The organism is Paraburkholderia sp. EG287B, assembly GCF_040965595.1.
GTDB lineage: Bacteria > Pseudomonadota > Gammaproteobacteria > Burkholderiales > Burkholderiaceae > Paraburkholderia.
In genome coordinates, this window is the sequence record NZ_JBFRCG010000039.1 from 1 (window position 1) to 46391 (window position 46391).

The following is a 46391-nucleotide window of genomic DNA, read 5'->3' on the forward strand; positions in this document are numbered from 1 at the left end:
GGATCTCGACAAAAAGCTCATGCGGTACATACGTCAATACAATAAGCAGGCACTCCCATTGAAATGGAAGTACTCCGATCCATCGCGGAGAATCCGGTGCAATTCATCTGGTTCAACGGACTAGGAGACGCGAGAAATGACAGCTAGCATTCAACGATTTGATTTTCCCGCCCCACATCATAATTGAGCGGATGGCCAAGTGCGGAATAACCGACGGTCGCTTGTTGAAGGCGTCCTGTATGGTCCAGCAAAGTGGTGTACTCGGGGCGGTAATGGCCGAAGTCCCGGTGCTGCACCGATAACGCCGACGATCAGCGGCTGATAGCAAATTCGCTGGCACGCGCGACGGTCTTCGCAACGTTGTCCCCGACAGGCGATCGGGTGAAACAGGGGCATACGCAAATTACCGATATGATGCACGAACTTGAACATGGCAACGTACGTGGAACGTCGCGAGGGCAGTAAGGCGCAGGCGCGAAACTTGACGTGGGCACCTGAGTTTCTGAGACCTTCTTCCAAATTCTGCGGCCGCAGTCTAGTTCTCTGCACGGGTAAACGATCACGTATCGCTGATTGCGCATCGACAGAGCCTCGATTTTGCTGAAACCTTCAGAAGGCTGAGGGCTTTTGATGGTGCAAAACGGTCCTCTTCGAGGCGCCATTGCGCGCGGTCGTACGCTAAAATCTTCCGTGAGGAAGAGACTGCGTCACGTCGGGAACAGATATCTGACAACCTGTTGTCTAGTTTCTTCAATCTCTATTACGTCTGTAATCAGGCCATTAGCCTTCAACAGATTGGGATTCTGGATCTCGTCCGATAGCTTCCGCATCGTGTCTCTAGTAGCGCCGTCAGCGCCAGATATCACTTTGCTCATTGTCTCTGGACTAAAAACGCCGATGTGTGCCTGCGGATACGCCAGCACGGCTATTGGATCGAATCCGGGACCGCTCATCGCATACACACCGCCGGTGTAGGCTTTTCGGACGACGAGCAGTAGCTTAGGCACGTGGCATCTGACATGTGCTCTGAACAACTCCGCCGCTGCCAAAAATATGCCGCTATTTTCAGCTTCCCTGCCTATCATGAACCCGGGAATGTCGGCAAGGAAGATGATTGGCATGCTGGTTTTTGCAGCAATGTTTATCATTTTTGCCATCTTGGCCGCGGATTTTCGGTGGATGGCGCCGCTACTGAATCGCGGGTTGTTTGCCACGATCGCCGCGAAATGTCCCTTGACGCGCGCATAGCCTGTCAATGCTTCTTGTGCGTATTCGGCGTTTGTCTCAGTGAAGCTGCCTTTGTCGACAAAAGAGAGCAGCAAATGATGCATGTCGTAGGGTGTGCGGTGATCGGGTGGAATCAGATTTTCAAAATCGACTGCATCGGGTTCCTGATATTCGAGCATGGCCGGCGCCTTGTCTTTGACGAGGCAGCGCAGAAAATCTCTTACGCATTCGAATAGACGGCGTTCATCTTCGAACGCGAGATGAACTGACCCTGAGCCCCTGCAGTGAACGTCTGTTCCGCCAAGCGAATACAGATCCGACTGCTCAGCCAGCATCGCCTTCACCATATCCGGACGGCCCATACATAGGGCCCCTTTGCTAGTCATCAACACCAGATCGGCGAGCATGATCGGAAGAGCCAATGGGCCTGACGTCGGTCCAAGTATTGCTGAGATCAGCAGATTGGTCTCTGCTAACTCTGCGAGCGACGCGCTGACCCTGCCCATACCTATTGGAGACAAAAGCAATCTCGACATATCCGATGAAATTACCTTCGTTGTATCGAAACTGCCCACCTCTCCCGGATGATCCTGTATGTAGATCAACGGAGCCCGCTGGTCCCGGGCCTGAGTCACTGTGCTTATGATTTGCTCGGCGGTGCGCCATTGTCCGGTTGCCTTGAACATACAGTCTTGACCACGATTCATGACCAGAAACGACTTGACCGAATTGATCAGTCCCTCGCCGCAGAGGAAGTGGGATTCCGCTTTTGGATCATGGTCCACAAAGCTACCCGCGTCAAAAAGCATGCTTATTCTTTGCAACGAAATCTGCATGAAGTGTTTACCTCGGAGCGGTGTGTGATCGTTTGGAAGTCCAGCGCCAGCGCGGCGGAAAGTCGCGTACGCTACGAAGCAAGAATCTCTTCCGCAGCGGCTGCCATCAGGAGGAGCCGGCGGTCTTGGCCGCGTGCGGCATCAAGGCTCAATCCCACGGGTAATGCATCGTTCGGCGCTACAGGCAAGGTAATGGAGGGCATTGCGACATTGCTGGCGAGGTCGGTGTTCCGAATCACGTCGGCGAACAGTCCTGGACGCTCCGCATCGCTAACGTGAGGAATGGTGAGCGGGACAGTGGGATAAGCGAGAAAATCGATCCCTCGAGCGTTGAGCAGCGCATTCATTTGCAGCCGCAAGGCGCTAACGTTCTGCACTGCGGCGGAATAGTCTTTTGCGGAGATCAGATTTCCGTCAAGTTGTTGATGAATGATGCTCCTTACGCGCTTGTCATGGATGTTCTCGAACACAGCATTAACCCTGCTTCCCCATCCAAGCGAGAGCAGTGCGCGTGGAAAGTCCGTAAAAAATTCGTAAACCGGAATGGTAAAAGTGCCGAACTTACTTAATTCGGAAACAACTGCGTCATCGAGGTCGACGCACTGAAATCCTGCGCGAGTGAGACGCCTGATCGCCCGCCAGCAGTGATCCAGAACGTCATCATCCACGTCGTTCCACATGGAGTTTGGAAGACCGATTCGGCAGCGAGTATCTGTTTGTTTTGACGGGATTTGTCTATCGGAACTCAGCAAGTCATACAGAAACAAAGCGTCTTTCGCTGTCCGCGTCAGGAGGCCCGGTGAGTCCTTCGTGCGTGAAACCGGAATGATTCCGGTTGAAGACCACCGGCCACTTGTTGGTCTGAAACCCGCTATGCCGCAAAAGGCCGCGGGTATCCTCACCGAGCCACCAGTGTCGGTTCCGATCGCCATCGGGACAATACCGGCTGCCACAGCTGCGGCGCAGCCACCGCTGCTTCCGCCGGACAAATGGCCCGGAGCCACCGGATTACCCACGGTTCCCCAATGAGGATTGACGGACGTGATTCCAAAGCTCAGTTCATGCATGTTGTTCTTGCCGGCGACGACGGCGCCGAGAGATTTGAGTTTTCTGACCAAAAGTGCGTCGCGAGTGGCTATACAATCTTCCATGCCCGGTGTCCCGGCGGTTACAGGGAGTCCCTTGACGCAGATATTGTCTTTTGTAGAAAAAGGAATGCCGTAGAGTGGCGCACCTCTCAGAGTGTCATTCGCTCTCGCAAAGTGCGCCTCCGGGCTGCGAGCACGTATGAAACAGTTTAGATGCGTCTGGCGAGCGTCAGCGTTCAGTGCGTGGTCCCGGATTTCTTCCGCTATAACTGCTCCCGACCTTACGAGGTCGCAAAGCGATTCAAGAGTGTTTTGAAAATACATAAATTTTTGCAGGTGGGAGGTCTGAGCGCGCGATTTTAGTAGCAGTAGGCACTGCGTATTTCGTCAAGAGGGTTGCCAGGTAAAAGATCTCCGCCGACGCTACGTATAACGGCGCATGCGCTGTTGATCGCTGTCTGCACGGCTCCCTCAATCCACCCACCGGTGAAAGAACAGCCGCATCCTGCCAGGTAGAGCCCTGTATCGCTTGCTGGATCGTTTGCCGTCTGGAATTGAAAAAACAGACGCTGCGAATAGACATCCTCACCTGGGTAGTTGAGCTTGAAGGCGCCGCACGAATGAGGATCGGTTAGCCAGTCATGGTGGAGGACGCAGTGTTCATAGTCCTCATCTGCAGGGATTAGGTGACGCGCAAGTTCTGGATGGAAGGTAGACAGGTCGTCGACTAAGCACTCGCACCGCTCTCTTTTGTCTGAAACACTCAACAACTTATGAGCGTCGTCCTCCCAAGTATAGCTGAGCAAAACCACACCCCGGCCATCTGGGTTGTGAGGTTCGTAGTCAAGGCAGTATACGCCTCGTGCGAAGCTGTCAGACTGGATGGTGACGGGAAGTTTCTTGTTTATCCAGAACTTGTCTCGGGTGAGCATGAAGAGCTTTGACGATCCGGTCAGATGGGTTTCTCTGACCGCTCTTGATACGTCGCGGCTGAGAAAGGTTTCGTCATCTGTCAAGCCATGAACCATCTGCATCGCCCTGTTGTTGCTGGTGACGATCAACCGGTCAAACGTCGCAATTTCTTCTTCGTCGGTCATGAGCTTGATCTCTGCACCTTCCTTGTAGATGCGACCGACGCCGCTAAAGCGAACCCGTTCGGCGACCGTGCTTCCACAAATATTCTCGCCTGCAATGCGTTCAGACAACGTTGAAATTCCACACGAGACGAGGCGTTGATCGTCCATGTAACCGTTAATGACGAGACGCAGAATCTCGGTGAATCCGGCCTGAAAGACAGGAAGAAAACCACCCGAGCCAATCCCAAGAGATCCAAACAATTCGAAGTCGTATGGTCTTTCCCACGCAGTACCTCCAGGTGGGCAAGGACCCGTGAAAATGGTGATCATGGCGGCATAGAACGAACTGTCGCGAAATAAATCCAGCCATCTTTGCCACGCGGCGCGTGCCTCTCTAAAACGCTGTGCTTTCAACATCGCCGTAATTTCGGCCGGCGCGACGAGAGATATGCCGTTGATCACGCATCCATCCCGCAGAAGGGCTCTCCAGCCTTCGTGTACACGCCTGAATAGAGGCGGCGGCGGATCTCCGGCCGGCCAAATATGGCGAACGCCCCGATAATGCAGCTCCGTATTAACGACTCCAGGGTCGGGGAACGATGCTGTGGTGGGAATATCGTACCGGTCAAGGTAATGAAAAAGACCGGTCGAACTTGGAGGAAACCGCATTGCGCCCATTTCGGCGATGAGATGTGGGTGCTCCGAGTCAAACGCCTGTGACCACAACCTGCCGCCAATCCGATCGCGAGCTTCAAACACAGTGACGTCGCCTATACCTGCTCGCATTAGTTCGCTAGCAGCAAGAAGGCCGCTGATGCCTGCCCCCACGATAGCAACGCGTGGACTTTCGATATTCGAGGAAAGCGTCCCGATTGCCCCTGCAGATGCGCCCCGCTCCAAAAACGGAGCATAGTCATACAGCAAATCGACGGTCGGCGATAGGCCTTTAGAAGGCAAAACGCAGTTTTTCATGGATTCTCTCCTGTAATGGCAATGCATCGAGGCGAAAGTCGATGATGGCGGGGAAGTGACGCACGAATCTCGATAGAACAGGTCGAGATCCATATATCGATGCTGATAACGTTTTGCTACATCAGTAGAAAAATGACGCACTGGGATATCTATGCAATCGACGATAGCAATCCGCCGTGGCGAAATCAAACAAGTAAAATTGATGTCTATAGCAATCTGACGCGTGCTATGGATCGTTGTGTCGATAGTGTGAAAATGGAGATGCTATACCTGAGATCCGACAATGTGCTCTGGGTCAACCTTAGGCGCGCTGACAACGATGGACTTTGCATCGGGTCAGAAACCTCGTCGCGCTCGTGCGTTTGCGTCGGGTCACGACCCCAGCACCTTGATCCATGTGCCATTGCAAGCGTGTGACGCTTCATTGTTCTCTTGTCCATCTCATTGCCTGTGAGCTCAATAGCGCTCGACGAGCACGACCGGTGGGCCTTCCAGCGTTGGCTTCCGTAACCGCAGAAGGGTGGGTTAGGCGTGCTCGACGAAATCCAAAGCCAAGCAGCGCATCGCTTGTCCTCACGCGGCAATCATGCTGACGCACGGGTGCCGGGGAGTGCGTATTTTGAATAGACGAAGACATCGCTACTGCACAGATGGACAACCAGGTCATGACTGGTCTTTTGGCGTCCCTTGATGATTTGCACCCAGCAACATATACATTGCCGGTACGACGAACAGTGTGAACGCAGTGCCGATCGATAGTCCGGTGAAGATCACTAGGCCCATTGCGTTGCGGCCTGCTGCGCCCGCGCCCGAGGCGACGACTAAGGGCAGTACGCCGAGCACCATGGCGACCGTCGTCATGAGGATCGGGCGTAAGCGTGCACCTGCCGCTTCCTCCAAGGCTTCTCGCTTGCCGCGGCCCACGCGCTGAAGCTGGTTTGCGAACTGCACGACAAGAATCGCATGTTTGCTGACGAGCCCCATGAGCGTGACAAGTCCAACCTGCGTATAGATGTTGAGCGTCGAAAAGCCGGCATTGATGAAGACGAGAGCACCGAAGAGCGCCATCGGGACGGACACCAAAATGACCAGGGCATCGCGGAAGCTTTCGAATTGCGCTGAAAGCGCAAGGAACACGATAATCGTCGCGAACATGAGCGTGACCAGGAAGTTACCGGACTCTTGCATGAACTGGCGCGATAGCCCTGCGTAGTCGGTGTTGTAACCTGCCGGAGCTGCGTCGGTCGTGGACTTACGAAGGAAGTCGAGAACTTCGCCCTGGGAGACGCTAGGTGAGATCACAGCGGAGATCGTTGCCGCATTGAGTTGCTGGAACCGATTGATCGATTCGGGGACGACCGCTTGCTTCAGGTGCGCAACCGTCGACGCCGGAATCATGCTGCCGTCCGGCGTCCGCAAGTAATAGTCGAGTACCTGTGACGGATTCAGTCGATCTATTTGCTGGACTTGCGGAATCACCTTGTATGAGCGGCCAGCGATCGAGAAGTAGTTTGCGTAGTTACCGCCGAGTGCAGCGCCTAGCGCCTGTCCTACATCGCTTTGCGTGAGGCCGAGTGACGCGATCTTGTCGCGGTCAACTATGACGACCGTTTCTGGCTTGTCGATCCTTAGATCGCTATCGACAAAGAGAAACATGCCACTTGCACGCGCTTTCTGGAGTACGTCTTTCGCCACCTCGTCGAGATTCTCGAAGGGCTCTGTCGTGCTGATCACGAATTGCACGGGGAAACCCTGTGCGCCCGGCAAAGGCGGGAACTGGAACGCGGCGACACGAGCACCAGCAATGCCATTCCACCTCTGCTGGAGCTCCTGTTGTAGATCGGTTGCGCCTCTTTTCCGCTTGTCCCAAGTCTTGAAGAGCACGCCGCCGAAGCCCTGATTCAACGTTGGCAGGCCAGTTAGCTGAAACATCTGGGCATACTCGGGCAAGCGCTTCGACATTTCTAATATCTGATCGGCGTATGTCTGCATTTGCTGGACTGTGGCATTCGGCGGGCCCTGGATCAGCGATAGGACGATGCCTTGGTCCTCCTGCGGCGCAAGCTCTGCCTGAGATGTTGAAAAGAGATACACGGTTCCGCAAAGCAGCATAACTCCCATGACGACGAACACGGAAGATGTGTCGAGGGCCGCGTGCAAGAGCCGCGCATAGCCGGTATGCACACGATCCAGCTGTCGATTGACGAAAACGGCGAAACGCCCGGACTCGTGCACGTTCTGGAAAATGCGCGAGCACATCATCGGCGACAGGGTTAGCGCAATCACGCCTGACACCGCGACGGCGCTCGCAAGGGTGAACGCAAATTCAGTGAAAAGGGTGCCTGTCAGGCCGCCCTGAAAGCCGATAGGCAGATATGCGGCGATCAGCACGGCGGTCATGGCCAGAATCGGGCCGCCAAGCTCGCGCGCGGCGGTTAGCGCGGCTTCCATGGGAGACTTGCCTTCATTCATGTGGCGGTCGACGTTCTCGACGACGATGATCGCATCGTCGACCACCAGCCCAATCGCGAGCACCATCGCGAGTAACGTCAACAGATTGATCGAGTAACCGAGCAACTGCATCATGAAGAACGTACCAATCAGCGAAAGCGGCATCGCGATCACGGGTACGATGACGGCGCGCAAGCGACCGAAGAAGAGGAAGATAACGGCCGTGACAATCAGCAACGCCTCGACGAGCGTCTTCACTACTTCATCAATCGCGCTGTTGATGAAGTCTGTCGCGTCGTAGACGATGTCACCAGCCATCCCCGTCGGGAACTGCTTCTGCAGATCGGGAAACACGGCTTTAACGCGTCTGGCCACATCGAGCACGTTTGCGTCAGGCGCTACCTTAATTCCGATAAACACAGAACGCTTGCCGCCAAATGCCACGCTGGAATCGTAATTGTCCGCGCCTAGCACGACATTGGCAACGTCCTCGAGACGCACTATCACTCCGTTCTTTTGTTTGACAGCCAGTTTCTGAAAGTCCTCCACCGAATGGACGTCGGTACGCGCGTTTAGACTGACGCTGGTCATCTGACCTTTTGTTGTGCCGAGTGTCGCGAGGTAGTTATTGTTGCCGAGTGCTGTGTAGACATCGGAAGCAGTGACATTATGTGCTGCGAGCTTGGTTGAATCGAGCCATGCGCGCAATGCGAACTGGCGACCGCCCAGTACTTCCGCGGTCTGCACGCCCTGAATGGAGTCGAGCTTCGGCTTCACGACGCGCAGCAGATAGTCGGTGACACTGTTGGGCGGCAGCACGTCGCTGTAGAAGCCCATATACATCGCGTCAGTGGTCTGACCCACCTGCATCGTCAGCACCGGCTGCTGGGCCTCGCGCGGCAACTGGTTACGCACTGACGCTATCTGTGTATTGATCTCGGTGAGTGCGCGGTTCGGATCATAATTCATGCGTAGTGTCGCGTTGATCGTCGACACGCCCGTGCTGCTTTTCGACGACATGTAGTCAATGCCCTGCACCTGGGCGATGGCGGCTTCCAGCGGCTGCGTGATAAACCCAGCCATTGTGTCGGCGCTCGCACCGTAATAGGAAGTGGTAAGCGTGACTACGCCCGTCTGGGTCTGAGGATATTCACTGACCTTCAGCGTGGAGAGCGAACGCAAGCCCAGTACGAGGATCAGCACGCTCAGTACTGACGCGAGGACCGGTCGGTTGAGAAAAATGTCGGTGAATTTCATCGGGAGGCCTTTCACTGCTCCTGAGGCGTCGGAGCAGGATTGTCCGCAGGCAGCACACGATTATTGATGATGAGCGGTGTGCCGTTCTGTAGCTTGAGCTGACCGCTCGTGACGACCTGCGCGCCTTCGTCGAGACCCCTCAGGATCGCCACCTGATCGCCGCGCGTGGGTCCCGGCGTCACGAATACCTGTTGCGCCACCGGCATCGTTTTACCGTGCGCGTTTTTGTGCTCGCTCGGTCTAATGACGAATACCGTTGCACCGTACGCATTGTGCGCGATCGCGGTTTGAGGCAAGGTCAGATAGCGCTGCTCGCTACTCACATCGATCTTCACGTTCGCGTACATGCCGGGCAACAGCTTGCGCTCGTGGTTGTCCAGCACCGCTTCGATCTGAACGTTGCGGGTCGCGTTGTCCACGCGCGGATTTATCGCGCGGACTTGGCCACTGAAGCTAAGGTTCGCAAATGTGCTTGTATTTACGGCGACGTGCTGTCCGGCCTCGAGTTGTCCCAGTTGCTCCTGGGGTAGGTGAAAGTCGACGTAAATGGGATCGACGACTTGCAGGGTAACAATTGCGTCCCCCGGGTTGATGTACTGGCCGGGATTAACGGTGGTGATCCCCACGCGTCCTGCGAAAGGTGCGCGAATGGTTTTCTTGGCGACGAGGGCAGCTTGCTGTTCGACTTGCGCCCGTTTGCTCTTCAGTTCGGCTGTGTCGGCATCCAACTGGGCTTTTGAGATGGCCTGAATGTCATACTGTGCCTTGTCGCGCGTGTAAACCGTTTGCGAAAGGTCCGCGGCAGCTTGTAGCGATGCGAGCTGTGCGCGATCAGAGTCGTCGTTGAGGCGCAGGAGAACCTGTCCGGCTTTCACCTCCTCACCGGAACTGAATTTGAGCTCGCGCACGAGGCCTGAGACTTCTGTCGTCACGTCGACGCCGTGCACCGCGCGCAGGCTGCCCGTGGCGGAAAGCTGTGGCTGCCAAGTCTGATAGCTGACCACAGCTGACGTGACCGTGGCGGCGGCCATGCCATCGCGCATCATGAACTTTTTAATCATATGCGCTTTGTAAAGATTGAAGCCGATGAGCGTGCCGAGCAGACTGCCCACGCAGATCAGCATGATGGTCATCCGTTTTCCTGTTGGTCTTTTCATCGTCATCGTAGTGTCCTTGCACGGCAAACTCACGACGCACAAGCGTCTTTGGCGCGTTACCCGTGAAACGTATGCGGCGCGTAGCAATCGTCATGAGCAATCACTGGGAGCGGGGGCCGGCGTTGGCATGCCCCTTCTCGTCATACGCCGTGTCATTCCACCAACCGCCACCCAGTGCCTGGAATAAAGCAGCTGTATCTGCATAGCGAGCTGCTTGCGCCTGCGCGAGATTCACGACGGCCTGCTGATATTGGCGCTGTGCGTCGAGCAGCGACAGATAGCTGACTCCGCCGACTCGAAACTGTCCGCGCGCCACATCCAGTGAACTGCTAGCCGAGCGCCAGGCGTCGGTTTGGGCGGCAAGAGCAGCCGCGTCGTGATCGAGTGCGCGCAACGTGTCCGCCACATCTTCGAACGCGAGCAGCACGACTTCCCGATATCGCGCGTTGGCCTCGTCAAAGGCGGCTTGCGCCGCCCTTTTTTTTGCGGTCAACTGCCCACCATGGAATATTGGTTGGGTGAGTCCCGCGCCGATGTTCCAGATCATGTCGGCATACTTCAGCATGCCAGCGGGCGTTAAAGACTGCGGGCCGTAATTCGCGGAGAGCATAAGTTGTGGATAGAGGTTTGCCGTGGCGACACCGACCTCGGCGCTCGCCTGGTGCAGCACGGCATCAGCGGCCAAAATATCCGGCCGCTGCCTGACCAGCGAGGAAGGCAGACTGACCGGCAAGGTTTGCGGTAGCGTGAACATCGACATCGTGAATTCGGACACACCTGTCTCGCTCGGTAATCTGCCCGAAAGCACGGCAAGCTGGTGCCGAGTCCGATCGAGCGACTGCCGCAGCAGCGGTAGCGTCGCCCGTGTTTGCGCGACTAACGTCTCTTCCGAGAGCACGGCAATCCGGTCCACGCCGCCGAACTCGAATTGCTTGCGCAAAACGCCAAGCTGCGTCTCCTCGTCGGCTACGATGTTCTCGGTCGCGCTGATCTGCTCACGCAGCGACGCTTCCTTGACGGCAGTCGTGACGATGTTTGCCGACAGTGCTAGGTAGGCGCCTTGCAGCTGAAAGCGCTCAAAATCGACCTGCGCGCCCAGCGATTCGAGCTCGCGCCGAACTCCACCAAACAGATCCAGATCATATGAAACACTTACTGATGTGTTGTATAGAGTCAGTATTTTGTTGACGTTGGGCTGCCCCAACGTCGCGCCGTTCAGCTTCTCACGTATCGCGTTGAGCTTGATATCGACAGAGGGGTAGAGTGCGCTGCCTGCTTGTGCGCTCAGATTCTCGGCGGCCTGGCGTAGCGCGGCACTGGCTGCTGCGATCGTTGGGCTATTTTTAAGTGCTTCGCTTATCAGCGTGTTGAGCGGCTCGCAGCGATAAAGCGTCCACCACTGAGCGGGCAGGTCGCCGCCGGCCGCAAACCGCTGCTCGAGACCCGCTTCGCCCTGCGACGAAGCCGTGCGATCAGGTAGAGGCGTTGCTGTGTAATGCTGAATCGCGGGTGGCGCTGGCGTGTGGTATTCTGGGCCGACCGTGCAGTCGGCCAGCGAGCCGAGCAGTGGAAACACTGCAGCGACTACTGCGGCACGCGTGACAACCCGGCCTGTTGTGCAGTGAAAAGCCACCGCGCACGATTGCGGATGCAAACGTGCACGACCGGAGCTGCAATGGACCTCGTCATTCATCTATCTATCTATCTACCTGGCTTGCGAGCGATGAGTGTTCTCAATTGTCGGATGCAGAACTCCCCCAGTTTCAACGGTGTTGCCGCGAAGCGTGTATGCAATCACGAATGATGGCAACGGTCAGAACTGTGGAGCCAATTCAGGACCATATCGGCACCTTCGTCGATGGACTTGCAACATGTGTCAATGAAGACGTCCGGATCCGTCGGCTCCTCATACGGGGAGTCGATGCCGGTGAAGCGCTGGATTGCGCCGCGCCTTGCCAGCCGATACAACCCTTTAGGGTCACGGGCCTCCGCCGCGGCTAAACTCGCGTGGACATGGATTTCGGCGAAATTACGGCGGCCCGCCGTAGAGCGGGCGAGTTCCCTATCGCGGCGGAACGGCGAGATGAGGCACACCAAAACAACGATGCCGGCGTCGGCCATTAATTTTGCGACCTCCGCGACGCGCCGTACGTTCTCGTGACGGTCTGCATCGGTAAAGCCAAGGTCTTTGCATAGACCGAGCCTGACGGAGTCGCCGTCAAGAATGTAGGTGAGTCGGCCAGCTGTATGGAGACGCGCCTCCACGGTGTCAGCGATAGCCGACTTTCCCGCAGCTGATAGGCCGGTAAACCAGAGAATGGCCGGCGTTTGCCGAAGCAAGCGTGCTCTTGCTTCCGGGGGAACCCGGAAGCCGTGCGCATACAACTCTAAAGTGGAAGGCTCATTCGCCATACTTGCCTACTTAGATCGGTCCGGTCGGGGTATGAGCTAGCGCTCACTTGTTGCGGCATTACGGTGCAGCTCAAATTCATGCGAGCCCAAACGATACCGGCTCATCGACTGACGCCGAAATCTCGTTTCGGCATGTCTTGGTAAATAGAAGACCATTGCACCAAACGTGTTCGACACGTCCCCATTCACACGCCGACGCAACATCGGGAAAAAAGCCTCGTCCCAGGTGGTTGGCGCTGGTGTTGCACAGCAAGGGAAGGCCTGTGAGCTTCTCGTATTCGATTAGCAGTTGCGCAACAGGGTGTTCGGATGACCTTGCAATGGTCTGCAATCGCGCAGAACCGTCGAGATGCACGACGGCAGGTATCCTGTCCCGCCATTCGTCGCGTGTTTGATGATCGAACAGCATGTAGGGGTCTGGAGTGCCGGGGAGAAATACAGCAGGCGCCCGGTCTTCAAGACATATGGGTGCCACAGGACGGAAATATTCCCGATGCTTGACATCGTTGAGAAGAGCCTTCATGCTCGGCGAAGTCGCAGCGGCGAGAATACTTCTCGCCCCAAGTGCTCGTGGGCCCAGCTCGGCGCGTCCGGCAAGAAAAACGACGGGTCTATTTTTGGCGAGAATATGTGCAAGTTCAGCTAGGGAACAAGGCGACGCAGACCAGCCGGGCACTCGGGTGCCCGTTTTCATTGCGGGGCCGCTATATACCGACCACTCTAACGGCATGAAGCCCTCGTTCGCGGCTATTGCGCAGCATGCGGTGCCGATCGCCGAACCGCTGTCGTTCGGAAAGGGCGGAATCCAGGTAGCGTCGAACAAGCCACTTGCGCGTAATGCACTGTTCCATTTGATATTGAGTCCACATCCGCCGGATATGCATAGGTTGCGCGGCCCAGGAATACAATGGCGCCGCAGAGCCTTTTCCATTTCGCGGACGAGTAGGCGCTCGAGGAAAGTATGGAAAGAGGCGAGTACGTCTTCGGCAGGTTTAGCCTGCAGCTCCGGCGCGCATGCGTGGAAGAAATCGCGTATCGCTGCGAGCGATGTACTCGGAAGATGGAGATTCTGGCGATAGTTTCGCGCAAGTTCTGTGTCGCCTGCAAAGCGTTCCAGGTAAAGATGGTGAAATATATCAACGATTTCTTCGTCGACTGACCCAAGGGCGATGTATGCCATTAGCTTTCCGGCCACTCCCAGGTCCCACTCCGCACCCGCCCCCTTTGCATACGGCCCGAAATGATGTCCGGCCGCCGCATACATTTGACCGATGATGGGGAATAACTGGCCAATGAGCCGCACGTCGTCGCGTCCTACATGGTACAACCGTGGCACCATGCCGCCATCCCACACTAGGCATAACGCAGGTTGCCCAAGTTGTGCGAACGGACTCGTGCAATATGCGGCGGCGACATGGCCGGACACGTGAGGGTAGCTCCTGTACCGATATGACTTGCCACCGATCAGCAGCCCAGTGCCGTCGACCGAAGCCAGAAGTTCGCCGTTTTCTCTTTCCGTATAGAGGGCACCCTCGAGGACGATTGGGCTGGGGCCGCTCAGCATCTGAAACTGCGACGTCACTTCGCCGTCCCAGCCGTCGATCACAAATTCGTCGATGTCGTCAGTCCGTAGACCGTGCTCGGCTAGTGCGGTTTCAATTGCATCGAGGTTCCGTATATCGTGATATCTCGGATTGTTGTCCCGCTTCTCCTGTTCGATGCAAAAAAGGAGCTTTCCATCTTCGACAACGGCGATTGCTCCGTCGTGTGTCAGCTTGAGGCCACAGATGCGCATGGTATTTTTCACCCTAGCAAGGGAAATCTGATTGATGGGAAAAATGCACCGCGTTCTGGAAGCATGCGAGCAGGCAATCCTCATTGGACGACTGGCCGACGCACTCGACTCGCTCAATCTCGGTGAACCGTTCGCTTAGCATCTTCAGCACCGTTTCAGCACCAGCAATATGTCCCCAGCGTTGACAATTGGCGTCACGTGCTGAACCGAATATCAACTGGCCGTCAGGCGCGAGTACGCATGCCAGTTTGTGGATAGCATCCCGCACTTCAGCGATGTCGGCGAGATAGTAGAAAACCTCCGCGACTACGATCAGTTCGAACCGCTCTGCGCAGGAAAAGTGCTGGACGTCTGCAACGATCCAGTTCACGTTTGGCGGGTAATTTAGCCGCTTGCGTGTCCTCGCAAGCGCTTGCGGCATCACATCCATCACGGTGAGCCGCTCACAGTAAGGTGCCAATTTTTCTGTGAATGCGCCCCCCGCACATCCGACCTCGAGAGCATGGGCAACGGGGCCTTTAGAGAGCGCTAACCGAAGCATGTGCATATGACGCTCACGCTCGAACGGATTACTGTCCAGTCGCCACGGATCGTCCGCGTCCAACTCCCTACGCAACAAGTCAAAATGCGTTACGTTTTTCAATTTAGTTTACCTGAGCGTGTGCGTTCAAATCTCGTTGCAGGACAGATCGAGCCGCTGACCGCATGTCCGGTTCAGATGCAGGCGAGTCACAGCTCAGGGCCATTGCGTTCGATTTCAGTCCCGTGCGGCCACTCACTCATCGCCCTATCAATCGGCAAAATCACCGCCAGTACTTCTTCAACACGTGTTGCCGGCAAATCGAGGTGAACGTTGGGAAGCGTTGAGCGGACGCGAACCCCCGAGATGACTGTTCCCATTCCATGTCGACATAACCTGGTGAAGTGGGTCTTCAAAGCATGGCGGACGGTGCCGAATGCGAATGGCACACGAAGCTCGTGCAATACAGGGTACATCGCACGAATAGATTGGCTGATTCCGAGCCCCTCTAGGTCTGGCCGCACTCCATACAGACCCAGTTCCGCCACTAGCACGTCGGTTGCGCCAATCTTGATGAAGCGGCGTAACGAACCCATGTGCGCCGCCACACCTTGCGAATCGTAGGCAATGGCGCGGAGTTCGGGCCTCGCCCCGGCCCAACTTCGACCGCCGTCGAACGGCTTTGCGTTGAACGGTCCGGTTGGACCATAAGTTGTCCGGAAAAACTGGGCCAATTCGAGATGATCGGAAAGCTGGAGCTCATTCTCCCAGCACAGTTTCCACTGCACCTTTGAGGACATGGAAAGTTACCTTGTTCAGTTGCGATTACGCGCAACCCGTGGCGTGCGATTGCCCAGAAGGCGGAAGCATCGCATTCGGCGCCAGTAGGAAACGCAAAGATCGTAAAATGAATCTTTAGATAGAAGAATGGTTTGAAGGATCGATTTGGTGCTACTTCTAGGGAAATGAACGTGGGCGAACATGAACCATGCGATCACGAGAAAGTCCATCTCTTGCTGTTGCTGTTTCAAAAAAATCTCTCATACTGCCCGCCACTGAAGTGACTTTTCAACTCGTCGAAGTTGAGTACGGTTTGCTCCAGAGGCCGTACTTCCTGCCGTTGAAGAGTCGTCCCGTGGGAGCAAGGATGAAAGGAAGTTCCAAGGAACGTCTGCACCGCCTCCATGCATGCGGCGGGGTCATTGAGGAGGTTTTCATAGCCCATTGTAAGCAGATTCTCTGGCGCGAAAGAGTCGACGACTTGACGATGAAAATCGTCTGCGGCTTTGAAGTAGGCTTCGCATAGTTCAATAGTCAATGCGACCTGAGGAGGCGGAGCTGACCAATTATCCGAACCGTACTTCAGCCATTCACCACTTTCTCTCGCTTGCACCAGGGATCGCAGCGATTCCAGCGTATTCCTGCGGACTAAAAAAATCGCCTTCAGGCATGGCCACCGTGCTAATTCCTCAAAGAATCCGGGGCGTTCCATAAATTGCGGCTCATTGATCTTGCAACCGATATGCGTAGCGTACGCCTTGCCATTTTGGACCGGATAGCGAAGATAAGCGAGTTCGAGAAGTTCCCGATTGCTGCACTTGAGCCGGTTGGTGTCAGGCCAATTGGCGTCGTGGATGTTGAGTAACTCGCCATTGCTCAAGACGTTCGGATGAGCATTCAGCAGCTCTTCCAGATAGTGAGTGCCGCTTCTGGGCATCCCGAGAATCACGAATGGCTGCGTTTTCGGCATGAAGTGGGTCATGGCGTGCATTTCAGTAGGTTGAAAGCGGTGGTTTGGAGGTAGCCCCAGTCCGGCGCTTATCACAAGGCTGCTGCTGAGTCGCAACACCGTCAGCGTCAAGACATCAGGCGGCGGCGGACCAGTGTCGCAGACAAGAAGAATGGAAGTATTGTGTAGACACAAAGCACGCCCAGATGCAGCCCCATGCCGCCGACCGGACGTGCAAGCATCGCCGGACGGATCAATTCAACGGAGTGGGAAAGCGGCAGGAACTGTGCAAGGTATTGAAGCGCCCCGGGCAGTTGGTGCACAGGGAAGACGACACCACTCAGGAACAACATGGGCGTAAGCACAAGCGTCTGGTAGAAAACGAAATAGTCATAACTCGGCGCGATCGCGACGAGTACCATTGCCACGCTCGCGAAAGCGAGGCCAGTTAGAAGAACGACAGGCATAACAAATACGATGCTCGAAAACGCCGCGTAACCGAGCATCGCCGCAACCACCATAACGGCGGAGCCTGCGAGAAGGGCTTTTGTAGCGGCCCATGCCAATTCGCCAATAATGACATCGCCAATGGTCAGTTGGGTGCAGAGCACGGCTTCCCACATGCGCTGAACTTGCATGCGAGCGAAGGCAGCGTAAATCGTTTCAAAAGTCGCTGAGGTCATGGCGCTTGTCGCAACCATTCCAGCCGCCAGGAACGCAATGTAAGGAGCGCCGTCGATGTGGCCTATCATTATTCCGACACCGAAGCCGAGACCGAAAAGGTACATCATCGGGTCCGCAAGGTTGCCGAGAACGGAGATCAGTGCCGCTTTTCTCCACGCTAGATAATTGCGCCGCCATACTGTGCGCCAATTCCAGGCGTTGCCGGGTAGGGCAATCATAAACACTTCGCGCATTATTCAATCCTTCATTTCTCGCCCGGTCAGCCGAAGAAAAACGTCTTCCAGGTTCGCGGGACGTTGCACAATACGCAGACCTGTACGCTCGCTCAGTCGCGTGCATACCTGTTGTGGATCGGCCGTGTAGCAGAACAGTGCATCACCGCTTACCTCTGTACGCTGTGCAAACGACATCAGCAGCGCTTTGAGTTCATGAGGGTTGCCGCCGTATATCTCGAGAACGTGACTTCCAATCTGCTCCTGGATTAACGCATCAGGTGCACCCTCCGCAATGCTGCGTCCTCTGTCGATTACACATAGTCGATCGCACAATCGCTCTGCCTCTTCCATGAAATGAGTAGTGAGAAGAATCGTTTTGCCGCGTGCGAGTAAGCAGCGCAAACGATCCCAGATGAGGTGGCGCGCATGCGGATCTAGCCCTGTCGCCGGTTCGTCCATGACAATAAGTTGCGGATCGTTGATAAGCGCGCGTGCAATGGTTAGACGGCGCTTCATTCCGCCCGACAACTCGGTGACGCGTGCGTGAGCCCTGTCCTCGAGATGTGCGAACTGCAGCAAGGACGGGACCACCGCCTCGATTTCGCCTGTGCTCATCCCAAAGTAGCGCCCGAAGAGCTGCAGGTTCTCGCTCACACTAAAACCTGGCTCCAAGTTGTCGAATTGCGGAACGACGCCAATGCGCCTGCGCGCTAGGCGTGCCCGCGCTGGCACCGGTTCCCCGAGGACGGTAATCACGCCTGCGTCAGGCAGCGCCATACCTAGCACCATTCGAGTGGTAGTGCTTTTGCCTGCACCATTAGGCCCGAGCAGACCGAAGCACTCGCCGGGCCCTACACGGAAGGACAATCCGTCAACGGCAAGCTTACCGCCGTAGGATTTCTTTACACTCGAGAACGTGATCGTCGCATTAGACATGGAGCCAGAAATGTATACAGACCACTGTTTAAGGAAGATTCCCTGGTGAGCGCGCGAGGCTACGCATTACTCACTCTTGGGAGCACGGTGCTCGCCGCCGTCTTCGACGGCAGAACTGCGAGAAAGCCAGTCACTGTTGTCCAGGGTACATAGAGCGTATGCTTTTAGCGGAAGCAGGAGCAATAGGTTTATAAGTGTGTGCACTGAAAATCCAAGAAATCGAAGCTCGCGAGCGCGAATGGCAGCAACGGAGCAGCGGACCCCAGTCATTGAAGCAATGACGAAGCATGCCTGCCAAGGAGCCGTGGCTGTGAGCAATATCTGCAAAAAGCCGGAGATCATTGAAATGGCGAGCAGCAGAGAGCCAATATTTTGCGCGATCACGTCAAGAGTTAGGTAGCGGTCAAGACGAGGCAAAAGGCGGAGGGAGAGCAGCGTGTCGCGATAGGTGCTTCGCGCCCAGCGCAATTGCTGGCGCAGGTACGGCCGCAGCTTGTCTGGAACGACGGTCGCGGCGACTGCATCTCGAACGTACTCCGTTCGATAGCCCGCCGCGAGCATGAGAATTGTCAGATGGCGGTCTTCGCCAAAATCGCTGCGCTTGCCCCGGAACATTTGCGTTTCGTACTGGTCCAGAAGCAGAAGAAGCGCTGTGCGCCGATATATCGCACACGGTCCGCAGCAGCACATCACAGCGCCAAATCGCGCTTGAGCCGCGCGCTCCTCGTTGCACGCAAGCCAGTATTCCATATCGATCAGGCGGGTCAGCCACGTGTCGCTGCGATTACTGGCTATCAATTGCCCCATGGCTGCACCGACCGATGGGTCACTCATTGTCAGCACGAGTTTGTTTACTGCATCCGGAGCCAGAGTGGTGTCCGAGTCTACGTTAAGTATGAGTTCCGAGGTCGAAGAACGTATTGCGGCGATTTGCGCTTTACGCTTTCCCGCATTCTTTGGAAGAAGCAGGAAGTTGAATCGCGGATCATGTTCGTGCTCCCGATACACCACCTTCAACGCATCGCGGTTGGCGGATCCATCATCGACCACGTGGACCCTGATGCCGCCCGCGTAGTCCTGGGCGCCAATCGAGTCGAGACACGCCCGCAGCGTTTCTGGGTTTTCGTTAAAGCACGGGACGATGACGTCGATGTCCGGCAAATACTCGGTCTTGGATACGTTGACGTATGCAGGTCGGCCGCTAGTCGGTAGAGTATGAAGTACCTGCGCGCTTTTATAGATGGCCGAAAGTGACGCATATAGTAGGACAGATGTAGTGTTGATTGCGGCAGAAATGTTCATCAGGTCAGTGTGCTAGGAGACGTTGGGATTCTCAGTACAGGCCTGCCGTGAGCGATGGCGCGGGAGTCAGGCGTGGAAATATCATCTAAGGTTCACGCTCGATTCGAGGGGCAATTATTCTCGTGCCTGTAGGTTTGGCGTTTCTTCATAGGGCAGGAAAGACACGGTTTTGCGTACGAGAAAAATGTCCAGTAACGCACCTCATGGTACCGATGTCGTCCAGGAGGCTTCCATCGGCGTCGACTGAAAATCAGATCATCCAATGCCTGCATCCGGGGTCAGTATTTCCTTAGTGCTAGCCGTAGGTCAGCGCGCACACCTGGGTCTATTGCTGAAACGTTTCTAATGGAGTATATCGTCCACCTGTCGAGCAGCTCTGGGCCAGAGATACTCATTAAGCGAGATTTTCGGTTGAACTTACGGAAGCGAACTGATGACGAAGCCCCTTTCCTTCAATCGTGGAATCAGGCGTGATAGTGCAATGACAGTCTGCTCACGCGAAGCATCGCGATCATGCAAGTCGCACTCTTCCGGAGGAGACCCGTCGTGCAGCAGTACGATCGAGCCGGGCAGCACCGACGTCAGTACGGAATCGACAATCGCGTCTGCACCCGGACGGGACCAATCTCGTGGATCTACGGACCAGTGGAGGGACGTTAGTCCCGCTTTCATGGATTCGGCTATAACTTCGTTCGTCCATTTTCCATACGGCGCACGCATATATCGCACCGTTGCCGCTGGGCAAGCACGCTGGATAAGCGAGTTCGCTTCCGCTATCTCGTGCCTTATCTGATCCGGCTCACATTTCGACAAGTCCCGATGGGAGAGACTGTGATTCGCGACATGGTGGCCTTCCGAAACCATGCGCCGGATCAGTTCCGGATACTCAGCCGCGTAGGTGCCGAGTACACAGAAGGTTGCCGGTACCTGTTGCCGCGCCAGCAGATCTAGTACTTTTGGTGTCCATATCGGGTGTGGTCCGTCGTCAAAGGTAAGGTAAACCTTACGACGCTCTCCGTTACGTTCACGCATGTTTAGCACTTCAGAAATAAATTGCGGCATTTCACAATCGCTGAGTCTTCTCATGGTCTTTCACTCATCTTTGGATGAGTCACCGTTTACCCGGGAACCAGCCCAAGTCGCAACCGCGAAATGCCACGTTGCGGATCAATATCTGGGACTTGATGTTGAGTGTCGTTCAGTAGAACGACGGGAATACTCATATTAGTGACTTGCATATCAAGCCGGATTGCCGTAACTTTGCGGGACCTCAATAAATTTGTACAATCGATTGTTTCGATATGTATCATCCACAAAGCGGATAATTAAAGATGCGCTTCAAAGGCCTCGATCTGAATCTTCTCGTCGCGTTGGACGCATTGATGGCGAAGCGTAACGTCACGCTTGCGGCACGCGACATCAATTTGAGCCAACCTGCCATGAGTGCAGCGGTGTCGCGGTTACGAGACTATTTTCGCGACGACCTCTTTGTGATGAGAGGCCGAGAATTTGTGCCCACATCACGGGCGATAGAGCTTGCCGGACCGGTGCGGGAGGCTCTATCGCATATCCAGCTTTCCATCATCTCGCGCGACGTCTTCCAGCCGGCAAAGTCGGATCGCCGGTTCAGGGTCTGCCTCTCTGATTTCATGACTCTCGTCTACTTCCAGAAGGTCATTAAACGCGTTGCGCGCGAGGCTCCCGCAGTAAGTTTCGAATTGATTTTCCCAGACGACGAGCCTGGAGATCTACTGCGGCGTGGCGACGCCGATTTTTTGATTCTGCCCGATCTATTGCTGCCGGATATTAACCCGAAAGCGCCACTCTTCGACGAGAAGCTCGTGTGTGTCGGCTGTCCTGCAAACAAGCAGTTGTCGGAGCAGATTTCGCTCGACCGGTATATGTCAATGGGACACGTTACAGTGAGGTTCGGGCGGGCACGCAGGCCTTCAATCGAAGAGTTTTTCCTGCTGGACCTCGGTCTCAGAAGGCGTGAAGAGATCGTCGTCCCGACATTTCACCTTGTTCCGGCGGTGCTATCAGGTACGCGTCGCATTGCGACGATCCCTTTGAGGCTGGCCAGGCATCTCGGGGAGGCCTCTGCTCTGCGGATCGCCGAAGTACCGCTTCCGCTATCCACTTTCACTGAGGCTGTTCAATGGCCTGCGCTGCATAGTGGTGATCCGGCAAGTATCTGGATGCGCGAGCTATTGTTGGAGGAGGCGCAAAGTCTTGCATAGCGTGACGCGTCATGTGTACGGCTATTCGGTGAGCGCCACGTTCTCCGCCAGCGTGTAGCGGAAATCGCGCAGCGTTGCACGAATTGCCTTGTCGATTTCTTCCTCCGATGCGCCGCGATAGCGGAAGCGTGCGAGGATGTTGCCAGTGCGGCTGGAACCGTTGAATAAGTGACGTCTCGCTGGGAAGACAGCTTCGTAAAGCCCCGGGATAGCGTTCGGCAATTGTGCGCCGACGAATACTTTGCCGACTGGCTCTGGCAGCATCAGGAATCCCCCGCGTGTGGACGAGGTTGACGCGATTAACGCCGCCTGCGCCCGTGCGGCGAACCGCGCCTCGTCACCTGATTGGTGGGTGACCCAGAGGTCAAAGAGGTCGACGCCGTACAATTCGTGGAAAAGAAAGGGAATTTCCCCACTGCCGACACGGGCACCGACTTCCAGAAAATAGAATCCGTCGCAAGCTCCGATTATCTCGAGATGAAACGGCCCATTACTCAGGGCGAGCGCTCGCAGGCATGCGGCCGCGAATTCAAGAGCCGCATCATTCAGCGGTCCCGGGTCGAGCATCACCGAGCCCAGGGGTTTTCCTTGTGCAAACTGAAGACGGGTGTTGATGTAGCGGGACACGCGCGCGATTACCCATGTGCCGTCGCGCACGAAACCGTCAACGTGATAGACGGGCCCTTCGACGTACTCCTCGCACTCGTACTCAACCAGCGGTAGTGTCGGCCACAACATATCCAACCGGGCACGGGTGTCTATGCGCCGTACGTCTAGGCTTGCTGCGGCGGTACGTGGCTTTACAATGATCGGAAAGCGCATCACAGGGGGCGAATTTACTTTTGCAAAGGCCACATCTTCCAACGCTGCAACGCGCGGCACACGCAGGCCCGCGGCAGCAACGGTATGCTTCATAGCGCCATTGTCGCGAAAGCGCACGACGGTATCGGGAAGATCGCCAGGAATATTGAACGAATTGCGCAGTCGCGCGGCCTTCAGAAGGTCGAATTCGGACAATGCGATCAGCCTGTCGATGCCGCCGAGCGCCGCGTGACAGGAGTTCATGGCCTTATGCAACGCATCTTCATCAAGGATGTCGGATAGCTCTTCAACGTGCGCGGTTTGAGAAGCGTCGAGCGCAGCGGCGCCGTTCGGCGTGCAGATGTAAGCGACCTTATTCGCAGCATGATCGATGTAGCGATGGTAGGCTGCGAAGCCGTCGGACCAACGGTTAAGCACGACTATGCGGCTACGAGGGGCGGGGTAGTTGGTTGTCATGGAGTGCAAACCGTTCAAATACGGTTACAGGCGCGACGGGATCCGGGTGTTCTCAGCGCTTCGGCAAGGCGCGAATCGCGGGTCGGGCGAACAGGCGCGATGCACAACACATGGCGACACGGTCGCTCGTCGCCGCTCGTTGTGGCACTGTGCGGCCGATATGAGAATGGACCTCCACTTCCTGGAAACCTGGTCTGGCGCGAACGCGTTCGACGGCGGCGGTGTCGCACTACCGGTGCGAAGGACCGTACGCCGCTGACACACACGGCAGCTTTTGCATCGGCATCGTGGGCTGGCTCAGGATCGCCGAGGTGGCTACGTATCGTTATTTCTGGCAGAGAGATTGACCTGCTGAGTTCGATCAGCCGGCAGGTGCGATCACCTCCGAGGCAGGCCGCGATCTTGATCAGCACCGGACCGTCGCGTGTTATGCGCACTTTGGCGTGGAAAACAGCGAGGGTCAGTCCAATCTGCACCGCTGCGTGCTCGACGTAAGTGACGAGCGCGGCTCTTTGGTCCGGGGTCAAAGAGGCTTCGGCAAATTGGCCCATTTTCGCGAGATGCTGCTCTGCGCTCAAGAGATTTTCGGTTACGGCGACGACGCGGGGTCCGTGCTTGCTGCTGACGTAGCCTTCGATGCAGCACTCTGGGCCCTCCGGATACTGTTCAAGGAGCAACACGTTGCCGGTCTTGTGGCCGACATCGACAACGCCGTGATGCATGGCGCACTCGACCGCAAGTTGCAACTGGGAAAGAGAGTTGACGTACGTCCCATGCATGCCTCCTCGGACAGGCTTGCGGGCAGCTAAAAAACCTACACGTAAAGCGGCTGTCATGGCGTCGCGACGATGTACAACGAGGGCGAACAAAGGAACCGCCAGTCCGGCGGCGGCGAGATGCATGGGGCTGCGGTATTTGTCGTGCGTGGGTGCTGCCGCTTCCGGCTGCAAATGTGGAAGACCGAGGAGCGCCGCTGACTCAGCTGCTACGCCGGTTGCGTATTCGCAACCGGGTACACCGGGTACGATCGCATCGACGCCGATGGCGCTTGCAGCGGCCGCCACGGCGTTCGGCGAGTCAGTATCTACCACGGCGTACGGCACCGAAGCGGCGAGCAGTTCGCGTGACAGGGGGGGCTCATCGCGGTTGGCTGAATACGCGTGGGTGGCCATGCCAAGCCGTACAGCTGAGGCGACAAGTGCGGTCCCGGACGAGCGCGGCTCAATAACGATGATGGCGGTCATTTGAGTGCCGCCTGTTCAGTGCCCGTTTCCGGCCGGGGTAGGGTCGCCACACGCAACTCTTCGAAATACTCGTGAATCATTCCGACAAAGTTGTTCAAATAGATTTCTGCTTTCCCCGTTCCGCCCCAGCCGCTGATCGCGAGCCTCAGAGCGATCCATGTGGAATCTTCGAGACTCCGCGATTCGGCGTACTCAATGTGGCTGAGCGTACCTTTTACTTGATCGTGTCCGAATGCGCGCGCGGCTGAGTGCGCGATGACCTTGTTATAGCGGCCCGAATACCATCCCTGAAACCAGTTCCAGAGCATCGTAGGGAGCGGGCCATCGCGGACGATGCTTAGGTAGAGATATCCGATTAGCTTGTCTGTGCTATTGAATGGTCTAATGCTTTCCACGCTTGCTGCGGTAAGCCCGAACCTCTCGATGTCATGCAGAAGATGGCATTCTTGCCCATATTCTTGCGCGAGGTGCTGCGCGAGCATCTGCGCGAGCGAGTTATCCTGGCCGCTGATTTTGTAAAGCGCGAATGCGCCTACCTCGTTGTTGAGACGCATGCGTAACACGGTTTCGATGAGATGGCGGCGATAGTACTCACTATCGATCCAGTCGCCTCGGTGGAACGCAGCGGTTTCCGGCGAAATCGCGAGTATCTGGTCCATGGCGTGCTGGGCAAGCTCCTCGAAGCGAACCCGATCGTTGGGTGTATTCATGTGATCTCCAGATAAGATGAGAAGGAGCGAACGCGGCGCGCTGGGTTGCGGGTCGGCGGCGAATGAACCGGAGACACGATCCGCTCGTCTTTCGAGGCGATGATGGCTCGCTCGGATTGCGAAAGTCTCTACGATTGACCTCGAAACTGCGCACCGGTCGGCGTGCGACGAAACGGCGTTGAAGGGGCCCACCGCTCTCGAGTGGCCCGAAACCGGGTCGCCCGAGAGCGCAGAGCAGTCCGCTTTGAAAAACGCCATCGCATCTAAATGATTTCTGTCAACCGACAACTGACCCCTTCGCTTCCTTAAACACAGCGAATGCTTTTGGCAACCCCCTATCTAGGCTTCATTCTCATTCGTTTTTGGCGCGCCCATGCTGTCTACGTGGGCGACGGAAGGATATTAACCGCAGCTGTATGCGTGGTATAAGCTGATAATCTTTATGTTTGAATGAGGGAAATTGATGATCCGCGATCTCGACAGCACGCTACTGCGTACGTTCGTGACGGTAGTGGAAGCCGGCAGTGTGAGCAATGCTGCCATGGAGCTCCATCGTACACAGGCTGCCGTCAGCATGGCGCTTCGGCGGCTCGAAGACGAAGTCGGGCAGCGCCTCCTTGAACGCTCACCGCGCGGCGTGAAGCCGACCTCTGCGGGGAACGTTCTGTTGCCGTATGCACACAAGTTGCTTGAAGTCGGCCTTGCGGCCCGTTCCGCCCTTAATTCGGGTGAAGTTGCGGGTACCGTGAAGATCGGAATTCCCGAGCACATCGCCATGAGTCACCTCCGCCATGCACTGCGGCAATTTTCGACATTGTTTCCTGATGTTGCCCTGGAGATCGTCGTTGATGCGAGTCCGGCCTTATCGCAGCGGCTCATGAGCAATACACTCGATTTCGCGATTGGTGATCCCGCGCTGATCCCCGCGGAACCTCTCGTCACCTGGCAACATCCCCTTCACTGGGCGGCCGCGCGCACACGCAATGCTGATCTCGGAGACGGTCCGCTGCCGATTGTTGCATTCGGCGGTGCATGCCGATGGCAGGAGAGTTATTTTGCCACGTTGCTTGAAGCAGGTATCGCTTGGCGCGTGGCCTGCAAAAGCACGAGCCTCTCGGCGGTTCAGTCAGCCGTTGAGGCTGGGCTCGGCGTTGCGCTACTTCTGGATTGGCAGGTGCGCCGCGATACGATGCGTGCGATCGATGCCCGCGCAGTAGGGTTGCCGCTGCCGCCGGTGGCGGAATTCGGTCTCTTTAGTCCTGGGCGCTTAGAGGACCGCTCGGCTGCCGCCAACGCACTTCAGCGTTTTCTCTTCCGTTCGCTGCAACTGAGTACTCTCGGAGACGGTGCACAAGACGGAGAGTCAGCAGGCTTGCCGCTACGTGCTTCAAACTGATGGGCATCTGAGGCAAAACGCGTCGAAAGGCCGAAACTCGGCGCGCCAAATAGAGGTGCAGGCGATAAAACGTCCTGTCACTTGAATCGAGCACTAACGCTACGTGGCGCGTATTCTCTAATTCACGCGCAGCCATGCTACTTCCTCACAAATCAAGTTCGGCTCGTACATTTTTAAACATAGACTGCCGTGCGGACCAAAATTTGTCGCAAAACCTACGTCTTTCTTCGATAGTATCCAATCTGCGTACAAAGATACCTCGTGTCTTTTGTCGCATCTCCGACACCACGACTGCGATTGTGTCGTCTTTGTCTGTTTTGTCGGCTTTCGTGCCCGTTTCGGCAGGAATTCACCGTGGCTTGCGCAAATGTAGCGCGGCAATTCATTGTGTTGGGACTCGGGTCCCGCGGCGCTGACGTGCAATTTCCGGAGTTCAGATCTATGTCGCATTTCGATGTCAATGAGAGTCATCTCAACTTTGATGTGGTCTACGAAGTAGTGAAGACGTTGACCTCGTCCCGAGATACCGAAAGGACGTTGGAGAGATCTCTGCGTTACCTGTCGCATGCGTGTGGATGGCGCTCTGCGTTTATTGCGGTTGCTGAACCAGACGGCCATTTGGGGGGCGTGTGTGGCACGGGGTTGTCAGCGGACTGGCGCGAACGTCTGCGTTTCCTGCCCCATGACGGGGTATTGGGGCGAATACACACGAACGATTCGGCGGTGGTGGTGGCGAAATTGCGTGACGAACCGCTCTTCGTGGACAGCATCGAAATGTTCGACGAATTGGAAGGTGAGCATGTGGCACTGCTCGGGGCGCAGATCCCGTATGAAGGGCGGCCACTCGGCGTACTGGTCGCGTTTTGTGAGAATACTGACGGACAGCGCGCCTTCGCTAGCGACCTCCAACTCATGAAGGTCGTCGCGGCGCCGATGGGCCAGGCACTTCTGCTCGATCGTGCGTCGGGCCAGATGCGCCAAACCGCGCGACAGGAGATGAGACGAGAGGTCAACGCAGACCGGAATTTGTATCATATCGACAATGTGCTCGGAGAATCTGCATCCATGCAGCGCGTCTTTTCGCAAGTTCATCAAGTAGCACCTACGCGGACGACGGTGCTTTTGCGCGGCGAGAGCGGAACTGGGAAGGAGTTGATCGCGCGCGCGATTTACCGGTTATCCCCCCGCAAGGACCAGCCGTTCATCTCACTGAACTGTGCGGCGCTAACAGAGACACTGCTAGAAAGCGAATTGTTCGGTCATGAGAAGGGAGCGTTTACCGGTGCGCAATTCCAGCGCAAAGGGCGATTCGAACTGGCGCACGGCGGGACACTTTTCCTCGACGAGATCGGCGACATCTCGCCGTCGTTCCAAGCCAAATTGTTGCGGGTTTTGCAGGAACGCGAGTTCGAGCGGGTGGGTGGCACCACCCCGGTAAAAGTAGACGTTCGGCTGATCGTTGCCACGAACCGCAACCTCGAACAAATGGTGAAGGCGGGGGAATTTCGTGCGGATCTCTACTACCGCGTCAACGTCGTGAGTATCCTTTTGCCGCCTTTGCGTGAACGCCGTGAGGACATTCCGGCAATGGCGCAGTACTTTCTAGATCGATTTAACCGCGACAATCGTCGGTCTCTGCATTTCAATGAGCAAGCGTTTCGGGTTCTGTCCAGCTGCTACTGGCCTGGCAATGTGCGCGAACTGGAAAATTGCGTTGAGCGTACCGCGACAATGGCGGATCACGACACAATAGATTGTTTTTCCTTTCTGTGTGGGAGAGGCCGGTGCCTTACAAAGGAATTGCATTACATCGAACGAGAAGACGCTGTGCGTCCTGCCCGAACGTTGGACGCTCCAAACAGTGAAGTGCCGAATGCCCTGGCGAACGTAAGTGCCGGTGATTGGAATGGGGGTAGCTTCGCGACGCCAAGCGGTAGCGACAGACCGGGGGGCGAGCGGGAGCAGCTTGTGTGGGCAATGGAGCGCTGTGGATGGGTACAAGCGAAGGCCGCACGACTCCTGCATATCACGCCGAGGCAGATCGGCTACGCACTGCGTAAATATGGGATCAAGCTGCGCCGCTTCTGACGGCCGAGACGGTTGCGCGCGTGCATTTGGAGAAACTGGGCGAGAAGGCTACCGGCAGGCTCTTGCCTGTCGCATCACTGTAGTGATTGGTTCAACTTCTTCAACACAGGTAGCAAGGACGACAAATCCGGCTTCGGCATAGCGCCGCTATGACCGCTGACACGGGCCTGCGATGGTGGCACGCAATTTGCCTGTAGTCGTGGACTTCTATTGTCGGGACTCCACGATGTGGCTAAAGACGAGGGCTGTCGAGATCTTCAACGAACCGGGTTGCGCAAAAAACCTCGCGAAGAACGAAAAGGAGCGAAAGCAAGGCTGTTCGAAGCAGGTTTCGCCGGGGGCGGCTGCTGGCGGATGCGCATTCGACGGCGCGCGGATCGCATTGCAGCCCGTGGTCGACGTTGCACACCTGGTGCACGGGCCTATTGCATGTGAGGGCAACTCTTGGGACAACCGCCATTCGGCTTCGTCTGGGCCGACTCTCTACCGCACTGCGTTCACTACCGATATCAATGAACTCGATGTAATTTACGGCAGCGAGAGGCGGCTTTTCGCGAGTCTGCGCGAAATTCTGGAAAAGTATGATCCCCCCGCCGTCTTCGTCTATCAGACGTGCGTGACTGCATTGATCGGCGACGACATAGATGCCGTATGCAAGCACGCGTCGGAAAAGTTCGGTAAGCCCATCATACCGGTGAATGCGCCCGGCTTCGCAGGATCTAAAAACTTCGGCAACAAGCTCGCGGGGGAGGCGATTCTCGATCACGTGATCGGTACGCGCGAGCCGGCGTACAAGACACCATTCGATATCAATCTTATCGGTGAATATAACCTCTCGGGCGAGTTGTGGCAGATAAGGCCGTTGTTCGAGGCGCTCGGCATCCGGATCCTGTCCTGCATCTCGGGAGACGGCCGCTATAGCGAGATCGCGAGCGCACACTGCGCGAAGGTCAACATGGTGGTGTGCTCCAGGTCCATGCTCAACGTCGCGACAAAAATGGAGAAGCGCTACGGTATTCCATACATCGAGGGTTCATTCTATGGAATTGGCGACATGAGCGACGCGTTGCGCCGGGTTGCGAGACTACTGGTGGAGCAGGGTGCACCCGAGGATCTTATCGTGCGCACCGAGCACCTTGTCACCGCAGAAGAGGCGCGCGTATGGGAGCGTGTTGCTCCGTACAGGCAGCGGCTCGACGGTAAACGTGTGCTGCTAATCACGGGCGGCGTGAAGTCGTGGTCAGTGGTCGCGGCGTTGCAAGAGGCAGGGCTCAAGATCGTCGGCACTAGTGTGAAGAAGAGCACGGAGGCGGACAAGGAAAGAATCCAGGACATCATGGGCGATGACACGCGCATGGTCGACAATTTGACGGCACGCGAGATGTACAACATGCTCCGGGATGCGAAGGCCGACATCATGCTGTCCGGCGGGCGCTCGCAGTTTGTCGCGCTGAAAGCGCGCATGCCGTGGCTCGATGTGAATCAGGAACGACACCACCCATACGCTGGGTACGAGGGCATTGTCAAATTGATGCAGGAGATCGACCGTGCGATCCATAACCCGGTCTGGCAGCAGGTGCGTATTCCTGCACCGTGGGACGAGGGAGCAGAGCATCGCGAGGGGATTCTTAGTTTTTCCGGGCACATCAATTCGATTCCGAAGGGCGCAGACGATGAGGATTACGATTTGAACTTACGCGCTTCGGTATCGAGTTGAGTTTCACAGAGGGGCACATATTATGGCGATAGTAGTCGAGTCAGAAAAGGCCTGTACCGTTAATCCGCTAAAAATGAGTCAACCGCTCGGCGCGACCTACGCAGCCATGGGACTTGACGCATGCATGCCGGTGATGCACGGCTCGCAGGGCTGTACATCGTTCGCGCTCGTGCTACTGGTGCGCCATTTCAAAGAAGCCATACCGCTGCAAACAACGGCGATGAGCGAGGTCACCACAATTCTCGGCGGATACGAGAACGTAGAGACCGCACTACTGAACATTCACAAGCGCGCGTCGCCTAAGATCGTTGTGCTCTGCACGACGGGCCTGACTGAAACGAACGGTGAAGATATGGAGGGGCATCTCGCGATGGTGCGAAGACGCAAGCGCGAACTCGACGATACTGAACTTGTCGTCGTTTCGACACCGGACTATGTGGGCGCCTTTGAGGACGGCTACAGGCACGCTGTGACCGCGATCGTCGAGACGCTGGTGAAGCCGTTGCCGACGGTACGTCAGCAGATCAATCTGGTGCCGGGCAGTCATCTATCGCCCGGCGACATCGACGAGCTTCGCGAGATTATTTGCGCATTCGGGCTGGAGCCGATTGTACTTCCAGATGTTTCTGGGTCCCTCGACGGCCACCTTGATTCAGTGTGGCGTGGCACGACGCTGGGCGGAACGACGGTTGATCAGATCCGTGCCGCGGGGGCGTCCTCATTCACAATTGGCGTGGGTGAGCAAACGCGCGACGCCGCCAAGGCAGTCGAAGCAATTGCCGGCGTGCCGTTCGAAATCATCGAGCGCCTAACGGGGTTGGAGCCGAACGACCGGTTCTTGCATCTCCTTGCACAACTTTCGGGGCGTGCAGTCCCGGCCCGGTATCGCCGGCAGCGCAGCCAACTACTGGATGCGATGCTCGACAGCCATTTTTATACCGGTGGTCTCAAGGTGGCGATCGGTGCGGAGCCGGACCTACTGCTTTCGATCGGTTCGCTGCTCCGTGAAATGGGCGCGGAACTATCTGTTTGCATTAGTACCACTGCTTCGGCATCACATGCGCTGTTGCCGGCAAATGAGGTCATATTGGGGGACTTGGAGGACATGGAACGAGGCGCGAGTAATTGCGACCTGCTGATCACGCATTCGCACGGCAGGCAGATGGCCGGTCGCCTCGGAAAGCCGCTCATGCGCGCGGGCTTTCCGGTATTTGACCGCGTCGGCAACGCCCATCGTTGCCAGATAGGCTATCGCGGCACAATGAATCTTGTCTTCGAGATTGCCAATCTCATGGTCGAGAGGATCTCGCAACCTCATCCCGGCGACTGGAAACTGCCGCAATCATCGGTCGGTCCTGATGTTTCGGTCTAGGATTAGATTTAGGAGAAGGGTGTTACATGCCGTAAATTGAACTTGATGAGGAGAGCAGCGCATGAAGATCGCATTTGCGACACAGGACAAAGTGCACGTCGACGCTCATTTTGGCTGGGCGAAAAGCATTGCGGTCTACGACGTGACTACGGAAGGGTTTACACTTTTACAGATTTTTGATTTCGGAGACAAGCTGGTGCAAGACGCCGATGATGAGAAACTTGCGCCGAGGCTCGAAGTGATCCGCGACTGCGTAATCTTGTATGTCGCGGCCATAGGCGGTACCGCGGCTGCGCGCGTGGTAGCGCTTAAGGTCCATCCAGTGAAAGTGGCGCAGCCTACGCCGATCCAGGAGATTTTAATCAAGCTGAGCGAGGTTCTGAAAGGAACGCCGCCTCCATGGTTGCGCAAGAAGCTAACTAGGGAACGTGGCCGATCGTACGATTTTGCAGGGGACGATGAGGCGCCCCTTAGTTGAAACCGATCTCGGTATATGGCGGATCTTGTTGCCAGTGACGCCTGTAGCGCGTCGTACGATAAGGAGGGCATCATGAATAACGATTCACAGGAGCTTAAGACGCGCCTGAAAAAACTCAACGCGTTGGCCACGCAGGCCAAGATGGATCTACATGATCTGTCGGAAGATCTGCCAACGAGTTGGGAGCAGATAATGACAGTCGCGCAACGCTGTCACGACGCGCATGCCGCGCTGATGCAGGCACGTCGGGCGGCGGTCCCGGCTTCCGATTGAACTTCCGGACCTCGAAATGAGCCATCTTTTTAGTGTGGTACTCCCGAGCGGAGAGGTCTGGATACCGCACTTTGTAGATTTACTCGATGAAGAAAAATGCATTGGATGCGGACGATGCTTCCGGGTGTGTTCGCGCGGCGTACTTCAACTGTTAGGCGTCGACGGAGAGGGCGATCATGTTCCGTTGGATGAAGACGAGGACGAGCATGAAAAGAAGGTCATGACGATTGCGCATCGGGGTCTCTGCGTTGGCTGCACGGCATGTGCGAAGATATGCCCGAAAGCGTGCTACACACATGCTGCGGCTCAAGTATGAGCAGAGAGGAGCCCTATGGATTACTACGCGGCGCTGATGCGCCATGCAATAAACCCGGAAGACTTGACGGTGCTTGCGGTCGCCGGTGTGCTCGCCGCGGCGGTTCACGAAGGCGGTACGGGAAGATTGCCTATCCCCGGACTGAACGCCGAAGAAACACACTGGCTGCTTGCTCGCTGGTTCCCCCAAGCCGAGAGTTCACTGGGCCTTTACTTTGGCGCGCCAGCCGCGGAGTCACAACGCGGGCCGCGTTATGACGATATCGATCTTGTAATGTTGTTAAAGGCACACGCCAATCCGGGGGTGGGCACAACGACAGAGATCCATTGCATCTCGCACGCGCTGGCCTGCGCCTGCGCAGGAAACAGACATTTATGGCAGGAATTACGCTTTCCTTCGCGCGGAGAATTATCGGCGCTGCTGGCGTACTGGTTCCCGACGCTTGCTAAAAAGAACGTTCACGGCATGAAATGGAAGAAATTTCTCTACAAGGAACTTTGCGAGAGCGAGGCGTTGAACGTCTGCCGGACATCAAGCTGCGGGGAGTGTGCGGAATATTCCAGTTGCTTTGGTCCGGAATGAATGTACGGATCAGTGGCGACTCGGATTAACTTAGATATATTTGATGCCTTCCTCTGTCGGTTGCAGGAAGGATCGCGCGATGTATGTGATTGTGGTGGGCAATATCGGCAAGTGATTTTAATCGACATTGGTTTGTAATATTAACGTTAGCCGAACGGGGAAACAGTTATGAAGAAGTTAGAGATGGTGCTCTGTGGTGCGCTGAGGGCCGCTGCGCTGGTAGGGGCGCTGGCTGCTGCTGCCTCGGAAAAGGCATGTACGTGGCAGGACTCGAAGAACACTTTAGAGAGTTCTTTAGAGAGTTTGTCCCTCTATTGGTGGCCCGGCAGGGGCCAGGAGGTCACGTAGCCGAGGGGATCGACTGATTATTGAGCATTTACGAATGCTGGCGGAAAACCAGCGCGATGACAAAAATAGCTTACGCACTCGTCAGCGGTTAAAGGAAGAAGTAGGTATTGGCTGGGGGGCGATGCGAAGGCGAGCTTGCGATACAGACCCAGCAGTTCGATGTTCACCGGATCCAGATAGGCAGGAACGTGCGGCGATCGTATCGAGATTGAGCACAGGTAGCTGGCTCGTGCGCTGCGCCTCACTGGGCCTGGCGACACCACGGCCGTCGTGATTCAGGCGGCGGCCACGGCATCCCGGGGCTGGGGACAAGCTTTGCTCTCGCGCAGGTGCCCAGCGGTGCAACGTCGCCCCGTGGCGCTCCCGAAAACGCTTGCGCGGGATAGCCGCTGTGGAGCGCCGATGGCAGGCATTCTGCGTTCCAAAACGTGACCGCGAATTCGGTCGATCTGCGTGTTGCCGCACGGGATGATGTTACGCCCGGGTGATTGTTACGGTTGAATGGTCTTGCGGTGCCGAGTGTCCTGGTCACCAGATTCCGCTCGATTCGTTTGCCACGCCTTGACACGGCGCCGCAGGGTGTGCGCAACTGGGCGTTGGATTACATGGTGGGAGCCATGGCGATGATACACTCATGCAGCTCCTTTGCCGTGGTGCCGGGCTCGATTTCGAGCCATTGCTGTATCTTCGACTAGGGCGTGTTCACACTATCTAAGGCCGTCGACAATAAGTGCGAAGTTGATGAAGGCGACGAACATGACGTCCAATTTGTCGAATCGGGAGAAGATCCGGCGAAAGCCTTTGAGGCGCCGGAACAGCCGCTCGACCTCGTTGCGGCGCTTGTACATTTCGCGATCGTATTCCCACGGCTCAAGGCGGTTGCTTTTTGGCGGAACAATCGGGATGAAGCCGAGATCGAGTGCCAGTTGCCTGGTTTCGTCGCCTTCGTACGCTTTGTCCATCAACAGGTGCAGCGGCCGATTGGCCGGCCCGAGCCTCCTGAGCAATTCGCGTCCCTGCGGCGCGTCACCCGCTTGGCCGGCAGAAAGCGCGAACGTTATGGCTGTTCGAGCATCCGCGGCAACCATATGAATCTTGGTCGTCCATCCGCCTCGGGACTTTCCGATTGCCTGAGGTCCGTTTTTTTAACGCACCGGTGCCGTCAGGATGAACCTTTATCATCGTGCTATCCAGCGAGACAGCCTCGATCCTGATGCGAACGAGCTGTGCACGCTGCAATTCCGTGAACACGCGATCCAGCACGCCACTTCTGGACCAGCGGTTCATCCGCGTGTAGATCGTATGCCATCGACCGAAACGCTTCGGCAGTCCGCGCCATTTGCAGCCGTGCTCGGCGACATAAAGAATCGCATTGAGCACTTGCAGGTTCGTCAGGCTGACGTTGCCGCGTTGTCGCGGCAGACAATGCTCGATCCGTTGATATTGCGCTTCGGTGATTTCCATCACCAAAGTATACGATCAAACTAAGTTAGTGTGAACACGCCCTAGGTATGCTCGAGCGAATCATCGCGAGTGAACCAGTCATGCGGAACATGCGCTTCTCGGCGATGCGTCGGGCAGACCTCGGCTCTCCTAATCTCCGTCGGTACTTGACCGGAAGCGCTACATTCGGCGACGTGCTGTTGCGCCTCGCGCATTCGACGTTCGTTGCCTCAGGTATCGCCCCCGGAGACAGAATGGTTGTCGCAATCGACGCCGCGTAGCGGAAATGGCAACGCAGGGATGACGCACTTAATGTTCTCCAGGATGAATGACCCGCTGCGAAGCGGCATAGCCAGACACTCAGTCCAGTCAGTTGCGATATCCGTCATTGAACTAACCCGCTGACGGAGGAGGAGGTGGTTGGCCAGCGACATCGGCTCCGGGATCATCCGCGGGACGCATCCGTTCGAGTGCGACGATGGCAGTGCAGTTTGCTGCCGTGACCACTCAGAGCGGAGTCCACCATGACACCCCTACGCCAACGCATGATCGATGATATGCGCGTGCGCAACCTCGCAGCCAATACCCAGCGCCTTTACGTGTCCTACGTCAGTGCGTTCGCCCGTCATTTCGCCGGGGCTATTTCGCCACTGCTCAGTAACGTCTACCTCACTGAGGTGGACCGGATGCTGGAGCGGGCGAAAGAAGCCACGCGCAACGGGAAGTATACCTACGTCGAGTATGCCCGCTTCGCTGATGATCTCTTCGTGCTGATCGATGCACACCCGCGCCATGACTCGCTGCTGGGGGCGGTAAGCAGGCGACTACGGGAGGAGTTTGCCAGGCTACAGGTCGAGGTGAACGAGGAGAAGAGCCGCACCGTGGATCTGAGATGCAAGGAGAGCTTCGGCTTTCTGGGGTTTGGCTTCCGTCAACTCCGCAGTTTCAGGACACGGGCGTGTTGGCTGTATGAGGAACTGGGGCTGTTCAATGGCTACCGGGGTCCGCCGTACCGTCGCACCGAAAGCGCGCCCGGCATGATAGGTCCCATAAACCTTGACGTGAAGCAGACAGGAGAGCGTAGTGCGGGAAAACCGCAAGCTACGTTCGACGTGGCGGGAGCTGGAAACGTGACTATGGCAGCCGGACTGAGGTCAACCGCGAAAGCGGTGGAGAGATCACCGGAGCCTACCGTGCGCGCGCCAGTTCTCGACCCTACCTGCGAGAGACTCGGGGTGCAACTCCCCGGGTCTACTCACCCCTCGAAGTGATCGGCAATCCGAGGCACGAAGAGCACGACCACTTCCTTGAGTGGTGCGGCGGCGGCATTCCAGCCCGCCGCCTTCGATCTCGTGCTCGCGAATCAGCAGCTCTCGGAAGTCAAGTTCTGATCGTCAAGACGGCCTCGGATTGACGCTTACGGGCGAGGCCATCAATCTGTTTGTTGCTCATGAGAGTTGCTCTTGGAAACGATAGGGCAACTCCCTCGCGGGGCGTCGCCCCATGAGGGAAAAATGCGCGGATCAGGCCGCGAGAAAAAAGTGCGATCGGTGCGGCGACAACGGTGAGCGCGGCGACGATGCTCAGACCGCAGCGGACCTAGAGGCAACGATCGAGCCGCGACGAGTGCGACTGTCGATAAGGCCTCGGCGCGCGACTTCCCGAAACGCGCGGTTGATGGTGTTCAGGTGAAAGCCCAGATCGTCAGCAATGCTCCGCTGCGTAGGCAGCGCGTCACCCGGCCGGAACAAGCCGGACCGGATGGCGTGCTCAATCTGGTCTGCGACGGCGAGGTAGATCTTTCCCTGAATCCGCGCAAAGTCCGGTCGCCATTTCAGTTGATCGCGCCCATGGGCCGCTGGCGGCGTGGCCGCGCCGGGGTAAGAGTTGCTTGGCGAAAACATGGCGGCGCGCATCCTACACTGAACGCAGGCGAATCTGCTTCGCGCACTCGTGGCCGTGAGGCACCGCTGCAATGAACGCAACAAAGTTTGCGCGCGCCGGCGGAAGCTCAAGCACGCGCTGGGACGCGATAGCGTCCGCCAGGCTAAGAGCGACGATGAAGGCGCCATTGCCGGTGGCGGCGAGCGCAGCCCGCGATTCGTCGCTCGCGAGAACGAGCGAAATGAAGGGCGCAGCACGCGTTACCTGCCCGGCAGCGACGATACAGGTGATCGCAACGTCGGCCTGCCTACCCATGTGGTGGTCCGACAAGGCGACGGCGTCAACCACTTCGGCATCGATGAGGCAGCGCACGATGTCTTCAGAGAATTGGTTACAGGAGTAAGTCACAACTGATTGCGGGGTTTTCGAAGGGGATTGGGTGGTTGTGTGGGCAACGCGCGGATGATGCATGAAGTGCCCAGCATCGCAAGCGGAATTTTCGGCGGTTCCCGCTTAGCATGCATTGTTTTCCGTTTTCCGAGGCGGCCCTCCAGAGCAAAGCTACTCCCACTACCCACACGCAGAATGCTGACGACACAGGCCGACGTCATGAACGCCGACCCGCTCGCCTTCATCCGCCAGTGGATCGCGACCGGGCATCTCACTCGTCGTCGGTCGGCGCCAGTTCCCAACCGGCGTATTCACCGTTGCGCGATAGCGGATTGTCCTCGCCGACATCGGTGGGTAGGTCGGCCGGGGCGAGGCTGTAGCTGTAAAGCTCGTACAGCACCTGTTGCATTGGCGTGTAGTAGACGATGGAGCGGCCGACAGGCTCGCCGGAGGAGATGATCCCGATAAGTTGCCGTTCGTACGTGACGACCGGTCCGCCGGAGTCGCCGTTTGCAATGCTCTCGAGCTCGGACGAGTGCGCGGCATTGATGTGCTCATAAGTCGGTTTATAAACTCCCGCCTCGACAGACATGCCTTGCCACACGCAGCGGACGCCGGTGCGCCAACCGCTTGTGCAGAACTGTTCATACGGCGCGTCCGACCACCCGGTAACAGCAAGGCGCGCTTCCTGCCCGGCGAGCGACATGAAGACCTGGTTGTTCGCAAGGGGCGTATAAGTCTGGATCGGACTGCAGAAGGCTGCGCTGTGGTGAGAGGAGGCGCATTGCAAGGACATCGGATTCGGCTTGGGCGATACCCGCACAAGCTCGATGTCAGAGGTAGCCGACTGCCACACGACGGTGCCGATGGCAATGGTACCCACCTGGACGGTCGTGTACATCGGCGCGCAGTGCTTGGCAAGCACGAGCCATCGTGTGGCACGTTGGTAAGGCGTCAGTCTGTGGAGGATGCTCTTGGGTACCAACACCGCCCCTACGGTGCATGATCGATCGGGAAGGCTGACCTTCGAGCCAGAGATGACCGGCAGGACGGCGCGGTCGGGATTGCGAGGCTGCACGACGCCCGGGGTTTGCGCCGTGGCGACCGAGGTTGCGAGGGTGGTGGCGATGGCCATAGCGTGGGATGCCACGCGCTTTTGCAGTGGTAGGATTTTCATCAGGGATCGAGTCTTCTCAGGGATGTCGGAATGGGGGAAAGTGGTCGTTCGCGAGGCCCATTCGCGAATTGCATACAACTGATTGCGGGTTTTCGAAGATGATTGAGTGGTTGTGTGAGCAACGAGCGGATGATGCATAGATGTGGCGCCGCTTGTTCGGACAGGGTGACGAGATTTTTAAGTGGAATGGCCGGGCGTTCATGCTGCCGATTTGATCGCAGGGCATGGGGATGATGCGAGGTGCGCGGGCTTGCTCGTTGCTCATTTCGACGACTTCCGTGCGGCTAAAGGGGTGCGTGCCTGCCGCTCGCGGTCCTTGTGCGGGATCTCGTTCTCCATGGTCAACTCGCCAACGCGGCGCATGGCCTCATTGAGCCGGGCTTCGAGAGGATCGCTGTGCCGCTCCTTCAAGCCCGCGTCCATCCCCGCCAAAGCCATCTCACGCCACGATTGACGCCACGCGATCGGCACGCCGACTTCACGGGAAACGACGTCGACAGGCTCGCCGCGCAGCAGGCGGAGTACCACGCTGCGCTTTCTCCCGGTAGACAAGCGCTTGACTTCATCGGCGGCGCGACCGGCTGTGTGGGCACCTTCTTCAGCATAAAAAGCTCTTTTTCTAGACAGCTGCTTTACAGCAAATCTGTGTCCAGAAAAATCCGGGCCGAGGCACGAAGTATCTGAATAACATCGTCGAGCAGGACCACCGCGCGATCAAGCGCCGGACTCGCTCGATGCTCCGGTTCAAGAAATTTCGTTGCGCCCGCATTCTCCCGGGTGGCATCGAAGTCATGCACAGGCATTCTAACCGGTGACCTGCCCTTGAATTTTCAGACCAGTTGAAACTTGAGTGAATGGCCTCCAACGGAGAAAAGAAAGTCATGAAGAAGAGCCGGTTTACCGAAGAACAGAAGGTCACTACCCTGCGCGAGGCGGACAAGGCGCCGGTCGCGGAGGTGGCGAAGAAGCACGGGGTCACCGAGCAAACCATTTACAACTGGCGACAACATTTCGGCGGGCTGGAGGCTGCCGACGTGAAGCGGCTCAAGCAACTCGAGCAAGAGAATGCGCGGCTGAAGAAGATGCTATCTCGAGGTGGACGTGATGAAAGAGATCAACGCAAAAAAGCGGTGAGCGCGCCCGCTCGACGCAAGCAGGTCACCTACGCGAAAGCACGAGGCCTGTCCGAACGGCGTGCACGGTCTCCCGATCGGCGCTACATTACGAATCGACATTGGCCGTGCGGGACGCACCGGTGCCGCGCAAGCGCCCCCGTCGACGCGTGTCGGTCCATCGCCCTCGGCCGGCGGTACGACGCATCTGGGCGCACGACTTCGTATTTGACGCGTGCGCCAACGGCCAGCAGTTGAAGTGTCTGACGGTGATCGATGAGTACATGCGTGAATGCCTGGCAATCGACGTGGCGGGATCGATTCGCTCCGAGCGCGACATCGAAGTCCTGCTCCAACTGGTCAGCCTTCATGATGCGCCTCGTTACTTGCGTTCGGAGAACGGCCCAGAATTCGTATCGCGGGCCATCCTAAAGTGGGCTGCACAGAACGGCATGGACACGGCGCTTAGCGATCCCGGAAAGCCTTGGCAGAACGGCGCGGACAAAAGCTTCCAACGGCAAGTTCCGAGATGAATGCTTGAGCCTTGAATGGTTTCGAACGCGCACGGAAGCGAAGGTTGTGATCGAGCAGTGGCGGCGTCACCACAATGCCATCCGACCGCATTCGAGTCTGGCCCACCTGACGCCGGACGGGTTCAAGCAGCGGTATTATTCAACTGAAGCAACCGAGGGGCCGCTCTCCAAGATTGACCCGAAGAAATCAGGCAGGTCACGGGCCCCGTTGATAACAGTTGACATCTCCGCTATCGTAACCTCGCCGATATGACGGGAAAGATAGTAGAAAAATGCTCCATCAAACAATTCTTCGACCTCTCTGAAATTGATTCTAGGATTCTCATCAACAAACGTCCGCGCTTGTTCATGGGCGCAATCGAGAAGGTTTTTGATTTGCACTTTATCTATAATTCCGAATAGTTAACAAAAAAGTCGTGAATAAACAGTCCATCACCGCGAAAAGCCGACACAACTCTGCGCGCCCTCAATGGGCCTTGGCGTCGAACTGGACGTTTCGGGATGGCAATCCGCTCCGAGAGAAACGCTGACCAAAGCGGTTCGCCGTTAGTTTCGCGTATACGCTCGCGATTTTTATACTGGCAAGCACGACCGACTTCCTGCTTCTTTCACGTACAGACGGACTGTTCCCGCGACATAGCCACAGCCGGTTAAGCGCGATCACCAGATCTTTCAGCGCGCCCTCAGACAGCCTTGATCTTACCGCGCTTAGAGACTCCCCACCACCGACAATAAGCGGTCATTTTGCGAGATTGACTAAACAACCTCCAGAAGAATGGCATCAAATATGTTGAAAACGACATAAATCCTCGTTTGGGCGGTGCTGCCGGCTTTTCAAAGCTCTTTCCAGGCTATCGCGAGAGCAGCCCGCCAGTAACGTCAGCGCTCGACCGAGGTTCGGACTCAGTTGGCTTGCCGTGACGTGAGCAGTCAATTTGTTCTCCGTTCTCGTATGCCCATCGGTCCAGGGCCTTCGGGATGAATTCGGCCCCTTGTCTGCCTTCATAAATCGCGTTAGTGGTCGATCTGATGTGATGCTCTCCAGCGCGGAAACCACGTCTTCCCCTCTGAGTGACGCCCCGACATCGATGACCAGACACTCGCGCGTGTAGTCGCCAACGATCGTAAGCGTGCGCAAAGGCCGCCCGAGGCTCTGTTCTTGACCGACCAGCTGCGCAGCTATGCGGCGGCGAAGGCTGTTTGCGCTGGGCAAACTCTGGATGGCGCGCAAGGCTTTAAGCAAAGCGTGAAACGACCGGCGTATCAGGCCCTGAGTCTCGGCGAACGAAGGTCATCATGCTTCACATAATCCGGACGACCAACCTGCTAGGTTGTGTTCGCATTCTCACCTGCGGTCCAAAGCTTTGAGGCGCAGCCTTATCGCGCCAGCGGCCTCAATCTGGTCACGGCCGCGATCGTGCTGTGGAACACGATTACGCGCAAGAGAAAGACAATGGACATCAGTCGGAGCCTTGAAAATACTGGGATCTGCAGTCAGCAGGATGTCCATTTGGTTGGTCGAAAAAGTGGACAGTACGACCGTCGGAATGTCCGTCTTTCGCGGCAGGTTTCGCATGGTTGGAAACCCGAGAAAGTCGGGCTTCCAACCACGCTGGCGCGTGCAACCCATCGCGCGTCAAGCTCCTATGAGCATCCGGGCTGCGCCTGCCCTTGACCCTTTCAGCGGTGTCGCAGAACCACAACCGGGTTTGATACGTCACTATGCCGGGTGACCCGTAGCGGGAACCTTCGCGAGCACCGGGTCAACGCATGCAAAGCAGCCCAGGCACCCGTTTCGAGCGGGGGCGCCCGCCCGATCTAGCGCGAGTGCAAGGGCAGGATGCTACCGCCACGCAGCGCGGTCAGTTCCTTGCGCAGGCTGAACACGTGCCGCAGCAGTGCGAGTTCACGAGCCAGCGACTCGTCGAGCTGTGTCTGCAGATCCTTCACGTCACCCTTCGCGCGGTTCAAACGTTCGACAAGTTCGAGCTGCGGGCGCTCAGCTACAGCGTTGGCCGCGTCGATCGCTTCGATCAGTTCGGTGAACTGTGGGCGCGACTTCTTGATGCTGCCCTTCTTGCGGCCCGCCTCGATCGCCACGGTGTCGTTGTTGATGCGCGCACCCTTGCGTTTCTTCAGTCGCTCTAGCGCGGCGTAGTAGTCGGTCATGGCGTTGCTCATGCTGCCTCCGGTTTGATCATTTTCTTCTGCGCGTCAAGCAGTCGTTGCAGCGTTTGGGCCTCGATACGGTATTCGACACTCGCCTCATCGACCGCGCGCAACCTCGCGACCGTAACCTGCTGCGCCTTGATCACGCGCTGAAGCTTCGACGGCACGACCACGAGGTTACGGCAGTTCGATTCAAGGCAATCCAGACGCATCCAGTCGAGCGGCATCGACTTGCACGGCTCGACGCTGACGCAGCCGCCCAGCACCGTCTCGCGATACGCCAGTTCGCCCTTCCCGAACATCCTCACCGTATGCTCGCGCGAATAAACCGACACGGGCGAAGCCTGCACGGCACGGCTCTGCACCCAACCTGCGTGCCCGCCGAACAGCCTCTCGTCAGAGAACAGCACCTGCTCGGCGTACGCAAGGTACTCGGACAGGCCCTGCGTCTCGGCCCATTCTTTCGCGAAGTGGGTCCTGTCGGTGTCGATGAAGCCCTTCGCGAACGCCGAACCGCGCGCGTAATACATCGACATTTCTTGAGTGATGTGCTGCAGTTGACGCTTGAGCGTCGGCAGCGTCACGAGGCCGCTGCGGTGTGCGTATAACGCGAGCGTCCTCCGAAGCTGGTGCCGGGTGAACGGCCACTGCTGCCCGACCGCGTACTTCGGCTCGTCTTCCCACGCGCGGTGCAAGTCGACACGCTTCAATTCAGCGATGTCCTCGACCGTGATCGTTGGGAAGACGCGCTTAATAAAGGCTTCGATAGCGTTACGTACGGTACTCGCCACCCGGCCTGCCACATACCCCTCACTACGCAGACCCATACGACAGAACAACAAGTGCGAACCGTCCGTTGATTCGGCGTAGCCTTGCGCGCTGTGCGCACGGTGCGCCTGGCCCGACAACCGTTGCGCGAGCCTGATGGCGCGGCCAGCGAGCGGACTGGTCACCCAGCAAGCGCGCGTGGGACGACCGCCCGACAACTTGGTCGTGATGCCCTCGATGGTGTAATGGGTCACGCCATCCAGAGGGGTTTCGCGCAGGCAGTCGTACGGCAGGCTCTCCGCTTCCATCGCACGCATGCCGGTGAATGACAGGATGACAAGCTGGCATAGCGCCCTGATCGATGCCACAAGCGACGACACGACGTAAGGGGATTCATTGCGTCCGAAGTGTGCAGCAGCTCTTGCCAGTTCCGCAGGGGTGGCCGGACTCTCACCGCCATAGACTCGTGCGAGGTAGTCCGACAGGATGCCAGCGACGCCCTCAGCGACGCCGAGGTCATGCTCACAGGTCGACAGGAAGTGCTGGTAGATCCGCGTCGGGATAACAGGATATTGTGAGCTTCCAGCACGTTGCGCAAAGCGCTCGAGCAGAGGCTTGTGCAGTTGGGCCAGCGGTACGCGCAACCCTGTGGTCCCGACGCCCAGACGGTGAAGCTTTACCAGAATCGAATGAAGGATCTGGGCCTTTCTCTCCCTCCCAGAATGCGCCGCATAGTCCAGAACAACGGCGACGCTAGACAGGCCCTCGTAGAGCGTAAGCTGACGGGCAGCGGCAAAGAACGTGAATCCCTTCAGGCAGGCTGCCCCAGCTATTAGCGTACTGGACGACGGTACCGTGTCGGTCGCTTCGTGCATCAGAAAGTACATCGCCTGCTTCCACTGTCGCGTAGTTGCTTCTGACAGGGCGCAACTTGCGCCCTCAGGCAGATGGCCCCTGAAGTAGATATAGGTGCGCTGCCCAATCGTATACGCACGGATGTCCCAGGCGTCGTCACCAAACAGCGAAGCAGCGTTTCCGGCTTTGTCGTGGGTGACCACCATATCGTCCTCGATCCGGTACCAGTCGCGGCGCCCAGCGAGCGGTGCGATCAACGAGTTCTTCATGCCACTCCCAGTTCGTAAAGCTAGTCGAGTCGGGCCGACCAGAAAGCGTCCAGATTCCCCTCAATATCAACGTCGTGCTCGATCTGATCGACCAGCGCGGCATCGCGCCTGCGCAGTTCATCGTTTTAGCGTCACGCGGTAGAGAAAACGCAGTGCGCCGATCGTTGCGCAGAGACTGGCGGGGGCCAGCTTGCGCTCTTCGCGGAGGTAGACGAGCCAGGCCCGGATCTCCTCGGGACCCAGCAGTTCGGGCGAACGGCGAAAGTGGCGGGCGAAACTGGATACCTGAATCAGATAGGACTTCTGGGTATTCTCCGCAAGGTTGCGGATCTGCATGTCATGTAGTATGCGTTGGCGCAGTGGCGTCATGGCGAGCCTCCTGGAAGCAGTGGGTGGAATGCCCAACCGGGCGTTCACATACTGCTCCTAGCGATACCGCCCACCACCTTGCCGGGGTTCCGCGCCAGACAACCCTCTTCATGAAACGTCAGCCACGGACCTGTGCCAACCTCCCACTACCGCGTCAGCGGTTTAGTACAGCCGCAATAATGCATAGCGGCAAATTACGCGGAGTTTGCATTCTTCAGAGCGCCACGAGCATTGGTGCGACTCGCCATGCGGAGCGCCGCGTATCGGGACAAACTACGCATAAAAAAGCGTGCTTTCCTGATCGGGTAGTAATCCGTTTCAGGAGAGTATCATGATCGCCCTGGTTCCACTACGACCGCAACCACAGGCATGGTTGTGGCACAGCGTCCTTGCTGACTTCGCAGAGGACTACTGCAAATACCTCGTTGATACCGGCTACGCAGTCAGTACCGTCAATCACTATGTCAGGTGCGTCGCGCACTTCGCGCATTGGCTCAATGTGCATCGGATAGCCGCAGCCCGGATTGACGATCGACTTGTCTGCACGTTCGTTAACGACCATCTGCCGCGATGCTCGTGCCCCGATCCCATTCCGAGAAGTCGGGCAGATGTCAGTGCAGCACTTCGACATCTTCTGGATGTGCTCAACGCGAGCACCGTTCCTCGGTTTTTATGGTCAGAGCCAGGCACTGTACGGCATGAGGTGTGCCGCTTCACCGAATACCTGGAGGAAGTCTGTGGTCTTGCTGAGTGCACGCGATATCAGCGCGGTCGCATCATTCGCAATTTCCTGGGCCACTACTTTTGGTCGCAAGGACATTGAGCTGGCGCGGATATCGAATCGGGATATTCTCAGGTTCGTGACGCGATACCCTGATGGGTGCGGGGCGGGAACAGCTCATGTGGCTGGCGTAAACCTCGGTGAGCACGCGGGCGAGATTCGGATAGAGGGACGGTCGGCGATGGCGCAGCCAGATTGCGACGCTGAAACCGATAAGCGCCGTCGCCAACATCCCGCCGGGGATGATTTGGTTTGCAATGGAGACACCTCCTGTCAAAAGTGCCATGTTGGCGACGACTAGGTACAGAACCGCCATCAAGGCCAAAAAGCTCAATATTGGCGCGATCGCACGTTGCCAGCGGTTGGTACGTCGTGGGTTCGACGACAAGAATCCGACTACTGCAAAGCAAGTGAGACACTGGACCGCAATGATGCCGATAGCCGAGGGCGCCGCGGTCAACGGAACAACGACATTCACTGCATTGAGTTGGAAGTATCCACAGACAAGCAACGTCGCTCCGCCATAAACTGTTTGCACGATGCTCGCTCGATGGGGCGTCTGCTGCGTCGGATGGATCGTCGCCAGAGAGCGCGGAAGGATATCCTCCCGGTCCATGGAAAACAAGTAGCGTGCGATTGCGTTGTGAAAGCTGATTAGCACTGCAAAAAGGATGGTGAGCAGGAGCACACTCATCATGGCAGTGGACCATTTTCCAACTACTTTCGCGCTCATGGCGAACTAGTCCGTTGAACCAGATGAATTGCACCGGATTCTCCGCGATGGATCGGAGTACTTCCATTTCAATGGGAGTGCTTGCTTATTGTATTGACGTATGTACCGCATGAGCTTTTTGTCGAGATCCCTGGTGCTGGTGAATACGCCACGCGCAATGACGTCGCGCTGGATGCGGGCAAACCAGTTCTCGACCTGATTCAGCCATG

At 57.0% G+C, this 46391-nt stretch carries 38 protein-coding genes and 5 pseudogenes; 13 read left to right on the plus strand and 30 right to left on the minus strand.

The window, feature by feature from the left end:
- A pseudogene (locus AB4Y40_RS40675) lies at positions 1 to 124 on the plus strand (IS630 family transposase); the annotation flags it as partial.
- Between the two features lie 583 nt (positions 125 to 707).
- Here the strand turns inward: AB4Y40_RS40675 and AB4Y40_RS40680 are convergent.
- The 15 genes from AB4Y40_RS40680 to nodB all read right to left on the minus strand — a co-directional run bounded on the left by AB4Y40_RS40680 (position 708) and on the right by nodB (position 20743).
- On the minus strand, positions 708 to 2063 hold the full coding sequence (locus tag AB4Y40_RS40680; RefSeq protein ID WP_368692662.1) for a carboxyl transferase domain-containing protein: 1356 nt from the start codon (positions 2061 to 2063) through the stop codon (positions 708 to 710).
- Positions 2064 to 2134: 71 nt separating this feature from the next.
- Positions 2135 to 3475: an amidase family protein gene (locus AB4Y40_RS40685; protein WP_368692663.1), complete on the minus strand. Its 1341-nt coding sequence runs from the start codon at positions 3473 to 3475 to the stop codon at positions 2135 to 2137.
- A 35-nt stretch (positions 3476 to 3510) separates the two neighbouring features.
- Complete coding sequence (locus AB4Y40_RS40690; protein WP_368692664.1) at positions 3511 to 5199, minus strand: NAD(P)/FAD-dependent oxidoreductase; 1689 nt, start codon at positions 5197 to 5199, stop codon at positions 3511 to 3513.
- A 663-nt stretch (positions 5200 to 5862) separates the two neighbouring features.
- On the minus strand, positions 5863 to 8907 hold the full coding sequence (locus tag AB4Y40_RS40695; RefSeq protein WP_368692665.1) for an efflux RND transporter permease subunit: 3045 nt from the start codon (positions 8905 to 8907) through the stop codon (positions 5863 to 5865).
- Positions 8908 to 8918: 11 nt separating this feature from the next.
- Positions 8919 to 10070 carry an efflux RND transporter periplasmic adaptor subunit gene (locus tag AB4Y40_RS40700; protein ID WP_368692666.1) on the minus strand — a complete coding sequence of 384 codons (1152 nt, stop codon included), beginning with the start codon at positions 10068 to 10070 and terminating at the stop codon, positions 8919 to 8921.
- Positions 10071 to 10164: 94 nt separating this feature from the next.
- On the minus strand, positions 10165 to 11757 hold the full coding sequence (locus tag AB4Y40_RS40705; RefSeq protein WP_368692667.1) for an efflux transporter outer membrane subunit: 1593 nt from the start codon (positions 11755 to 11757) through the stop codon (positions 10165 to 10167).
- A gap of 101 nt (positions 11758 to 11858) precedes the next feature.
- The gene (cysC, locus tag AB4Y40_RS40710; RefSeq protein WP_368692668.1) at positions 11859 to 12476 is read right to left on the minus strand and encodes an adenylyl-sulfate kinase; all 618 of its coding nucleotides are present in this window, start codon (positions 12474 to 12476) and stop codon (positions 11859 to 11861) included.
- A gap of 76 nt (positions 12477 to 12552) precedes the next feature.
- Positions 12553 to 14283, minus strand: a complete 1731-nt coding sequence (gene nodU, locus AB4Y40_RS40715; protein ID WP_368692669.1) for a nodulation protein NodU — start codon at positions 14281 to 14283, stop codon at positions 12553 to 12555.
- Between the two features lies 1 nt (position 14284).
- A complete protein-coding gene (nodS, locus tag AB4Y40_RS40720) occupies positions 14285 to 14914 on the minus strand; it encodes a nodulation methyltransferase NodS (RefSeq protein ID WP_368692670.1) in 630 nt (209 codons plus the stop codon).
- Positions 14915 to 15000: 86 nt separating this feature from the next.
- Positions 15001 to 15591 (minus strand): NodA family N-acyltransferase, encoded by a 591-nt coding sequence (locus tag AB4Y40_RS40725; RefSeq protein ID WP_368692671.1) that lies wholly within the window; start codon positions 15589 to 15591, stop codon positions 15001 to 15003.
- Between the two features lie 227 nt (positions 15592 to 15818).
- A complete protein-coding gene (locus tag AB4Y40_RS40730; RefSeq protein WP_368692672.1) occupies positions 15819 to 16553 on the minus strand; it encodes a sulfotransferase in 735 nt (244 codons plus the stop codon).
- Between the two features lie 95 nt (positions 16554 to 16648).
- On the minus strand, positions 16649 to 17437 hold the full coding sequence (locus AB4Y40_RS40735) for an ABC transporter permease (RefSeq protein ID WP_368692673.1): 789 nt from the start codon (positions 17435 to 17437) through the stop codon (positions 16649 to 16651).
- Between the two features lie 3 nt (positions 17438 to 17440).
- Positions 17441 to 18367 (minus strand): nodulation factor ABC transporter ATP-binding protein NodI, encoded by a 927-nt coding sequence (gene nodI / locus AB4Y40_RS40740; RefSeq protein ID WP_368692698.1) that lies wholly within the window; start codon positions 18365 to 18367, stop codon positions 17441 to 17443.
- Between the two features lie 54 nt (positions 18368 to 18421).
- On the minus strand, positions 18422 to 19657 hold the full coding sequence (gene nodC, locus AB4Y40_RS40745) for a chitooligosaccharide synthase NodC (RefSeq protein WP_368692674.1): 1236 nt from the start codon (positions 19655 to 19657) through the stop codon (positions 18422 to 18424).
- Between the two features lie 417 nt (positions 19658 to 20074).
- A complete protein-coding gene (gene nodB, locus AB4Y40_RS40750) occupies positions 20075 to 20743 on the minus strand; it encodes a chitooligosaccharide deacetylase NodB (RefSeq protein ID WP_368692675.1) in 669 nt (222 codons plus the stop codon).
- Positions 20744 to 20988: 245 nt separating this feature from the next.
- Here nodB and AB4Y40_RS40755 point away from each other — a divergent pair, with 245 nt between their 5' ends.
- Positions 20989 to 21897 carry a LysR family transcriptional regulator gene (locus tag AB4Y40_RS40755; RefSeq protein ID WP_368692676.1) on the plus strand — a complete coding sequence of 303 codons (909 nt, stop codon included), beginning with the start codon at positions 20989 to 20991 and terminating at the stop codon, positions 21895 to 21897.
- A gap of 21 nt (positions 21898 to 21918) precedes the next feature.
- On the opposite strand, the gene AB4Y40_RS40760 is transcribed toward AB4Y40_RS40755, so the two are convergent.
- Genes AB4Y40_RS40760 through AB4Y40_RS40770 form a run of 3 tightly spaced genes read right to left on the minus strand, consistent with a single transcriptional unit; the run spans position 21919 to position 25129 of the window.
- Positions 21919 to 23175 (minus strand): acetyl-CoA carboxylase biotin carboxylase subunit family protein, encoded by a 1257-nt coding sequence (locus tag AB4Y40_RS40760; RefSeq protein WP_368692677.1) that lies wholly within the window; start codon positions 23173 to 23175, stop codon positions 21919 to 21921.
- Between the two features lie 14 nt (positions 23176 to 23189).
- Entirely contained in the window at positions 23190 to 24419 is a 1230-nt protein-coding gene (locus AB4Y40_RS40765; RefSeq protein ID WP_368692678.1) for an acetyl-CoA carboxylase biotin carboxylase subunit family protein, read from the minus strand.
- Positions 24416 to 25129, minus strand: a complete 714-nt coding sequence (locus AB4Y40_RS40770) for a hypothetical protein (protein WP_368692679.1) — start codon at positions 25127 to 25129, stop codon at positions 24416 to 24418. Before AB4Y40_RS40770 ends, AB4Y40_RS40765 begins: the two co-directional genes overlap by 4 nt.
- Positions 25130 to 25592: 463 nt before the next feature.
- Between AB4Y40_RS40770 and AB4Y40_RS40775 the strand changes: the two genes are divergently transcribed.
- From AB4Y40_RS40775 to AB4Y40_RS40810, 8 genes are all read left to right on the plus strand, one after another.
- On the plus strand, positions 25593 to 26525 hold the full coding sequence (locus tag AB4Y40_RS40775) for a LysR family transcriptional regulator (protein ID WP_368692680.1): 933 nt from the start codon (positions 25593 to 25595) through the stop codon (positions 26523 to 26525).
- Between the two features lie 441 nt (positions 26526 to 26966).
- Positions 26967 to 28613 (plus strand): nif-specific transcriptional activator NifA, encoded by a 1647-nt coding sequence (gene nifA, locus AB4Y40_RS40780; protein WP_368692681.1) that lies wholly within the window; start codon positions 26967 to 26969, stop codon positions 28611 to 28613.
- Between the two features lie 226 nt (positions 28614 to 28839).
- Positions 28840 to 30330, plus strand: coding sequence for a nitrogenase iron-molybdenum cofactor biosynthesis protein NifE (gene nifE / locus AB4Y40_RS40785; protein ID WP_368692682.1), 1491 nt, complete (start codon positions 28840 to 28842; stop codon positions 30328 to 30330).
- A gap of 22 nt (positions 30331 to 30352) precedes the next feature.
- Complete coding sequence (gene nifN, locus AB4Y40_RS40790) at positions 30353 to 31702, plus strand: nitrogenase iron-molybdenum cofactor biosynthesis protein NifN (RefSeq protein WP_368692683.1); 1350 nt, start codon at positions 30353 to 30355, stop codon at positions 31700 to 31702.
- A gap of 61 nt (positions 31703 to 31763) precedes the next feature.
- The gene (nifX, locus tag AB4Y40_RS40795) at positions 31764 to 32180 is read left to right on the plus strand and encodes a nitrogen fixation protein NifX (RefSeq protein WP_368692684.1); all 417 of its coding nucleotides are present in this window, start codon (positions 31764 to 31766) and stop codon (positions 32178 to 32180) included.
- A 72-nt stretch (positions 32181 to 32252) separates the two neighbouring features.
- Positions 32253 to 32453, plus strand: coding sequence for a CCE_0567 family metalloprotein (locus AB4Y40_RS40800; protein WP_368692685.1), 201 nt, complete (start codon positions 32253 to 32255; stop codon positions 32451 to 32453).
- A 16-nt stretch (positions 32454 to 32469) separates the two neighbouring features.
- Complete coding sequence (fdxB, locus tag AB4Y40_RS40805; protein WP_368692686.1) at positions 32470 to 32769, plus strand: ferredoxin III, nif-specific; 300 nt, start codon at positions 32470 to 32472, stop codon at positions 32767 to 32769.
- 15 nt (positions 32770 to 32784) lie between these two features.
- Positions 32785 to 33351: a nitrogen fixation protein NifQ gene (locus AB4Y40_RS40810; protein ID WP_368692687.1), complete on the plus strand. Its 567-nt coding sequence runs from the start codon at positions 32785 to 32787 to the stop codon at positions 33349 to 33351.
- Positions 33352 to 34406: 1055 nt separating this feature from the next.
- On the opposite strand, the gene AB4Y40_RS40815 is transcribed toward AB4Y40_RS40810, so the two are convergent.
- Positions 34407 to 35163, minus strand: a protein-coding gene (locus AB4Y40_RS40815; RefSeq protein ID WP_368692688.1) for an IS5 family transposase whose coding sequence is annotated in 2 segments (ribosomal slippage) — positions 34407 to 34845 and positions 34844 to 35163 — 759 coding nt in all. Because the reading frame shifts where the segments join, the coding sequence is not laid out codon by codon here.
- Between the two features lie 503 nt (positions 35164 to 35666).
- Between AB4Y40_RS40815 and AB4Y40_RS40820 the strand changes: the two genes are divergently transcribed.
- Entirely contained in the window at positions 35667 to 36413 is a 747-nt protein-coding gene (locus AB4Y40_RS40820; RefSeq protein ID WP_368692689.1) for a reverse transcriptase domain-containing protein, read from the plus strand.
- Positions 36414 to 36725: 312 nt separating this feature from the next.
- On the opposite strand, the gene AB4Y40_RS40825 is transcribed toward AB4Y40_RS40820, so the two are convergent.
- The 4 genes from AB4Y40_RS40825 to AB4Y40_RS40840 form a co-directional block, all read right to left on the minus strand.
- A complete protein-coding gene (locus tag AB4Y40_RS40825) occupies positions 36726 to 37046 on the minus strand; it encodes a GntR family transcriptional regulator (protein WP_368692690.1) in 321 nt (106 codons plus the stop codon).
- Positions 37047 to 37059: 13 nt separating this feature from the next.
- On the minus strand, positions 37060 to 37497 hold the full coding sequence (locus tag AB4Y40_RS40830; protein WP_368692691.1) for a hypothetical protein: 438 nt from the start codon (positions 37495 to 37497) through the stop codon (positions 37060 to 37062).
- Positions 37498 to 37687: 190 nt separating this feature from the next.
- A complete protein-coding gene (locus AB4Y40_RS40835) occupies positions 37688 to 38551 on the minus strand; it encodes a trypsin-like serine protease (RefSeq protein ID WP_368692692.1) in 864 nt (287 codons plus the stop codon).
- A gap of 303 nt (positions 38552 to 38854) precedes the next feature.
- Positions 38855 to 39121, minus strand: coding sequence for a hypothetical protein (locus AB4Y40_RS40840; protein WP_368692693.1), 267 nt, complete (start codon positions 39119 to 39121; stop codon positions 38855 to 38857).
- 137 nt (positions 39122 to 39258) lie between these two features.
- Between AB4Y40_RS40840 and AB4Y40_RS40845 the strand changes: the two are divergent.
- Positions 39259 to 39390, plus strand: a pseudogene (locus AB4Y40_RS40845) (DDE-type integrase/transposase/recombinase); the annotation flags it as partial.
- A gap of 84 nt (positions 39391 to 39474) precedes the next feature.
- Positions 39475 to 40395, plus strand: a pseudogene (locus tag AB4Y40_RS40850) (integrase core domain-containing protein); the annotation flags it as partial.
- On the opposite strand, the gene AB4Y40_RS40855 reads toward AB4Y40_RS40850, so the two are convergent.
- The 7 genes and pseudogenes from AB4Y40_RS40855 to AB4Y40_RS40885 all read right to left on the minus strand — a co-directional run.
- Positions 40374 to 40619: a hypothetical protein gene (locus AB4Y40_RS40855; RefSeq protein ID WP_368692699.1), complete on the minus strand. Its 246-nt coding sequence runs from the start codon at positions 40617 to 40619 to the stop codon at positions 40374 to 40376. The pseudogene AB4Y40_RS40850 and the gene AB4Y40_RS40855 overlap by 22 nt on opposite strands.
- Positions 40620 to 41137: 518 nt before the next feature.
- Positions 41138 to 41385 (minus strand): annotated as a pseudogene (locus AB4Y40_RS40860) (transposase family protein); the annotation flags it as partial.
- 671 nt (positions 41386 to 42056) lie between these two features.
- Positions 42057 to 42419 (minus strand): hypothetical protein, encoded by a 363-nt coding sequence (locus tag AB4Y40_RS40865; RefSeq protein ID WP_368692694.1) that lies wholly within the window; start codon positions 42417 to 42419, stop codon positions 42057 to 42059.
- Positions 42416 to 44299, minus strand: coding sequence for an integrase (locus tag AB4Y40_RS40870; protein WP_368692695.1), 1884 nt, complete (start codon positions 44297 to 44299; stop codon positions 42416 to 42418). Before AB4Y40_RS40870 ends, AB4Y40_RS40865 begins: the two co-directional genes overlap by 4 nt.
- A 117-nt stretch (positions 44300 to 44416) precedes the next feature.
- Entirely contained in the window at positions 44417 to 44668 is a 252-nt protein-coding gene (locus tag AB4Y40_RS40875; RefSeq protein WP_368692696.1) for a site-specific integrase, read from the minus strand.
- Positions 44669 to 45444: 776 nt separating this feature from the next.
- The gene (locus tag AB4Y40_RS40880; RefSeq protein ID WP_368692697.1) at positions 45445 to 46182 is read right to left on the minus strand and encodes a hypothetical protein; all 738 of its coding nucleotides are present in this window, start codon (positions 46180 to 46182) and stop codon (positions 45445 to 45447) included.
- A gap of 6 nt (positions 46183 to 46188) precedes the next feature.
- A pseudogene (locus AB4Y40_RS40885) lies at positions 46189 to 46391 on the minus strand (IS630 family transposase); the annotation flags it as partial.

Coding starts and splice junctions, on each gene's coding strand:
- nifX (WP_368692684.1), top strand. CDS start 31,764: ATGAAGATCGCATTTGCGACACAGGACAAAGTGCACGTCGACGCTCAT.
- AB4Y40_RS40825 (WP_368692690.1), bottom strand. CDS start 37,046: ATGTTTTCGCCAAGCAACTCTTACCCCGGCGCGGCCACGCCGCCAGCG.
- nifA (WP_368692681.1), top strand. CDS start 26,967: ATGTCGCATTTCGATGTCAATGAGAGTCATCTCAACTTTGATGTGGTC.
- AB4Y40_RS40775 (WP_368692680.1), top strand. CDS start 25,593: ATGATCCGCGATCTCGACAGCACGCTACTGCGTACGTTCGTGACGGTA.
- AB4Y40_RS40835 (WP_368692692.1), bottom strand. CDS start 38,551: ATGGCCATCGCCACCACCCTCGCAACCTCGGTCGCCACGGCGCAAACC.
- AB4Y40_RS40880 (WP_368692697.1), bottom strand. CDS start 46,182: ATGAGCGCGAAAGTAGTTGGAAAATGGTCCACTGCCATGATGAGTGTG.
- AB4Y40_RS40820 (WP_368692689.1), top strand. CDS start 35,667: ATGACACCCCTACGCCAACGCATGATCGATGATATGCGCGTGCGCAAC.
- AB4Y40_RS40730 (WP_368692672.1), bottom strand. CDS start 16,553: ATGACCCACTTCATGCCGAAAACGCAGCCATTCGTGATTCTCGGGATG.
- AB4Y40_RS40865 (WP_368692694.1), bottom strand. CDS start 42,419: ATGAGCAACGCCATGACCGACTACTACGCCGCGCTAGAGCGACTGAAG.
- AB4Y40_RS40680 (WP_368692662.1), bottom strand. CDS start 2,063: ATGCAGATTTCGTTGCAAAGAATAAGCATGCTTTTTGACGCGGGTAGC.
- AB4Y40_RS40870 (WP_368692695.1), bottom strand. CDS start 44,299: ATGAAGAACTCGTTGATCGCACCGCTCGCTGGGCGCCGCGACTGGTAC.
- AB4Y40_RS40800 (WP_368692685.1), top strand. CDS start 32,253: ATGAATAACGATTCACAGGAGCTTAAGACGCGCCTGAAAAAACTCAAC.
- AB4Y40_RS40830 (WP_368692691.1), bottom strand. CDS start 37,497: ATGCATCATCCGCGCGTTGCCCACACAACCACCCAATCCCCTTCGAAA.
- AB4Y40_RS40690 (WP_368692664.1), bottom strand. CDS start 5,199: ATGAAAAACTGCGTTTTGCCTTCTAAAGGCCTATCGCCGACCGTCGAT.
- AB4Y40_RS40685 (WP_368692663.1), bottom strand. CDS start 3,475: ATGTATTTTCAAAACACTCTTGAATCGCTTTGCGACCTCGTAAGGTCG.
- AB4Y40_RS40755 (WP_368692676.1), top strand. CDS start 20,989: ATGCGCTTCAAAGGCCTCGATCTGAATCTTCTCGTCGCGTTGGACGCA.
- nodC (WP_368692674.1), bottom strand. CDS start 19,657: ATGAACATTTCTGCCGCAATCAACACTACATCTGTCCTACTATATGCG.
- nifN (WP_368692683.1), top strand. CDS start 30,353: ATGGCGATAGTAGTCGAGTCAGAAAAGGCCTGTACCGTTAATCCGCTA.
- nodB (WP_368692675.1), bottom strand. CDS start 20,743: ATGAGAAGACTCAGCGATTGTGAAATGCCGCAATTTATTTCTGAAGTG.
- AB4Y40_RS40760 (WP_368692677.1), bottom strand. CDS start 23,175: ATGACAACCAACTACCCCGCCCCTCGTAGCCGCATAGTCGTGCTTAAC.
- AB4Y40_RS40700 (WP_368692666.1), bottom strand. CDS start 10,070: ATGACGATGAAAAGACCAACAGGAAAACGGATGACCATCATGCTGATC.
- AB4Y40_RS40735 (WP_368692673.1), bottom strand. CDS start 17,437: ATGCGCGAAGTGTTTATGATTGCCCTACCCGGCAACGCCTGGAATTGG.
- AB4Y40_RS40770 (WP_368692679.1), bottom strand. CDS start 25,129: ATGAATACACCCAACGATCGGGTTCGCTTCGAGGAGCTTGCCCAGCAC.
- AB4Y40_RS40705 (WP_368692667.1), bottom strand. CDS start 11,757: ATGAATGACGAGGTCCATTGCAGCTCCGGTCGTGCACGTTTGCATCCG.
- fdxB (WP_368692686.1), top strand. CDS start 32,470: ATGAGCCATCTTTTTAGTGTGGTACTCCCGAGCGGAGAGGTCTGGATA.
- nifE (WP_368692682.1), top strand. CDS start 28,840: ATGTGGCTAAAGACGAGGGCTGTCGAGATCTTCAACGAACCGGGTTGC.
- AB4Y40_RS40810 (WP_368692687.1), top strand. CDS start 32,785: ATGGATTACTACGCGGCGCTGATGCGCCATGCAATAAACCCGGAAGAC.
- AB4Y40_RS40765 (WP_368692678.1), bottom strand. CDS start 24,419: ATGACCGCCATCATCGTTATTGAGCCGCGCTCGTCCGGGACCGCACTT.
- AB4Y40_RS40875 (WP_368692696.1), bottom strand. CDS start 44,668: ATGACGCCACTGCGCCAACGCATACTACATGACATGCAGATCCGCAAC.
- cysC (WP_368692668.1), bottom strand. CDS start 12,476: ATGGCGAATGAGCCTTCCACTTTAGAGTTGTATGCGCACGGCTTCCGG.
- AB4Y40_RS40725 (WP_368692671.1), bottom strand. CDS start 15,591: ATGTCCTCAAAGGTGCAGTGGAAACTGTGCTGGGAGAATGAGCTCCAG.
- AB4Y40_RS40695 (WP_368692665.1), bottom strand. CDS start 8,907: ATGAAATTCACCGACATTTTTCTCAACCGACCGGTCCTCGCGTCAGTA.